This window comes from uncultured Agrobacterium sp. (assembly GCF_913777885.1).
In the GTDB taxonomy this organism is placed as follows: domain Bacteria; phylum Pseudomonadota; class Alphaproteobacteria; order Rhizobiales; family Rhizobiaceae; genus Agrobacterium.
The window spans coordinates 172,323-229,993 of sequence record NZ_CAJYTV010000017.1; the positions used below are offsets into that span (position 1 = coordinate 172,323).

The following is a 57,671-nucleotide window of genomic DNA, read 5'->3' on the forward strand; positions in this document are numbered from 1 at the left end:
ACGCGGCAGCATTCGGCTTTCCGGGACGGATGCAGATCGTCGGCAGGCGAATGCCGATGCCTTCGAAGAAACCGCGGCGGGTGTAATCGGACAGCAGCAACTCCGAAATCGCTTTCTGCGTACCATAGCTGGTCAAAGGCGTGGTGTGGAAATCGTCGGGGATCGGGTATGGCAGCGGCGCGCCGAAGACGGCGATGGACGAGGTGAAGACCACGCGCGGCTTGTAGCCGTCCTGACCGTTGGCAATTCGGATTGCGTCGAAAAGATAGCGTGTGCCATCCAGATTGATGCGATAGCCCTTGTCGAAATCGAGCTCGGCTTCGCCAGAGACGATGGCCGCCAGATGGAAGATCACATCGGGTCTTGCGGAAACCAGCTTTTCGGCCTCGCCGGGCGCGGAAAGATCGGCTGCGCGCGCATCGACCGTGCCATCGAAGCCGGCGGGCGGCTCTGGTTGAAACACGTCGATCAGCGTGAATTTCCCGATGGTCCTGCCGCTCAGACCTCCTTCACGAACCAATCTTTCGATCAGCTTTCGCCCCACCATTCCGGCTGCCCCGATAATCGCGATATGCATCCTGTGTCTCCTCCTCACCGTCCAAAAATTTAACTTGTAAGGTTGTCTGATAACCTTATATTGCTAGCTTGAAAACAGTATTTTGAAAAACCGAAAAATTTAAGAGCGGAGACGCCAAAGTAGCGTTACCGCCGGGGTGGAGGCGAGAGGGCAGATGCTCAAGGGTCAAGAGCGATCACGCGAGGAGTTGCAGGCGTCCTTAACGGCCAGTCTTGGCGATGAGCTGGTTCTGACGGACACGACAGACATGGTTCGCTATTGCCGCGATTGGCATGGCGATGTGTCCAGTGGCGCGGTCGCTATCATTCGCCCCCGTAATGTAGAGGACGTCGCCGCCGCCGTCAGGCTCTGCGCAGAGCTTGGCCTTGCTATCGTGCCGCAGGGCGGCAATACCGGTCTCGTGCTCGGCGGCGTTCCCGACGCGCCGGACCGCCAGGTCGTTCTCAGCCTCGAGCGCATGAACGCTATCCGTTCCATCGATACGGAAGACTTTTCTGCCGTGGTGGAGGCTGGCTGCATCCTGTCGGAATTCAAGGATGCGGTGCAGGAAAAGGGCATGTTTTTCCCACTGTCTCTCGGTGCGCAAGGCTCATGTCGCATCGGCGGTAACGTATCGACCAATGCCGGCGGCATCAATGTGCTTCGCTATGGCATGACGCGAGAGCTGGTGCTCGGTCTTGAAGTGGTGCTGCCGGATGGAACGATCTGGAACGGTCTCTCGACACTTCGCAAGGACAATCGCGGCATCGACCTCAAGCAGCTTTTCATCGGCGCGGAAGGCACGCTCGGCATCGTCACTGCCGTGTCGGTCAAGCTCTATCCCAATCCCGATCATGTCGAGACCGCGCTCCTCGGGTTGAACTCGCTTGATGACGCGATCAAGCTTTACCGTCGCGCCCGCCGGGAGTGCTGCGATCTGATGTCAGCCTTCGAATTCATGCCCCCGGTCGCCTTCGCACTTGCCATGGAAGCGATTCCCGCTCTGAAAATGCCGATCGCGGATAATTACGCAGCCTATGTGCTGATGGAAATTTCCGGCTCGGGTCTGGTCGATACCGGCGATCTTATGAGCCGCTTCCTTGAAGGCGTTATGGAAGACGGGCTTGTGCTCGATGGCGTCATTGCCTCCTCGCGTGCGCAGGCGCAATCGCTCTGGCTGTTCCGCGAGGGCATGAATGAGGGGCAGGCGCTGCGTGGCGCCCATATGCGCACCGATATTTCCGTGCCGCTTTCCCGCCTTGCTCAGTTCGTTGCGGAGGCGGAAGCCGAGCTCGCCAAACATTTGCCGGAGTGCCTGGCGGTTTCCTATGGCCATGTCGGCGACGGCAATGTGCATCTCAACGTGCTTCCGCCAAACGGCAGCACGCGGGAAGAGCGGGATGCGTTAATCTATAAGGCCAAGGTCATCGTCAACATGGTGCTCGACCGCTACGCAGGCAGCATCAGCGCTGAACACGGCATTGGCCGATTGAAGCGGGAGGATTTCGAAAGCCGGCTTGGTGACGTGCAGCGGGATATGATCGAGCGGCTGAAAGCCGCTTTCGATCCGCAGCTTCGCATGAATCCCGGTTGCCAGCTTGCCGTACAAGTGGCTAGCTAGAAGAAGTAGAAATGCGCCCTCGTCGGCGTTTCGTGTCCACCGGGAGCCATTATGACGTTGGAGTTCAATCAGATTCACCGTGCAGACCATCTTCCCGGCCGTATTGCTGCGGAGATCGCGCGTGAGATCAATGATGGAAAGCTGAAAGCCGGTGACAAGCTACCGACGGAGCATGTGCTCTCCAAAACCTTCGGGGTTAGTCGCTCTGTCATCCGCGAAGCGATTGCTCAGCTGCGCAACGAGGGTGCGGTCGAAACCCGCCAGGGGGTCGGCGCTTTCGTCACCGATCCGAGGCAGCGCGTTTCTATCCGTATCGAACGATCCAAACTCAACGATCCGGATAATTTCCGCGATCTCTTTCAGTTGCGCATGCCTCTTGAAATAGAGGCGGCAGGACTTGCCGCCGTCCACCGCACAGACGCGCAACTGGAGCGGCTGAAGGCAGCGGTCCACAACATGCGCCACGCGCCGGTATGGGAAAAGGACGGGATTGCGGCCGATCTCGATTTCCACCGGACGCTCGCCGACGCGACCCAGAACGATTACTTCTCGATGTTCCTGGGCTTTATTGCGGAACGGATCAGTTCGGCTATCAACACAGCCTTTTCCCGTGCCGTCTTCGGCGAGATTCTTGAAACCACGATTGCTGAGCATGTGGCGATCTATGAAGCGGTTGCCGCCTGCGATGCGTCGGCTGCCCGGGCTGCAATGCGCGCGCATCTGTCCGGTGCCGCCGAGCGCGTCAATCTCCATCTCGAAGTCTATTCCTGAGCAAGGGCACTACTGCTTGTCCGCGCCGGTTTTGATTTTACGACTTTCCGCCGAGATTCGAAGCAATGCAGGCTGGACTAAGCGATTTTCTCATACTAAGAAGATGTACGTATTCAGGTTGTCAGACATCCAGACAATATAGGTGCTGTGGAGGCAGCTGTCGGATGGTCTGAAAGTGGGAGGGATAAGGCTTGGTCGGAATCAGGACTGTCGAATCAGCTGCAATTTTGCCGGAAGACCATCAGGATGCCATCCTGATCGGTCGCGTGTGGTCCAAGAGCGAAGATGGCCCTTGTCCCGTCCTGTTGAAGGACGGTGTTCTCTACGATCTCTCCAGCCTCGCGCCGACCGTTTCGCAACTGCTGGAAAAGCATGATCTCATCGATCGTCTGGCCGACACCATGCAATTTGCGGCACTCGGTGCCTTTGACGCTTTTCTCGATGGTTCGGCTGGACAGCTGCTTGCGCCGAACGACATTCAGGCGGTGAAAGCTGCCGGCGTTACCTTCGCCGATAGTATGCTGGAACGCGTCATCGAAGAACAGGCAAAGGGTGATCCGCAGCGCGCACAGGAAATTCGCGGCCGCCTGGCCCCCGTGCTTGGCGATAGCCTCAAGGGTGTCGAGGCGGGCTCCGAAAAGGCTGCCGAGGTTAAGCGCCTGCTGCAGGAAATGGGCCTTTGGTCGCAATATCTGGAGGTCGGTATCGGCCCCGACGCGGAGATTTTCTCCAAGGCGCAGCCCATGTCGTCCGTTGGCTGCGGCGCGTTGATCGGTGTTCATCCCAAGTCGCAGTGGAACAATCCCGAGCCGGAAGTGGTGCTGGCCGTCACCTCCGACGGTCGCATCGTCGGTGCAGCGCTCGGTAACGACGTCAACTTGCGAGATTTCGAAGGGCGCTCCGCCCTGTTGCTCAGCAAGGCGAAAGACAACAACGCTTCCTGCTCGATCGGCCCGTTCATCCGTCTTTTCGATGGCAAGTTCACGCTGGACGACGTCAAGCAGGCGCAGATTTCGTTGCTCGTCGAAGGTGAAGATGGTTTCACCATGACGGGTGTGAGCCCAATGCAGGCGATCAGCCGCACGCCGGAAAACCTGGTGTCGCAGCTCTTGAACCGCGATCACCAGTATCCGGATGGCGCCGTCTTCTTTCTCGGCACGATGTTCGCTCCGGTCAAGGATCGTCATGGCCCGGGCCTAGGTTTCACCCATGCCAAGGGTGACCGCGTGGAAATCTCAAGCCCGAGGTTGGGTAAGCTGGTCAACTGGGTGGCCAGCACATCCGATTGTCCGGAATGGACCTTCGGCACCACGGCATTGATGCGCAATCTCGCAAAGCGCGGGCTTCTATAATCTCCGTTGCCGGGCGAGTTCGCCTGGCGCGGCACGCATATCCTTAAGGCTTAGACCGTTGCGCGCGCACCTTCGTGTGTCCGCGCCGCCTCGCAGCATTCTCGGGAGGGGAAGATGCAGAAAGTCATCAATCTTTTTTACCGCATCCTCGAGACCATTCTCGTCGCGCTTCTCGCAGGCATGGCAATCATGGTCTTCGTCAATGTGGTCATGCGCTACACCATGAATTCCGGCATCAATGTCTCGGAAGAACTGGCGCGCTATTTCTTCGTCTGGATCACCTTCATCGGTGCGGTCGTGACCTTCCGTGAAAACAGTCATATGGGCATCGAGACGCTGGTGATGTTCCTGTCTCGACGCATGCGTATATTCTGCATGATCCTGTCGAACATCATCATCCTTCTTTGCTCAGCGATCTTCTTCTGGGGAACCTGGAAGCAGTCCGGCATCAATGCCAGCATGCATGCGCCGGTCACGGGTCTGTCGATGATCTGGGTTTATGGCATCGGCATGTTCACTGGCGGCATTATGTTCATCATCGCACTGGAACGGCTCTACCGGTTTCTGACGGGCAAGGTTCGCGAAGACGAAATTGCCGCCTTTGCCGGTGAAAATCTCACCATCGAACAGCTTTCGGAGCGCTGACACATGACACTTCTGGTTTTTGTCGGCTCGCTCCTCGGCGCCATGGCCATCGGTGTTCCGGTTGCCTTCTCGCTGATGTTCTGCGGCGTCGTGCTGATGTGGTACATGGGCATGTTCAACACGGCGATTATCGCCCAGAACATGATTTCCGGCGCCGATACCTTCACGCTGCTCGCCATTCCCTTCTTCATCCTGGCGGGTGAGTTGATGAATTCCGGCGGACTGTCGCGCCGCATCATCGATTTTGCCATTGCACTCGTCGGCCATATTCGCGGCGGTCTCGGCATCGTCGCCATCGTTGCCGCTATCATCATGGCATCGATCTCCGGTTCGGCTGCAGCCGATACCGCAGCACTTGCGGCGATTCTCATCCCGATGATGGCAAAGGCCGGTTACAACATTCCCCGTTCCGGCGGTCTGATTGCTGCCGGCGGCATTATCGCCCCCGTTATCCCACCCTCGATGGCCTTTATCGTCTTCGGTGTGGCGGCAAACGTGTCGATTACCCAACTCTTCCTTGCCGGCATCGTGCCTGGCGTCCTGATGGGCGCATCCCTGATCATCGCCTGGCTGATCGTCGTGCGTAAGGACAATGTCCAGCCGCTGCCGAAGACGACGGCAAAGGAACGTCTCGTGGCAACGGGTCGCGCCGGATGGGCGCTCGGCATGCCGGTTATCATTCTCGGTGGCATCAAGGCCGGGATCATGACGCCGACGGAAGCCGCGGTCATTGCCGCCGCTTATGCACTCTTCGTCGGTATGGTCATCTACCGCGAGCTGAAGCCTGCCGATCTGTGGCATGTGCTGCTACGCGCTGCCAAGAGCACGTCAATCATCATGTTCCTCGTTGCTGCAGCGCTGGTTTCGGCCTGGTTGATCACCGCTGCCAATATTCCGGCGGAAGTTGCGGGCTATATCGAGCCGCTGATCGACCGTCCGATGCTGCTCATGGCCGTAATCATGGTGCTAGTTTTCGTGGTCGGTACTGCGCTCGATCTGACGCCGACTATCCTGATCCTGACGCCCGTTCTGATGCCGATCATCAAGCAGGCGGGTATCGATCCGGTCTATTTCGGCGTGCTCTTCATCATCAACAATGCCATCGGCCTCATTACGCCGCCGGTCGGTGTTGTCCTCAACGTGGTGTCGGGCGTCGGGCGCATTCCGCTGGGCAAGGTGACGGTCGGCGTCTGGCCGTTCCTGGTCGCCGAAACCATCGTGCTCGCTCTTCTGGTGATCTTTCCGCAGATCGTCATGGTGCCGCTGCAATATCTGCGATGAGGGATACTCCTCGCTCAACCACATTCGCGGCCGTAAAGCCGCACACATCTTGACTGGACTTGCTCAATTCCAAGGGAGGAAAACATGAGAAAGCTACTTCTACTCACGACAGCCATCGCCTTCACCGCCGGTGCCACGGCACCTGCTTTCGCCGAATACAACAGCCGCATGATCCGCGTGTCGAACGGCATCAATCAGGACCACCCGGTCGGCAACGGCATCAAGGCCATGCAGGCCTGCCTCGATGACAAGACCGGTGGCAAGCTGAAGATGACGGCCTTCTGGGGCGGCGCTCTCGGCGGCGACCTCCAGGCAACGCAGGCACTGCGTTCTGGCGTCCAGGAAGCAGTCGTGACATCGTCCTCACCGCTCGTCGGCCTGATCCCGGCACTCGGCGTCTTCGATCTGCCCTTCCTGTTCTCCAACACGAAGGAAGTCGACGCCGTTCTCGACGGCGAGTTCGGCGACATGATGAACAAGAAGCTGGAAGAGCAGGGCCTCGTAAACCTTGCCTATTGGGAAAACGGCTTCCGCAATCTGTCCAACTCCAAGCGCGCGGTCGACAAGTGGGAAGACTTCTCCGGCCTCAAGGTCCGCGTGATGCAGAACAACATCTTCCTCGACACCTTCCAGAACCTGGGTGCCAATGCGACACCAATGGCGTTTGGCGAAGTGTTCTCGGCGCTTGAAACCAACGCGATCGACGCGCAGGAGAACCCCTATGTGACGATCGACACCTCCAAGTTCTACGAGGTGCAGAAATTCGTCACCGAGACGAACCACGCTTACACGCCGTTCCTCTTCCTCTTCTCCAAGCCGATCTTTGACAGCTACACGCCCGAAGAGCAGACGGCCCTGCGCGAATGCGCGATCGTTGGTCGTGACGAAGAGCGCAAGGTCATCCGCGCGCTGAACCAGAAGTCACTCGACAAGATCAAGGAAGCTGGTCTGAAGGTGAACGTTCTGTCTGCGGAAGAGCAGGCGCGTATCCGCGAAAAGTCTGCGGTCGTCTACGAAAAGCACAAGGCTGAAATCGGTGCGGATGTCGTTGACGGCATTCAGGCCAAGCTCAAGGAAGTTCGCGCTCAGTAACAGTCTATCCCATAATCGCCGTTGGCCGACTGCAAATGGCAATTTCTGCGCTTCCGGTGCTCACGTACTTTAGTACGCGGCGCTCCGCTTCAGTACGCGGCGCTCCGCTTCTCGAAATCACCATTTTCGGCAGGCCAACGGTAATTCTTGAACAGACTGTGAGACGCGCAGCCTCACATGAAAACGCCCGGTGACAGATCGTCACCGGGCGTTTTGTTTCTCAGGACATGTCAGGCGACCATAAGGGCCTCAAGCCGCTGCAGGCTTGTTCTGACGGTTTTCGATCAAGTCGTCGACGACGGCGGGATCGGCAAGCGTCGAGGTGTCGCCCAGCGCGCCAAAATCGTCCTCGGCAATCTTGCGCAGGATGCGGCGCATGATTTTGCCGGAGCGGGTTTTCGGCAGTCCGGGCGCGAACTGGATCTTGTCAGGCGTCGCCACCGGGCCAATCTCGTCGCGCACATGTTTGACGAGTTCTGCACGGAGCGCTTCGTCGCCGGTCTTGCCCGCCATCAACGTCACATAGCAGTAGATGCCCTGTCCCTTGATGTGATGAGGATATCCAACCACCGCGGCTTCCGAAACGGCGCTGTGAGACACGAGTGCCGATTCCACTTCCGCTGTTCCAAGACGGTGACCGGAGACGTTCAGCACGTCATCCACACGTCCGGTGATCCAGTAATAGCCATCCTCATCGCGCCGACAGCCATCACCGGTGAAGTATTTCCCCTTATAGGTGGAGAAGTAGGTCTCGATGAAGCGCTGGTGATCGCCATAGACGGTGCGTGCCTGTCCTGGCCAGCTATCGATGATGCAGAGGTTGCCGTCGGCTGCCCCTTCCAGCACCTTGCCTTCGGCATCGACGAGCTGCGGCTGAACGCCGAAGAAGGGGCGGGTGGCCGATCCGGGCTTCAGGTCGGTCGCACCCGGCAACGGCGAAATCAGGATGCCGCCGGTCTCGGTCTGCCACCACGTATCGACGATCGGGCTCTTATCCTCGCCCACGACGTGATAATACCATTCCCAGGCTTCCGGGTTGATCGGCTCGCCGACAGTGCCGAGCAACCGGATGCTGGAGCGCTCGGACCGTTTGACGAATTCGTCGCCGGCACCCATCAGGGAGCGAAGTGCAGTCGGTGCGGTGTAGAAAATATTGACCTTGTGCTTGTCGATGACTTCCCAGAACCGTCCCTGGTCGGGGAAGTTCGGCACGCCCTCGAACATCAGCGTCGTGGCGCAATTGGCGAGCGGGCCGTAGACGATGTAGGAGTGTCCCGTAACCCAGCCCACATCTGCGGTACACCAGTATATATCGCCGTCCTTATAGTCGAAGACATATTCATGCGTCATCGACACGTAGACCAGATAACCGCCGGTGGTGTGCAACACGCCCTTCGGCTTACCCGTGGAGCCTGACGTGTAGAGAATGAAGAGCGGGTCTTCCGCCTTCATCTTCACCGGTTCGCAGTGCGCCTTCACACTTGCGGTTTCCTGATGGTACCAGAGGTCGCGGCCTGGCGCCCAGTTGGTCTTGCCGCCGGTGCGGCGCACGACCAGAACCTTGTTGACGATGACATGCTGGCGCGCAGCGATGTGGATCGCCTTGTCGGTGTTTTCCTTCAGCGGAATGGGCTTGCCGCCGCGAACGCCTTCATCGCAAGTGATGACGAAGGTGGACTGGCAGTCGACGATACGACCGGCGAGCGCTTCCGGCGAAAAGCCGCCAAAGACCACGGAATGGATGGCGCCGATACGGGCGCAGGCGAGCATCGCATAGGCCGCTTCCGGAATCATCGGCATGTAGATGGTGACGCGGTCGCCCTTCTTCACGCCATGCTTTTTCAGCACGTTGGAAAGCCGGCAGACGGCGTCATAGAGCTGGTTATAGGTGATCTTCTTGTCGATATAGGGGTTGTCGCCTTCCCAGATGATCGCGGTGCGCTCGCCGTGGGTTTTCAGGTGACGGTCGATGCAGTTGTAGGAGACGTTTGTCTGGCCGTCCTCGAACCACTTGATCGGTACCTTGCCCTTGAAGGAGGTGTTCTTGACCTTGGTATAGGGTTTGAACCAGTCGATCCGCTTGCCGTGCTTGCCCCAGAACTTTTCCGGATCTTCCACGCTGTCCTGATACCATTTCAGATAGCGGTCATTGTCGATCAGCGTGCCTGTCTTGGCCGATTTGAGAACCGGGTAGATCTTCGAAGCCATGAACTCCTCCTCATGCAGATTGTCTTTTTAAGCCTGGAGACTCCTTTCTCCAGTCATGTGCTCAATTCATAACAGGTTGGTGACGTCCGGCAATTAGACAAAGGTCATTTGTCGCGCGAACAATTGCAATTCTGATGCAGTCCGGTTATAGAACGGTCATATTCCCGGAAATCAGTGGTTTCATCCCACGCCCGCGACACCGGCGCGGACGCTCAGAAGGATTGTATCTATGGCTCAAACACTGCTCATGCCGAAAGCGACGGCCGTTTGGCTCGTTGACAACACGGCGCTGTCGTTCGATCAGATTGCCACGTTCTGCAAGCTTCATCCGCTTGAGGTCAAGGCAATCGCCGATGGTGAAGCAGCGCAGGGTATTAAAGGTCTCGATCCGATCGCGACCGGGCAGCTTTCCCGCGACGAAATCCAGCGCGCAGAAGCCAATCCAAACCACAAGCTCAAGCTTTCGGAGCCGAAGGTTCGCGTTCCTGAATCCAAGCGCCGTGGCCCGCGCTACACGCCTGTTTCCAAACGTCAGGACCGTCCCAATGCCATTCTCTGGCTGGTGCGCAACCACGCTGAATTGAAAGATGCGCAGATTTCGCGCCTCGTCGGCACCACCAAGTCGACCATCGAGCAAATCCGTGACCGTACGCACTGGAACGCGGCCAATCTGACGCCGATGGATCCGGTCACGCTCGGCCTTTGCAGCCAGATCGATCTCGACCTTGAAGTTGAACGCGCGTCGCGCGGTCGTCCGCTTCCGACCCAGGAAGAGCTGGACGCAACGCTCCAGCCGGCAAGCACCACCGAGAAGCTCGACTTCAGCTACGAGCGCGAAGAAGAGAAGGAAATCGACGCCAACGCCGTTTTCGCCAAGCTCTCCTCGCTCAAGTCTACCCGCAAGGACGAAGACGAAGACGACAATTATTGAGACGTTCGATCGGGGTTATCCGCTTTGCGGCAGCCCCAGTCCAGCATCAGCGCTACTTCTATGACAGCCCCGGTTCAAGCCGGGGCTTTTTTGTTGTTGCGACGAGGCCTGAGAAAAGAAAAACCCCCGCAGCGCGAAGCGGCGGAGGTCAGTCTTAGATCACGAGGTCTTTTTATCTTATGCGTGGTTCAACTGCCGCTGTGGCATATTGAGCGACGGCGTGCCGGTCTTGTCATCGTCGTTGACGAGGCCGCTCGCTCTGAGCAGCGATGTGAAGCGACCGCCGCGCATGCTGAGCTCATCGAAGGTGCCCTTTTCGATAATCCGGCCATTCTCCATGAACAGCACCAGATCGGCGTCGCGGACCGTCGATAGGCGGTGGGCGATGATGAAGGTGGTACGGTCCTTGCGCAGCGCATCGACCGCATCCTTGACGCGTGCTTCGGTTTCCACGTCGAGCGCACTGGTCGCTTCGTCGAGCACGAGGATCGGCGCATTTTTCAGAACCGCACGGGCGATGGCGATACGCTGGCGCTCACCACCGGACAAACGGTTGCCGCGCTCACCGACCTGGGTCATGTAGCCGTTCAGCCTGCTGTCGATGAAGTCGGTCGCGGCCGCCGCAGTTGCGGCCTGGACGATCTCATCGTCGGTGGCCGTTTCGCGGCCAAGGCGGATGTTATCGCGGATCGAGCGGTTCAGAAGGCCGGCATCCTGGAACACGGTTGCGATCGAGCTTCTGAGCGACTGGCGGGTGACCGTCGAGATATCGGTGCCGTCGACGAGAATCTGGCCCGAGTTGGGGTCGTAGACGCGCTGCAACAGGTTGATGAGCGTCGTCTTGCCTGCACCCGTCGGGCCGACGATGGCAACCGTTTCGCCGGCATTGGCAACGAAGGAAACGTCGTGGACGCCCTGCTTGGTGTTGGCAAAGCCGAAGTTGACGTTGCGGAATTCAACCGTGCCTTTGACGTGACCAAGTTCGCCGGCCGAACTCGGTTCTTCACGCTCCTGAACGGAATCTTCGAGCTTGAAGAAGTCCTCGAGCTTGGCGCGGGCTTCGAAAATCTGGCTGACGAAGGCGCGCATCTGGTCAAGGCGACCGATGAGAAGGTTGGCAAAGCCGATAAAGGCAATGACGTCACCCACGCGAAGCTCGCCGTTCTTCACCAGGATCGTACCGATGATCAGGATGATCATCATCGACAGCGTCGAGGCCGTGCGGTTCAGCGCGCTGGCAAACGCCCACCAGTCGAGAACCGGGTACTGGGCACTCAGCAACCGTTCGGTGAAAGACTTCAGAGCCTTGGTTTCCGCTTCGATACGGTTGTAGCTGTGCAGCACCGAGACGTTGCTGATCGAGTCGCTCACATGAGCAAAAACGGTGTGGTAGTGCTCCTCGACGGAGGCTTGGCCTTCCTTCGTGCGGTTCATCACCCACTTGCCGATGAACCAGTAGAAGATGCCGAGGCCCACCAGCACGAAGCTGAGGCGGATATCCATCGAGAATGCAGTCGGAATCAGCAACGCGACGGCAACGAAGGTTGCCAGATGCGTGCGCATGAATTCGAGCCACAGGCCGAACAGCGTCTCGCTGGCGCGCAGCAGCGTATGCAGCGCGTTGGAGGTACCGCGCTGGTGATGCCAGGACAGCGGCATGGAAATGATACGACCGAAAGCTTCGGTCAAAAGCGATGCGCGGCGTCCATGGGCAAGCCGGTCTGCCTCACGCGCCACAGCGACGTAAGCGACCGTGTTGAACAGGCCGAAAGCGCCCCAGAGAATGAGGATATTGGTCGGAACGGAACCCGTGGACAACGCATCGATGATGCGGCCGAAAAGAACCGGCTCCGCAATGGTGATTGCCGCAAGAATAACGTTTGCAACAACGACGATCGTGACCCGCCACTTGTTGGTTGCAAGGTAGCGCAGTGCGCGCGTGTAAACTTGAAACAGTGTCAATTTCCAAATCCCGTCTTCATTTCAGTCGTGCCCGGTTGGGGCGAAACCCTGAAGCCTTGAGCGACAAGGGCGATTGCGGGTTAGGCAAGCAGTTGTTTTATTGCACTTTCTACATGAATGGGCGCTTAACGGGGATTCTCGGCGCGAGGCCAATAGAATCGCAGGTCGGAAATTTGCCGCGAAAGATTGTCAAATCATCATAATTCGCGGATAAGTTTTGTAGTGCTGTCGACTGATTGCAATTTTGTCGTGACAACGCCTGATCCATGAGGGCAGGAGGGCCCCTCTCGCTACGGTCACGATCTATTCGAGTGCCAGGATACGTCTTGAAATGCAGAAGGTATTTGATTTTCTCTACACCCATGCCGAGCCCATGGGAAGGAGCGAGTTTCTTTCCGTTTTTCAAAGCCTCATCAGCCACTACGGGTTCGATCATTACCGTGTCTTCCGCCGCGTCGTCAGCCATGCAAGTGTCACCGACATCACTCTTTCAGAGCACCTGCCGGATGGCTGGGCTGACCTCTACCGCGCCAAGAAATATGTGGAAGTGGATCCGGTCGAGAGAGCGTTCTACCTGATGCAAGTCCCATTCAGATGGCGTGATGGGGTCGCATTTCTGTCGCAGGCGACACATCGCAAACGGGCGTCGAAACTTTTTCAGGATGCAGCGCGCTCTGGATTGGGCGAGGGATACGCATTTCCGATCCATGGTCGCAACGGGTTGCTCGGTGGCGTTTTCATCAGTGGTCGGGGATGCGAGTTTAGCGCGGCGGAGCTTTGCACCCTTGATGCGGCCATGCGCGCCACATTTTGGCGTCTTGCCGGGTTTGCCGGTCACATGCAAGAGCTGCTGGCTCGCCCCAATCTTTCGGTGGCGCAACTGACGCGCCGGGAACGGGATGTGCTGAACCTGCTGGCGCTCGGCAACACCTCCCCGGAGATCGGCCACGCCCTTTCCATTTCGAGCCACACGGTGGATTGGTACATCAATGGTATTCAGCGCAAGCTCGACGCGCGCAACCGTCAGCATGTTATCGCGCTTGCGTTTCGCTGTGGTCTGATTGCCTGACGCATCCAGACGAGCGCACCAGAACCGTGAAGTTGAAAATCGGCCTTTCCAACATCTGATTTTACTGCTTAGTTTCGCGCTGCAGCATGTTGACTTGCTCTAGGTTCTTGGGAGGCCGTTTTGAAGATATCGAAAATTCTCGTTGCCAATCGTTCGGAGATCGCAATCCGCGTATTTCGTGCCGCCAACGAGCTCGGTATAAAAACGGTCGCCATCTGGGCGGAAGAGGACAAGCTGTCGCTTCATCGCTTCAAGGCGGATGAAAGCTATCAGGTCGGTCGCGGTCCGCACCTTGCCAAGGATATGGGACCGATCGAGAGCTACCTGTCGATCGAAGAAGTCATCCGCGTCGCCAAGCTGTCCGGTGCCGATGCCATTCATCCAGGCTACGGCCTTCTGTCGGAAAGCCCCGAATTCGTCGACGCCTGCGATGCGGCGGGCATTACCTTCATTGGCCCGCGGCCTTCAACCATGCGCCAGCTCGGTAATAAGGTAGCCGCACGCAATCTGGCGATCTCGGTTGGCGTTCCGGTGGTTCCGGCAACTGAACCCCTTCCGGATGATCTTGCCCAGGTTGAGCGCATGGCCGAGGAAATCGGATATCCAGTAATGCTCAAAGCCTCCTGGGGCGGTGGCGGTCGCGGCATGCGCGCCATCCGCAAGAAGGAAGACCTTGCCCGCGAAGTGACCGAGGCCAAGCGCGAAGCCAAGGCGGCCTTCGGCAAGGATGAAGTCTATCTCGAAAAGCTGGTGGAGCGTGCCCGCCATGTGGAGAGCCAGATCCTTGGCGACACGCATGGCAATGTCGTTCACCTCTTCGAGCGCGACTGCTCCATCCAACGCCGTAACCAGAAGGTGGTCGAGCGCGCGCCTGCGCCCTATCTGACAGAAGCGCAGCGTCAGGAACTTGCCAGTTACTCGCTGAAGATCGCATCGGCGACGAATTATATCGGCGCAGGCACGGTCGAATATCTGATGGATGCCGATACCGGCAAATTTTACTTCATCGAGGTCAATCCGCGCATCCAAGTAGAACACACGGTGACCGAAGTCGTCACCGGCATAGATATCGTCAAGGCGCAGATCCACATTCTCGAAGGGGCTGCCATCGGCACGCCGGAATCGGGCGTTCCCGAGCAAAAGGATATCCGTCTTAACGGCCACGCGCTGCAGTGCCGTATCACCACGGAAGATCCCGAGCACAATTTTATTCCGGACTACGGGCGTATAACGGCCTATCGTTCCGCTTCGGGCTTCGGCATTCGTCTGGATGGTGGCACCTCCTATACCGGCGCCGTGATCACCCGCTATTACGATCCGCTTCTCGTCAAGGTCACGGCCTGGGCGCCGCAGCCGGATGAAGCGATCAGCCGTATGGATCGTGCGCTGCGCGAATTCCGTATTCGTGGCGTGGCGACAAACCTCACCTTCCTTGAGGCCATCATCGGTCACGAGAGCTTCCGCAACAACACCTACACGACGCGCTTCATCGACTCGACGCCAGAGCTTTTTGCCCAGGTGAAGCGTCAGGACCGCGCCACCAAGCTTCTCACCTATCTGGCCGATGTCACAGTCAACGGCCACCCGGAGACCAAAGGTCGCGCAATGCCCTCCGACAAGGCCGTCAAGCCTGTCGTGCCCTACATCGATGCGCCGACGCCGGATGGCACCAAGCAGCTTTTAGACACACTTGGGCCAAAGGGCTTTGCCGAGTGGATGCGCAACGAAAAGCGCGTTCTTGTCACCGACACCACCATGCGCGACGGCCACCAGTCGCTCCTGGCAACGCGCGTGCGCACTCATGACATTTCTCGCGTGGCAAGTGTGTATGCCAAGGCTCTGCCGCAGCTTCTCTCGCTGGAATGCTGGGGTGGCGCGACCTTCGACGTTTCCATGCGCTTTCTCACCGAAGACCCGTGGGAGCGTCTGGCGCTGATCCGCGAGGGCGCGCCGAACCTGCTCTTGCAGATGCTGCTGCGTGGCGCCAATGGCGTCGGCTACAAGAACTATCCAGATAATGTCGTCAAATATTTCGTCCGTCAGGCGGCCAAGGGCGGCGTGGACCTGTTTCGCGTCTTCGACTGCCTGAACTGGGTCGAAAACATGCGCGTGTCGATGGATGCGATCGCCGAAGAGAACAAGCTCTGCGAAGCGACGATCTGCTATACGGGTGATCTTCTGAATTCGGCGCGCCCGAAATACGACCTCAAATATTATACCAACCTCGCTGTCGAGCTGGAAAAGGCCGGCGCCCATATCATTGCCGTCAAGGACATGGCTGGCCTTCTGAAGCCTGCCGCCGCCAAGGTGCTGTTCAAGGCGCTGCGTGAAGCCACCAGCCTGCCGATCCATTTCCACACGCATGACACCTCCGGCATTGCTGCCGCAACAGTTCTTGCCGCCGTCGATGCAGGTGTGGATGCCGTGGATGCGGCGATGGACGCCTTCTCCGGCACCACGTCGCAGCCTTGCCTCGGCTCCATCGTCGAGGCGCTGGCCGGTTCGGAGCGCGATACCGGTCTCGACGCCGAGTGGATCCGCCGCATTTCCTTCTATTGGGAAGCCGTGCGCAACCAGTATGTCGCCTTCGAAAGCGATCTCAAGGGACCGGCATCGGAAGTCTATCTGCACGAAATGCCCGGCGGCCAGTTCACCAACCTCAAGGAGCAGGCGCGCTCGCTCGGTCTCGAAAGCCGTTGGCACGAAGTGGCGCAGGCCTATGCCGATGCCAACAAGATGTTCGGCGATATCGTCAAGGTCACGCCATCCTCCAAGGTTGTCGGCGACATGGCGCTGATGATGGTGAGCCAGGATCTGACGGTGGCCGATGTCGAAAACCCGGAGAAGGAAGTCTCCTTCCCCGATTCGGTCGTCTCCATGCTGAAGGGCGATCTCGGCCAATCGCCGGGTGGCTGGCCAGAAGCGTTGCAGAAAAAGGCGTTGAAGGGCGATAAGCCTTACACGGTCCGTCCAGGCTCGCTGCTGGAAGATGCCGATCTGGAGGCCGAGCGCAAGGCAATCGAAACCAAGCTTGAGCGTCCGGTCGATGATTTCGAGTTCGCCTCTTACCTGATGTATCCGAAGGTGTTCACCGATTTTGCGCTCGCTTCGGAGACCTACGGTCCGGTGTCTGTGCTGCCGACACATGCTTACTTCTACGGCATGGAAGATGGCGAGGAACTGTTTGCCGATATCGAACGCGGCAAGACGCTCGTCATCGTCAACCAGGCGTCGTCGGGCGTCGATGACAAGGGCATGGTCACAGTGTTCTTCGAAATCAATGGCCAGCCGCGCCGCATCAAGGTGCCGAACCGCGCTCATGGCGCAACGGGCGCCGCTGCTCGCCGGAAGGCAGAACCGGGCAATGCCGCGCATGTCGGCGCGCCGATGCCGGGTGTCATTTCCCGCGTCTTCGCCAATGCCGGTCAAGAGGTAAAGGCCGGTGACGTTCTGGTCTCCATCGAGGCCATGAAGATGGAAACCGCGCTTCACGCCGAGCGGGACGGCAAGATCGCCGAAGTGCTTGTTCGGCCAAGCGATCAGATCGACGCCAAGGATCTGCTGGTCGTCTACGCAGAGTAACGAACCGACATCAAGAGTGACAAGAATGCCCGCCATTGTGCGGGCATTTCTGCTTGTAGGTGAGGCATCGCGCATGTATGCATGTTTATACACGATTCTACATGTTGATGCCGAATGTCTAAGATCGATCACTTTGTCAGCGAGCGCCAGACGCTCATCTTCGCCGAGCTGCAAAGCAAGGGGCGCGTTCTAGCGCAGGACCTGGCGCAGACATTCGATGTGTCGGAAGACACGATCCGGCGCGATCTTCGCGATATGGCAGCGCGCGGCCTGTGCGAACGGGTCTATGGCGGCGCACTGATTGCCAGTGGCAAGACCGTGCCACTCAGCCATCGCATGACGGATATGCAGGACCGCAAGGATGCTCTCGGCCAAGCGGCTGCCGCGTGCATCGCGCAAGGAGCGACGATCTTCCTTGATGCGGGTTCCACCAATCTTGCCATCGCCCGGCATCTGCCGGAGGGCGCTGGGCTCACGGTCATCACCAATACGCCGGTTATCGCGGCAGAACTTTCAGGCCGTGCCGACCTGGAACTGATCGTCGTCGGTGGCAGGATCGATCCTGCCGTCGGTGCCGCCATCGATATGACGGCTATTGCGCAGCTGGAGGATATGCGGCCGGATCTCTGTATCCTCGGCGTCTGCGGCATGACCGCTGCCGACGGCCTTTCAGCCGATATCTATCAGGACGCCACGTTCAAGCGACTGGCCTGCAAGGCGAGCCGCAGAACTATGGCTGCGATTACCAGCGAGAAGCTGGGCGCGGGAGCCGCCTTCCATGTGGCGCCGCTCAACCCCGATCTCACCCTTGTTCTGGAAGATGACGCCGACGAAGCCTTTGTCCGCGATCTGCGCAGACACAAGCTCGATATTCATCTTGCCGGGCGCAATACCCGTGCCTCATCCCATCCCCATTCACTGAAGGACCAGCCCGCATGACCGGCTCCCCGATGTCCATCTCCACGGCCCGCACCCCCTATATGACGCGCACACGCTTCGGCGTTTCCCTACTGTTCCTCATGAATGGTTTCATGATGGGGTCGTGGGCGCCGATGATCCCCGAGTTCGCCAAGCGTCTTTCCCTGAGCGAGAGCGAACTTGGTCTGGTCATTCTCGTCTTCGGTCTTGGCTCGCTTTCCTGCATGCCGGTGGCCGGTTCACAGATCGCCCGTGTCGGCTCGCGCACGGTCACGCTGTTCTGTGCGGCGATCTTCGTGCCGACGCTGCTTCTCATCACACTCTCCAACACCGTCTGGGCGGGCGTGATCACCGTGTTCCTCTTCGGCGGGCTGACGGGTGCCATGGATGTGGCGATGAATGCCAATGCCGTTGCTGTGGAGCGTGGCATGCGGCGCGCCATCATGTCCTCCTGCCACGCCTTTTGGAGCCTTGGCGGATTGATCGGCGCGGGTCTTGGCGGTTTGCTGATCACCAAGATCGGTATTTACGGCCACGCTATTGCCCTGACCATCATTTCTGCAGCGCTGCTGGCGATCGCTTGGCCGCGCGTCATGGTGGATCGTCCGCATCCGGAAGAAGAGCGCCCGAAAGGCCGCCTGCCGCTCACACCGCTTCCCTGGATCATCGGCGTCATGGCGCTGTTTTCCATGGTGCCGGAGGGTGCGGTGCTTGATTGGGGCGCGCTCTACCTGCGCAACGAGCTTGGTGCGTCGGTTGCCGTTTCGGGCTTTGCCTTCGCCGCTTTCTCCCTCACCATGGCCGTCATGCGCTTTGCCGGCGATCTGGTGCGCGAGCGTCTGGGAGCAGTGCGCACATTGCAGGTCTGCTCGATCATGTCGATCGTCGGGCTTCTGATCGCGGGTACAGCTGGCAACGCGTTCATCGCCATTATCGGCTTTGCCATTGCGGGTATCGGCATTTCCAACATGGTGCCGATTGCCTTCTCCGCAGCGGGCAACATGCCGGGACTGGCGCCGGGGATCGGTCTGTCTGTGGTCACCACCATGGGCTATTCCGGTATTCTCGTTGCACCATCGGCCATCGGCTTCATTGCCGAACATACCGGTCTTGCAACCGTCTTCCTGTTCATTCCGCTTCTGCATGTCGTCGTGCTGCTGCTCTCCAGGCTCGCACGCCATGCGGATGGCGCAAGTGGACACTGAAGACTAGACTTTGCCTGCTCAACTTCATCAACGCGCTTCCATTGCCCGTGGAAGCCCTTTCGTTTTGGTAAGCTGGCAGACAGGCTCGAATTTCGCCACGATTGCAGTAAACTACCAGTTGACTGCTTCGATGTTGACAAGGCGCTCGCCTTGATCCACCTGAAAGACCACACTCACCGCAGTTGTAGAGACCGTCATGAACGCACACTCCGATTACGATCCGAAGCCACGCCGCGCCTCCGTTGCCGTCGATGTGGGCGGCGTTATCGTCGGCGGTGGCGCACCCGTCGTGGTGCAGTCCATGACCAATACGGATACCGCCGATATCGATGCAACGGTCCAGCAGGTCGCTGCACTGCATCGCGCGGGCTCGGAGATCGTCCGCATTACCGTGGACCGGGATGAGAGTGCTGCCGCCGTTCCGAAAATCCGCGACCGTTTGCTGCGGCTCGGCATCGATGTGCCGCTCGTCGGTGACTTTCACTATATCGGCCACAAGCTGCTCGCCGATCATCCGGCCTGTGCCGAGGCTCTGGCAAAGTACCGCATCAATCCCGGTAATGTCGGCTTCAAGGACAAGAAGGACAAGCAGTTCGGTGACATCATCGAGATGGCGATCCGCTATGACAAGCCGGTGCGCATCGGCGTCAACTGGGGGTCGCTCGACCAGGAACTGCTGACCAGTCTGATGGACAAGAACAAGGACGCCGGCTTTCCGCTGTCCGCCCGTCAGGTCACACGTGAAGCCATCGTGCAATCGGCGCTGATTTCCGCCGAGCTCGCCGAAGAGATCGGCCTGCCACGCAACCGCATCATTCTGTCTGCCAAGGTCAGCCAGGTTCAGGACCTGATCGCGGTCTATTCCATGCTCTCGGAGCGCTCCGACCACGCGCTGCATCTCGGCCTCACCGAAGCCGGCATGGGTTCGAAGGGCATTGTCGCCTCGTCTGCTGCCATGGGCTATGTGTTGCAACAGGGTATTGGTGACACGATCCGTGTATCTCTGACGCCGGAGCCGAATGGCGACCGCACCCGCGAGGTGCAGGTGGCGCAGGAACTTTTGCAGGTCATGGGCTTTCGTCAGTTCATCCCCGTGGTCGCGGCCTGTCCGGGATGCGGGCGCACGACGTCTACCGTCTTCCAGGAACTGGCACAGAATATCCAGAACGACATTCGCAAGAACATGCCCGTCTGGCGTGAGAAATATCCAGGCGTCGAGGCGCTGAACGTCGCCGTCATGGGCTGCATCGTCAATGGCCCGGGCGAAAGCAAGCATGCCGATATCGGCATTTCGTTACCCGGCACGGGTGAGAGCCCTTCGGCACCTGTCTTCATCGATGGCGAAAAGGCGCTGACACTGCGCGGACCGAATATCGCCCAGGACTTCGAGGCGCTGGTCATCGACTATATCGAAAAACGTTTTGGCCAAAAGGACGCGGCAGAGTGAGTAGCGACCGTGAAAATGCCAGAATTGCTGTGTCTTACCTCCAAAAACTCACGGAGCAATGATTTCAATGATCAAGAAGTTTGCTGTTCTTGCGCTTGCCGCAACCTACCTGTCCGCCTGCACCACGACCGACCCCTATACGGGTGAGCAGAAGGTCTCCAACATGGCGGGCGGTGCCGGGCTTGGCGCGCTGGCCGGTGCGGTTGGCGGCCTAGCCATCGGCGGCGGCAACAAGGGCCGCAACGCCCTGATCGGTGCTGGTATCGGCGCGCTCGCCGGTGGCGCGATCGGCGGCTATATGGACAATCAGGAAGCGGAACTGCGCCAGCAGCTGCAGGGTACAGGCGTATCGGTGACGCGCCGTGGCGACAGCATCGTTCTCAACATGCCGTCCAACATCACCTTCGCAACCGATCAAGACCAGGTGATTCCGCCATTCTACCCGACGCTGAACTCTGTGGCGATCGTTCTGAACAAGTTCAACAAGACCTATATCGACGTCAACGGCTTTACCGACTCCACCGGCAGCCTGAACCACAACCAGTTGCTCTCGCAGCGTCGTGCCGCCTCGGTTGCCAATTATTTGGGAAGCCAGGGCGTCGATCAGCGCCGCATGTCCACCATGGGCTTCGGCCCGTCGCAGCCAGTGGCATCCAACGCAACGCCCGACGGCCGCGCCCAGAACCGTCGCGTGGAAGTGCTGATCTCGCCGTTGACGCAAAACGGCTAATAGCCTTTTACCTCAATGATCGTTTTCGAAGAGGGCTGCTTTGGCGGCCCTTTTTGGTGTGTGTAGACGGTGTGCAGGCGTGGTAGGCGCTTCAACATCGGCCCGAAAATCGGAATCGATTTTCGGAAAAGCATGATGCGTAGATTAAACAGGATAGAGCGCCTTGGTGCGTCCAGTGAGACGCATGGCGCTCTAGCTCTCAGCTTTTGCGCTCGGCTATGAAGCGGGCCGCTTGCACCAGAATATCGGCCTTCTCTCCGTAGGGGGCCAACAGGGTTGCCGCGTCGCACACCTGTTCCTGAAGTTTTTCACGCGCCCAGTCTTCCCCGCGTAACGCCACAAGCGTGCCCTTGCCGCGAGCGGCATCCTTGCCGGTTGCCTTGCCCATGGTAGCGGCATCCGAGGTGAGGTCGAGAAGATCGTCGGCAAGCTGGAAGGCGAGGCCGATCTTTTCGCCGAAGCTGCGCAGCGTCTTGCGGTGAGATGCGTCGTTTCCGGCAATGATTGCACCTGCCTCGCAGGCAAAGCGCAGCAACGCGCCTGTTTTCATCGCCTGCAAGGTCACGATGCCCGCTTCATCCGGCGCCTGCTTTTCTGCCGCCAGATCGAGCGCCTGACCGCCTGCCATGCCGCCAATGCCGGCAGCGCGCGAAAGCGCCAACACCAGTGCCGTCTTCTGATCGCCGGTCAGCGGCGTTTGCGGGCTCGCGATAATATCGAAAGCGAGCGTCAGGAGGCTGTCGCCCGCCAGAATGGCTGTGGCCTCATCGAACTTCTTGTGGACCGTCGGCTGGCCGCGACGCAGATCGTCATCGTCCATGGCGGGTAGATCGTCATGCACCAGCGAGTAGCAATGGAGACATTCAAGCGCGGCGCCCACACGCAGCGCTGCAGCCTCATTGCCGTCGAGCAGCCGCGCTGTCTCGATGACGAGGAAAGGCCGAAGGCGCTTGCCGCCGTTCAGCACGCCATGGCGCATGGCATCCAGCAGGTTGGCCGGCCGTGCGATCTCGTCATAACCGACCTTGTCCGTCAGGATCTCTGCCAGCAGTTTTTCCGTGCTTGCCGCGTTATCGCGCAGCCGTGTCTCGAATGTCATGGCACCGCTTCCTTACATCTCGCGGCTGTTTGGCATGGGGTAAAAGGGCTGGCAAATGTTTTGTTGAACGGGTGTGGAACTTCGCCCTGGTGAGTAGCCTTGATGGTGCGAGCGGAATATGAAAGGCTTGATCTGAACGAGTGGGGACGGGATGTGAGCAGTACGCCGGAAAGCGAAAGGGAGTATGAGGCGCTTCCCGACGAGGAGAGCAGGCCCAAATTGGATATCAAGAGCCTCGCCAAACGTGTCGGCATGTTTCTGCTGGCGCTGTTAGTCCTGCCCTATCTGCTGATCCCCGTTTATGCCATTCCCTTCATCCGACCCATCTCGACGCTAATGCTTGCCGATCTGGTGACTTTCCAAGGCTACGACCGGCAATGGGTGCCTCTGGAGGATATCTCGCCTCGGCTCATCCAGTCGGTGATGATGTCGGAAGACGGCCAGTTCTGTTTCCATGGCGGGGTGGACTGGAATCAGATGCAGGGAGTCGTCAATGACGCACTGGAAGGCGAGGCGACACGAGGCGCCAGCACCATTCCGATGCAGACGGCCAAGAACCTATTTCTCTGGAACGGTCGGTCCTTCATCCGCAAGGGACTGGAACTGCCGCTTGCGCTCGTATCCGACTTCATCTGGTCGAAACAGCGGATGATGGAAATCTATCTCAACATCGCCGAATGGGGCCCCGGTATCTACGGCATCGAGGCCGCGGCGCAGTACCATTTCAAGGTGCCAGCGTCGAAACTCAGCTCCCGGCAGGCAGCATTACTTGCCGTGTCCTTGCCGAACCCGATCGATCGCAATGCTAGCAAGCCCGGTCGCGGGATGCAGCGTCTCGCGGGGCTTATCGAGCGCCGGGCAAGAGGCTCCGGCGCTTATGTCGGCTGCGTGCTGGACCGATAGGCTTTAGTCTTTGGTGAAGATGTAATCCGTTTCCTGGCGAAGCGTTTCGCCGGGACGCAGGATCGCTTTCGGGAAGCCTTCGTGATTGATGGCATCCGGCCAGATCTGCGTTTCCAGGCAGAAGCCCGCGAAGGGGCCGTAATGGCGTCCGTCATGTCCCGGAACGGCAGTGTTCAGCTTGAAACCAGAATAGAACTGAACGCCGGGTTCGGTTGTGTGAACATCGAGCGAAATGCCGGAGGCTGGCGCGTGGACATGCGCGACCATGCGCTTGGCCACACGCTCTGCCGAAAGGCAGAAATTGTGGTCGTAGAGCACCTGTTCGCCATGGTCGTCCTTCCGGCTCATCAATGTCGGCTCACGCAGATCGAAGACCGTTCCGGAGACGGAGCGGATTTCGCCGGTTGGAATCTGGCGCTCATCGGTTGGCAGATAATGATCGGCGGCAATTTCGATATGATGGCCGAGGGCGGTCTCGGCGCCGTCGAGATTGAAATAGGAATGCTGGCAGACATTGGCGATCGTCGGCAGGTCGGTCGTCGTCTCATAGACAACCGACAGCACACCGCCCTCGCGGATCGTGTAGGTTGCCGTCATCGTGCAATTGCCTGGGTAACCAGCGCGACCGTTGGGATCTATGATCTGCAGCACGACATGGCTTGGTCCGTGCTCCATGATCATCCAGTTGCGCTTGCCCGTGCCGTCGCTTCCGCCATGCAAATGCGACACGCCCTTCTCGTTCAGCTCCAGCTGGTAGTCTTTGCCGTCGATGGAAAACTTGCCGCCACCGATACGATTGGCGTTTCGGCCCGGTGTCGCGCCGAAATAGGAGGAGTATTTCGGATAGTCGTCAAACCCGTCGAAGCCAAGAACCAGCGGCGGCTGATGTCCCTCAAGCCGCAGATCCTGAATGACCGCACCCCAGGTTATAACCTTGGCCGTCAGGCCGCCAGCGCTGATCGTCACCCGTTCGACCTTTTCGCCGGTCGCTGTCAGGCCGAAATTCTCCCGAACGCTTGCGTCACTCATCCGACATTCTCCCTATCGCTCGCAATTTGTGCCGGACGTTGCGCCATTTTGGCGGCTGACGCAACGTCGGAAAATGCGTTTTTCGCAGAAGCGATCGTGTCAGGCCGAGGCCTTGCCGATCTCCTCCAATGCGTAAGGGGTCGTCTGATAGATCTCGTTGATCCAGTTGCCGAAGAACAGATGCGCGTGGCTGCGCCACCGGTTGAGCGGCGTCAGTGATGGGTCGTTGTGCGGGAAATAATCATGCGGCAGCTTGATCGGCACGCCGGAATTGACGTCGCGGAAATACTCGTCCCCGAGCGAGGTGGAGTCATATTCCACATGGTTAAACATGTAGAGCCGCTTGCCGCGCTTCTCATGCACGAGACACACGCCCATTTCCTCGGATTCCATCAGGATTTCGAGATCGGGATGCTTTTCGATGTCGGCGCGACGCACCTCCGTCCAGCGCGACACCGGCACCTGGAAATCGTCGGAGAAGCCGTTGAGATAGATGGAAGCAGGGCAGAGATTGCGGTGGCGATAGACGCCGAAGGCCTTCTGCTTCAACTCATGCTTCGGCACGCCATGGAAATGATAGATCGCCGCCATTGCCCCCCAGCAGACATTCAGCGTCGAATGGACATTGGTTTCCGTCCAGTCGAAGATCTTCTTCATCTCGTCCCAGTAGGTCACGTCCTCATAGGCCAGCGTCTCGACGGGCGCGCCGGTAATGATGAAGCCATCGAACTTGCGGTGGCGCACCTCTTCCCACGTCTCGTAGAAGGAGAGGAGGTGTTCTTCCGGCGTGTTCTTGGCACGGTGGCCGCCGATACGCACCAGCGACAGCTCCACCTGAAGCGGCGACGCGCCGACAAGGCGAGCCATCTGGATTTCGGTCTTGATCTTGTTCGGCATGAGGTTTAAGAGCCCGATCTGTAGCGGGCGGATATCCTGACGGATCGCCATGGTCTCGGTCATGACCCGTACACCCTCATTGACGAGGGTTTCGAAGGCGGGAAGCGTATCGGGAATCTTGATGGGCATCGCGAACTCTCACGTCCAAACACAAAAAAACCGGCAGCGAAATCGCGACCGGTCCTCGGAAATTGCCTTTTTCCTCGACCCTTTAGCGACTTCTTTAAAGTGGCTGCAAGCCGGTCGGCAAATCACCACTGCTGGCTGTCATAATCCTGTCTGGCTGAAAAATCAATATGGCCGCCTTTTGCGGCGTTTGCGCCTTTCCTTGAGGTGGTGTTTCGCGATAAGGCAGGGCATGACATCGGATCATTTCACCATTCTGCTGGGCGGCGATATCGTCGTGACGGAGCGCCTGCGCCGTGCGGTTGCCGGATCACGGGTGATTGCCGCCGATAGCGGCATGAAACATGCCAGGCCGCTCGGGCTTCAACCGGAATTGTGGGTGGGCGATTTCGATTCCGCCGATGCGTTTCTGGTGCAGGAATGGCCGGCTGTGCCGCAACAGCCTTTTCCCGCCGCCAAGGGGGAGACGGATGGCGAGATTGCCGTTTCCGAGGCTTTGGCGCGAGGTGCGAAACGCCTGACGCTGGTCGGCGCGCTTGCCGGCGAGCGATCCGACCATGCGCAGTTTCATCTGCTCTATGCTGTGGCGCTGGCCGAACGCGGACTTCAGGTGGTGCTGACGTCTGGTGAGGAAGAAGCTTTTCCGCTGCTTGCCGGCGATTTGGTGCTCGATCTGCCGCGCGGCTCGCTGTTTTCTGTTGCCGGTTTTACGGCCCTTTCGGGCCTCGATATCGAGAACGCCCGCTATCCCCTCAGTGATTTTGCGCTTGCCTTCGGCTCATCGCGCACTATGTCCAACGTGGCTGAGGGCGACATTCGCCTTCGCCTTAAAAGCGGCAAGGCTATCGTCCTTGCCCGTCCTTACGATCTGACCGGAGCCTGATGCCTTGGCACCCCCCATTCTGAAACTCGACGACATCGAGCTGACCTTCGGCGTGACCCCGCTGCTCGACGGCGCCAATCTGCAGGTGGAGCCGGGCGACCGCATCTGCCTTGTCGGCCGTAACGGTTCGGGCAAATCGACGCTGATGAAGATTGCCGCCGGTCTGGTGGAAGCGCAGTCCGGCGAGGTGTTCCGTCATCCGTCCGCGACGATCCGCTATCTGGAGCAGGCGCCGGATTTCGGCGCTTACGAGACGGTGCAGGCCTATGCCGAGTCGGGTCTGGGGCCGGGCGACGATCCGTATCGCGTCAGCTATATTCTCGAACATCTAGGGCTGACCGGCCAAGAAAATCCTTCGAGCCTTTCCGGTGGGGAAGCGCGCCGTGCCGCACTTGCCCGAGTGATGGCGCCCGAGCCGGATATTCTGATGCTGGACGAGCCGACCAACCATCTGGATCTTCCGACCATCGAATGGCTGGAAAGCGAATTGCAGCAGACGCGAAGCGCGCTTGTGCTGATTTCGCACGACCGTCGCTTCCTTGAGAAGGTGTCGACCGCCACCGTCTGGCTCGATCGCGGCCAGTCCCGCAGGCTCAGCCGTGGCTTCGGCCATTTCGAGGAATGGCGCGACAAGGTGCTGGAAGAGGAAGAGCTTGAGCAGCACAAGCTCGGCAAGGCCGTCGAGCGCGAAGAGCACTGGATGCGCTATGGCGTGACGGCACGGCGCAAGCGCAACATGCGCCGCGTCGGAGAGTTGCGCGACATGCGCGCCGCCTATCGCGGCCACAAGGGGCCGCAGGGCTCGGTACAGGCCACAGCCGTGGAAGCGCGCGAATCCGGCAAGCTGGTGATCGAGGCGGAGGCCATCACCAAGGCCTATGGCGATCGTACCATCGTCGCACCCTTTTCGCTGCGGGTGCATCGCGGCGATTGCATCGGTCTCGTCGGGCCGAATGGTGCAGGCAAGACCACGCTGCTCAAGATGCTGACAGGTACGCTCGCGCCCGATAGCGGCACGGTGAAGCTCGGCACCAATCTGGAAATCGCGACACTCGACCAGAAGCGCGAAGACCTCAATCCGAACGACACGCTGGCACATTACCTGACCGACGGTCGTGGTGAAAGCCTGCTGGTCAACGGCGAGCAGAAGCATGTGACCGGCTATATGAAGGACTTCCTCTTCCAGCCGGAACAGGCCCGCACGCCGATCCGCAATCTGTCCGGTGGCGAGCGCGCCCGTCTTATTCTAGCGCGTATCCTGGCAAGACCGACCAACCTTCTCATCCTCGATGAGCCGACGAACGATCTCGATATCGAGACGCTGGACCTGCTTCAGGAAATCGTCGCAAGCTTCTCGGGCACCGTCATTCTCGTCAGCCACGACCGTGATTTCCTTGATCGCACCGTGACCTCGACCATTGCGCCCGCCAATCCGGATGCGCCGGATGGCCGCTGGATCGAATATGCAGGCGGCTATTCCGACATGATGGCGCAGCGTAAGGGTGCGGCAGAAGACAAGAAGCGCTCGGACAAGCAGGAGAAGGCGAAAGTCTCGGCCAATGCCGCTCCCGCTACTGAACCTGCAAAGGGCAAGGGCAAGCTGTCCTTCAAGCAGAAATTTGCGCTGGAAAATCTGCCGAAGGAAATGGAAAAGCTGCAGCAAGAAATCGCCAAGCGCGAAGAGCGAATGGCCGATCCGCAGCTTTTCGCCAAGGACCCCGGCGCTTTCAACAAGCTGGCGGAGGAAATGGCAAAGCTTCGCCAAAAGCTGGAGGTCATGGAGGAAGAATGGCTGGAGCTTGAGATGCTGCGCGAAGAGATGGAAGGCTAGGCCTCTTTGACAGGCGCGTAAATATGGGCTCTGCTTTGTTCCAACAGGGAGGAGCCCGCCCATGCGCATGATCTTCGTCAATATGCCGGTCAAGAATATCGAGACATCGAAAGCCTTCTTCACCGCGCTCGGCTTCAGTTTCAATCCGGAATATTCGGATGAGCGCACGCTGTGCATGATCGTCGAGAAGAACATCTTCGTCATGCTGCTTCAGGAGGAGCGGTTTCGCGATTTCATCAATGGCGAGATTGCCGATGCAAAGAGCAGCACGGAAGTTCTGACCTGCCTATCCGCCTCCAGCCGTGAGGAAATCGACAGCATGTTGAAAACGGCACTCTCTTCCGGCGGGCAGGAGTGGAAGCCGGTACAGAATCAAGGCTTCATGTATGCAGGCAGCTTCCAGGATCCAGACGGCCACGTCTGGGAACTCGTGCATATGACGGAGCAGGCATAGCTTCTCGCGTCTTGCCAATAACCGATTGTCACATTACATCTTTTCTCGCTCTAACGGGGTGCTTTGTCTTTCGGGACAAGGCTGAGAGGCGAATGCCAACCCGAAGAACCTGATCCGGTTAACACCGGCGGAGGGATTAGACGGCTTCCATCCAGACGCCTATTCCCGTAACCCATTCGAGAAGGTGTCTGATGAACCCTCGTTTTTTGCTGTCCGGCCTCGTTGCCGCATCCTTCCTCCTGCCGGGCATCGCCTCTGCGCAGGATAAAAAAGTCCTCACCGTCTATACTTATGAGAGCTTCGTCTCCGAGTGGGGTCCAGGCCCAAAGGTGAAGGCAGCGTTCGAGAAGACCTGCGATTGCACCGTCAACTTCGTCGGCGTGGCCGATGGCGTGGCGCTCCTCAACCGGTTGAAGCTGGAAGGTGCGGGCTCCAAGGCGGATGTGGTGGTCGGTCTCGATACCAATCTTGTCGCCGAAGCCAAGGACACCGGGCTTTTCGAAGCGTCGGGTGTCGATGCTTCCGGGGCAAAAGTCCCAGGCGGCTTCAAGGATGACGTCTTCGTCCCATATGACTACGGCCACTTCGCCGTCATCTATGACACCCAGACGCTGAAGAACCCGCCCAAAAGCCTGAAAGAGCTGGTGGAGGGCGACCCGTCGCAGAAGATCGCCATTCAGGACCCTCGGACCTCGACGCCGGGTCTCGGCCTGCTGCTGTGGGTCAAGTCGGTCTATGGCGACAAGGCGCCGGAGGCTTGGACGAAGCTCAAGAACCGCGTTCTGACGGTCACGCCCGGCTGGTCGGAATCCTACGGTCTCTTCACCAAGGGCGAAGTGCCGATGGTGCTCTCCTATACCACCTCGCCCGCCTACCATATGGTGGCCGAGCACAGCGAGCGCTATCAGGCCGCAAGCTTCGAGGAAGGCCATTACATCCAGATCGAGGTCGCTGGCCTGTTGAAAAATGCGCCCGAAAAGGAGCTTGGCAAGAAATTCCTGGCTTTCATGCTTACGCCCGGCTTTCAGGATGCCATTCCGGAAAACAACTGGATGATGCCGGTCACTGCCACGTCGCAGCCGCTGCCGGATGCGTTCAGCAAGCTGGTGCAGCCGACCAAGACGTTCCTGATGTCGCCGGAAGAGGTGGCGAAGAACCGCAAGGCCTGGATCGATGAGTGGCTGACCGCGATGAGCGTGAAGTAAGCGCTAGGCGACGCCGCAGGTGATTGCGCGCAGCGACAGACGCAGGTTCTTGATGGGAGGCATGGCGGCATTCACCGCCGTGCTGCTCTTCATCGCGCTAGCGGTCGCGGCGCTTCTTTCCTCTGACAGCAATGCGGCGTCGAGCGCCCTCTTCGAACCCTATACGCTGCGCATCCTCCGGTTCACCCTTTGGCAGGCAACGCTCTCGACCGTGCTTTCGGTGGCTCTCGGACTGCCTGTTGCCTTGGCACTCGCGAGGCAGAGAGATTTTCCGGGCCGCATCTGGATCATAAGGTTGATGGCGGTGCCGATGGGGCTGCCGGTGATCGTCGGTGCCTTGGGGCTGATAGCCATCTGGGGTAGGCAGGGACTGCTCAATACGGCCCTTCTTTACGCAGGGGTGGAGCAGCCCTTCAGCATCTATGGTCTTTCCGGCATTCTCATTGCCCATGTCTTCTTCAATCTGCCTCTGGCCGTGCGCTTCTTTTTGGCGGGGCTGGAAAGAATACCGGGTGAATATTGGCGCATGAGCAGCGTTCTCGGCATGAACGCTATCTCCGCCTTCCGCTTCATCGAATGGCCGGTGGTGCGTCGGTTGGTGCCGGGGGTGGCGGGGCTGATCTTCATGCTCTGCGCCACAAGCTTCACGCTGGTACTGCTACTTGGCGGCGGTCCGGCTGCGACGACCATCGAAGTCGCGATCTATCAGGCATTGCGCTTCGATTTCGATCCGCCACGCGCCATTGCGCTGTCACTGATGCAGATCGCCATGACCGGCCTGTTGCTGGCTCTGCTTTCGCTTCTGCCGGGGGCAGATGCGGAGGGGCAAACGCAAGGCCAGGCGGTTCGTCGTTTCGATGCTTCGCGTCCGTTACGGCGGCTGTGGGACGGTATAATCCTCGTCCTTGCGGTGCTTCTGGTGGGGACGCCGCTCGTGGCAGTCGCTGCCTCCGGCCTGACTGCCGACCTGTGGCGCCTCTTGAGTGCCGAGGTGTTCCGTCGTGCGGCGATCACCAGCCTGTCCATCGCGCTCGTTTCCGCGTCGCTGGCCGTGCTGATCTCGGTCGCGCTTATCCGCGCCCGGCAAGTGATTTCGGATAGCAGCAAGCCTGGGCGGCTTGCGAAGCTTCTCTCGGCGATTTTGGGTGGCGGCGCGTCGATAGTGCTTCTGGTGCCGCCCGTGGTGCTGGGCAGTGGATGGTTTTTGCTGCTGCGCCCCTTCGGCGATGTTTCCGTCTTCGCGCCATTGCTTGTGGCACTCATCAACATGCTGATGGCCTTGCCCTTCGCCATGCGCGTTCTTGAACCCGCCTTCGCCACCCATCAGGCCAGAACCGGCAGGTTGGTTGCCAGTCTTGGTCTCACCGGCTTTTCGCGCTTTCGCCTGATCGATCTACCGGTTCTGTGGCGTGCCTTTGCCATGGCCTTTTCCTTTGCCATGGCGCTGTCGCTTGGTGATCTTGGCGCCGTCGCGCTCTTCGGTTCGGAAAGCTTCGTCACCTTGCCGTGGCTGGTCTACAGCAATATGGGAAGCTACCGCAGCAATGACGCGGCGGGCTATGCCTTCATCCTTGGCATCATCTGCCTCATCCTAGCAGCGGGCGGTGTCTCGCGCCAATCCGAGAGAGCGAAAGCATGAATATCGGTCAGGCGGATGTGCGGCTCGAACAGGTGTCGCTCAGGCTTGGGGAACAGGATTTCCTCTTCGATACGTCCTTCCAGGCGGGCAGGGTCACGGCGGTCGTCGGCTCATCGGGTTCGGGTAAATCCACCCTTCTCAACCTCGTCGCAGGTTTCGAGAGGCCGGCAACTGGCCGTGTGCTGATCGGGGTTAAGGATATGAGCGAGTACGATCCGGCCGAACGCCCAGTGTCGCTGATCTTTCAGGATAACAACCTCTTCGCCCATCTCGATATCGCCACCAATATCGGGCTTGGCATCCATCCTTCTTTGCGTCTGTCCAGCGAAGATAAGGCTCGGATTACGACCGCGCTGGAACGCGTCGGGCTCGCCGGTTTCGAGAAGCGCTTTCCGTCGAGCATGTCTGGGGGAGAACGCCAGCGGGCAGCCCTTGCGCGTGCGCTGGTACGCGAACGTTCCGTCATGCTGCTGGACGAACCCTTCGCAGCGCTCGACCCGGGTTTACGCGCAGGCATGGCAAGCCTGTTGAAAGCGCTTCATGCGGAGAGCAACAACACCGTTCTCCTCGTCACCCATCATCCCGACGACATTCGCCGGCTGGCCGATACAGTGGTCCTTCTGTCCAACGGCGAGATCGTGTTTCAGGGAACGACTCAGGCGTTCTTCTCAGCAACCGATCACCCACAGGTGATGGATTTCCTCCACCAGTAGCGCATGGCTGCGCCACAATTTGGACGCGGGGGGGTGTCAATCCTCCACACACGCAGTGAAGCTGCTCATTTTTTGCACTTGCCAATCAGGCTCAACTATTTGAGACATGTATAGAGAACGTCTTTTTTCAGGGTCTTTCCGAAATATGGATCGTTTTGGATGTTCAGGCATTTCGGTGCCTGCGGGGTGTAAGCTGATATTCTGGTCTGCATATAACGGATGATCAGGAACGTTTGGAGCGGACTGGCAGGATGATGACGCGTGTGAAGGCCTCAAAGGGCCGCTACGGTCACGAAAGGGAAAAGCGGTCGATTTCGCGGCGGGGCATCGTAGCCCTCGGTGCCGCGGCATTGATGCTGTCCTCATGCCAGTCACTGTTCAGCCCGGCTTACCAATCCACACTCAAACCCTCAGACAATCCACAGACCGTGGAAGAGGTGCAGAAGAACGATCCGCGTGCGCAGATGGGAGCGCGCGAGCATCCGCGCATCGTCGCAAGCTATGGCGGTGAATATCACGACGAGAAGACCGAGCGTCTGGTCGCCCGTATCACCGGTGCGCTGACGGCGGTGTCGGAAAATCCACAGCAGTCCTACCGCATCACCATTTTAAATTCGCCAGCCATTAACGCTTTCGCGCTGCCGGGCGGCTATCTCTATGTGACCCGCGGCCTGCTGGCGCTTGCCAATGACGCGTCTGAAGTGGCAGCCGTGCTGTCGCACGAAATGGGCCACGTCACGGCCAATCATGGCATCGAGCGTCAGCGTCGCGAAGAGGCGGAAGTCATTGCAAGCCGCGTGGTGGCGGAGGTTCTTTCCAGCGATCTCGCCGGCAAGCAGGCGCTTGCGCGCGGCAAGCTTCGTCTGGCCGCTTTCTCGCGCCAGCAGGAATTGCAGGCCGACGTGATCGGCGTGCGGATGCTGGGTGAGGCGGGTTACGACCCTTACGCCTCGCCGCGCTTCCTCGATTCCATGGCGGCTTATGCGCGCTTCACCTCGGCCGATCCCGATAGCGACCAGAGCCTCGACTTCCTGTCGAGCCATCCGAATACGCCGCAGCGTATCGAGCTTGCCAAGCGCCATGCCCGCGCCTTTGGCCAGGAAGGCCAGGTGGGTGACAAGGGTCGCGACTGGTTCCTCACGGGCATCGATGGTCTGCTCTATGGCGATAGCCCGCAAGAGGGCTATGTCCGAGGCAACACCTTCCTGCATGGCAATCTCGGCATCCGCTTCGACGTGCCGGAAGGCTTCCAGATCGACAACAAGGTGGAAGCGGTTCTGGCAACCGGCCCTGGCGATATGGCGATCCGTTTCGATGGCGTGGCCGATCCCAAGCAGACGAGCTTGCCCAATTATCTGACGAGCGGCTGGGTGGCGGGTCTTTTGCCGGATACGGTTCGGGAAATACAGGTCAACGGCTTGCCAGCGGCCACCGCCCGCGCCAGCGCCGACAAGTGGGATTTCGACGTCACCGTCATCCGTGTCGGCAACCAGATTTTCCGTTTCCTCACTGCCGTGCCGAAGGGCAGCACGCAATTGGACACAGTTGCAAATCTCCTGCGCTCCAGCTTCCGCAAGATGACGCCTGCCGAAATTTCCTCGCTGAAGCCGCTTCGTGTCCGCGTCGTCACAGTCAAGCCGGGTGAAACAGTCGCCTCGCTTGCCGCGCGGATGATGGGGACGGATCGCAAGCTGGAGCTTTTCCGCGTGCTGAACGCACTTAGCACCACGGCTGCCATCGAGCCGGGGCAGCGCGTCAAGATCATTTCGGAGTAAGCGGAGCGCGCTACTGCGCCCTCGCATCCATAGTCTCGCTCAGACTGTCGGAACGTCGAACACTTCGCCTGGACGCATCGGGCGGAATTTTTCGCGTGCGACACCCTGATCCTTTAGTGCTGCTTCCAGCGCTATGATGGGCGCATCGATCGCCTCATCGGTCAGTTGCACGGTTCCCCAATGATGGCCGCAGGCATAGGCCGCATTGCAAATCTTCATGCCCTCGACCGCTTCCGCGGGGTTCTGGTGCTGGCCCTTCATGAACCAGCGCGGCTCATAGGCGCCGAAGGGCAGGTTGGCGAGGCGGAAGCTGCCATGCTTCTTGGCGACGGCGTGATAGTTCAATCCGCTGTGAAACCCGGTATCGCCGATATGGTAGATCTTGCCGCCTGGCGTTTCGATAACAAAGGCAGCCCATAGCGCCATGCGACGATCATTGACGCCGCGCGCCGACCAGTGGTGGCAGGGTTCGAAATGGATTTTGACATCGGGGCTGACGGCAAGTGCGTCGCCCCAGTCTCCGACCGAAATCTTCGCCGCCTCGACCTGGGTACGGATGATCGCATCATTGCCAAGCGGCGTGACGAAATGCGGCTTGTGCTCGACATGCAGCCGGTGAAGCGTTTCAAGATCAAGGTGGTCGTAGTGGTTATGCGTGACCAGAACGAGATCGATCGGCGGCAGATCCTCGAACCGAATACCGGGCGGATTGACGCGCTTGGGTCCGACAAAGCTGAAGGGACTGGTGCGCTGCGACCAGACCGGATCGATCAGAATATTCAAGCCCGCCGTCTGGATGAGGAAGGAGGCGTGGCCAACGAATGTGACGCGCAGATCCTTGCCCTCGACGCGGGCCTGAGGCTTGGCTGTCGGATAGGGGCTTGGGTAGCTCTCCGGCCACTGCGCCTTTTGGCCGTTGAAGCGCCATTTCATCAGGTCGCCAAAGCCGTTCGGCTGTTCGCCATTGGGATTGAAGAAGCGAACACCGTCGAAATGGTCCGAAACGGGGCCTTTGTAGTAAGCGCTGGCATAGGAGCGGCTGGCAAAAATGCCGCCGCTGGCAAGCAGGATGCCGCCAATGGCGGAGAGGCGAAAGAAGTTTCGACGGTTCATGATATAAGCTATAGGAAGCGGATGGATAAACGACAAGCGCCTGACCCGTAGAAGACGCTCCCCGAAGTCGTCAAATTGAGGGCGTTTCGCCAAAACGCCGGACTTGCCTTGACTTTGGCGCGCATTTCCTGTTTATCCCGCCCGATCAGCTGGCAGTTTCAAGACTCCAAGCCACCGACCGGGACCCGCAAAGGTATAAAGAGATCCCGGAGGTCAACACCCGACAGCGCGATGCGCCCTCGGGTGCTTTTTGGCTTTGCGCGTTCTTGGGCGTCTTGTTTTTGCCAGTAAAAGCACCGACGTTTCGGGAAACCGAAACGAAGAAGGAAGAACAGATGTTTGAAAACCTCCAGGACCGCCTTGGCTCCATTCTGAATGGACTGACCGGCCGTGGCTCGCTTTCGGAAGCCGATGTTTCCGCAGCGCTGCGTGAGGTTCGCCGTGCGCTTCTTGAAGCGGACGTGGCGCTGGAAGTCGTTCGCACCTTCACCGAAAAGGTGCGTGAGAAGGCGGTTGGCGCCTCTGTTCTGAAATCCATCAAGCCCGGCCAGATGGTCGTCAAGATCGTCCATGACGAGCTTGTCGAGATGCTGGGTTCGGAAGGCGTGTCGGTCGATCTGCATGCGCCGGCCCCCGTCGTCATCATGATGGTGGGTCTGCAGGGTTCGGGTAAGACGACCACCACCGGCAAGATTGCCAAGCGGCTGACGGATCGCGAGAAGAAGAAGGTGCTGATGGCATCTCTCGATACGCGCCGTCCCGCAGCCCAGGAGCAGCTGCGCCAGCTTGGCGTGCAGACCGGCATCGACACGCTGCCGATCGTCGCCGGCCAGTCTCCGACCGATATCGCTTCGCGCGCGGTTCAGGCGGCAAAGCTTGGCGGCCATGATGTCGTGATCCTCGATACCGCCGGTCGTACCCACATCGACGAGCCGTTGATGCTGGAAATGGCCGACATCAAGAAGAAGGCCAATCCGCACGAAATCCTGCTGGTTGCCGACAGCCTGACCGGTCAGGACGCCGTCAATCTGGCGCGCAATTTCGATGAGCGCGTCGGCATTACCGGTCTCGTTCTGACCCGTATGGATGGCGATGGCCGCGGCGGTGCAGCCCTTTCGATGCGCGCCGTCACCGGCAAGCCGATCAAGCTGATCGGTACCGGCGAGCGCATGAACGAGCTGGATGAGTTTCATCCACGCCGTATTGCAGACCGCATTCTCGGCATGGGCGATATCGTTTCGCTGGTCGAAAAGGCGGCCGAAAATATCGATGCGGAAAAAGCCCGCGCCATGGCCGAGAAGATGGCCAAGGGCAAGTTCGACCTCAACGATCTGGCCGATCAGCTGCGCCAGATGCAGAAGATGGGCGGCATGGGCGGCATCATGGGCCTGATGCCCGGCATGGCCGGCATGAAGGACAAGATGGCCTCTGCCGGTCTGAACGACAAGATGTTCGACCGTCAACTGGCGATCATCTCCTCGATGACCAAGGCCGAGCGCGCCAATCCGGATATTCTCAAACATAGCCGCAAGAAGCGCATCGCTGCCGGTTCGGGCACGGATGCCGCCGAAATCAACAAGCTGCTCAAGATGCATCGCGGCATGGCCGATATGATGAAAGCCATGGGCGGCAAGGGCAAGGGCGGTATTATGAAGCAGATGATGGGCGGTCTGGCCGGCAAGATGGGTCTCGGCGGCATGGGTGGTATGCCTGATCTCGCCAATATGGACCCCAAGCAGCTTGAAGCGCTGCAGAGGCAGGCGGAAGCCGCAGGTCTCGGCAAGCCGGGTGCTCTGCCTCCCGGTCTTGGTGGGTTGCCGGGCGGATTGCCTGGTCTGGGTGGCGGCAAGCTACCGGGCCTCGGCGGTCTTCCGGGGCTTCCCGGTTTTGGCAAGAAGAAGTGAGGCCATCCGTGACCACGACAGACGTCAAAGAAAAACTCGCTGAATACCGCCAGTCCATCGACAATGTCGATGCCGCACTGGTGCACATGCTGGCCGAACGTTTCCGCTGTACCAAGGCGGTGGGCGTGTTGAAGGCCACCTACGATTTGCCGCCGGCGGACCCGGCGCGCGAAGAATACCAGATCGAACGCCTGCGCCGTCTGGCCAAGGATGCCAATCTGGATCCGGATTTCGCCGAGAAGTTCCTGAACTTCATCATCAAGGAAGTCATCCGGCATCATGAAGCCATTGCCGCTGAACACAACGGCACAGAAAAGACCGCCTGACCGGCGGGCAAGCCATTATAAGGAGAACTCACATGGCACTGAAAATTCGTCTCGCACGCGGTGGTTCCAAGAAGCGCCCGTACTACCAGATCGTCGTAGCTGACGCACGCAGCCCGCGTGACGGCCGCTTCCTCGAGAAGGTCGGCTCCTGGAACCCGATGCTGCCTAAGGACAGCGCCGATCGCATCCAGATCAATGGCGATCTCGTCAAGGAATGGCTCGCAAAGGGCGCACAGCCGACCGACCGCGTTCTGCGCTTCCTCGCTGAAGCCGGCATTGCCACGCGCGACGCTCGCAGCAACCCTGAAAAGGCAAAGCCAGGCAAGAAGGCTCTCGAGCGCGTTGCCGAGAAGAAGCAGAAGGCTGAAGACGCCGCTGCTGCTGCCGCTGAAGCTGCTGCTGCAGAATAAGTCTGGTTTATCCTTTATAGAAACGGGTGGCACGGTTTCCGCGCCGCCCGTTTTCATGTTTACTCCCCAAGGGCTTGGCGACAGATCGGCCAGGCACTAAAATCATTCGCACAAGACGCGACAACGGACGGTTCAATGGCAAAGCTGGAAAACCCCATTCTCATGGCCAAGATTGGCGCAGCTCAAGGCTTGCGCGGCGAGGTGCGGGTCAGCTCCTATACCGACGATCCCATGGCGCTTGGCGATTACGGCAATCTGGTCGCCGCAGACGGGCGCGTGTTCGAAATTCTAGAGGCGCGCCAAGGCAAGAATGTTGTCATCGTGCGCTTCCGCGGCATCAACGACCGCAACGCTGCCGAGGCTCTGAACGGACTCGAGCTGTTCATCGATCGCGATAATCTGCCGGACGAAGATCTGGATGAGGACGAATTCTTCTACACCGATCTGGAAGGTCTCGATGTGGTCGATGCCGAGGGCAAGAGCTATGGTTCGGTCAGCGCCGTGCACGATTTCGGTGCGGGCGATCTCCTGGAACTCAAAGGGGCGGGACGCCGTCCGGCACTCATCCCGTTCACCGAAGCCGCCGTTCTCGAAATCGATCTGGAGGGCGGAAAGATCCTGATCGATCCTTTTGCCGCGGGGCTGATCGACAATCCGGAAGACGGCAAGGACGATCCCGATCATCCGATCTTCGGCAAGGGCAAGAAGTAAGCCGATGCGCTTCAAGGCAACCGTGCTGACGCTCTACCCGGAAATGTTTCCGGGGCATCTTTCCTATTCGCTGGCAGGCAAGGCGCTGGAGCGCGGCCAATGGCAGATGGAGCCGGTGCAGATCCGCGATTTTGCCACCGACAAGCATCGCAGCGTCGATGACACCCCAGCAGGTGGCGGTGCTGGCATGGTGCTGAAACCCGATGTGCTGGCAGCGGCCATCGACGCCGTCTCTGAAGGCGATACGCGACCACGCCTGCTGATGAGCCCGCGTGGCAAGCCTTTGACGCAGGAACGCGTGCGGGAACTGGCGGCAGGCGAAGGCGTCATCATCATCTGCGGTCGTTTCGAAGGCGTGGATCAACGGGTGATCGATGCGCGCGGTCTCGAAGAGGTTTGCATCGGCGACTATATTCTTTCGGGCGGCGAGCCCGCAGCGCTGACGCTTCTCGATGCGGTGGTGCGCATTCTTCCCGGCGTGATGGGCAACGATCTGTCCGGCGTGCATGAGAGTTTCGAAGGCGGGCTTCTGGAACATCCGCACTACACAAGGCCGCAGGTATGGGAGGGCCGGGACATTCCCACCGTTTTGACCTCGGGCAATCACAAGCTGATCGACAAATGGCGGCATGAGCAGGCGCTGGCTCTGACGAGAGAGCGCCGCCCGGATCTGCTGGCCGAAACTCAAGCGGTGAAGAAGTAGTAGCCCGTCAGCAATAGCCCGACCGTGATCACCAATGCTCGGATGATCCATTGTGGAACGCGGCGGGCGAGATAGACGCCGCAATAGCCGCCGAGAGCCGATGCCGGGATCATGATCAGCGCCGCGTGCCAAGCAACCACGCCACCGCCGACGAAGACGACGATGGCGACAGCGGCAATGACGACCGCGAGCAGGTTCTTCAGCGCGTTGAGATGATGATAGGTGCCGCCTGCGGTCAATCCTAGCACCGCCAGCATCATGATGCCCATGCCGGCACCAAAGAATCCGCCATAGATCGAGGTGAAGAACTGGCCGATTAGGCTGGCGACATTGCTCTTCGGATGCTCTTCGTCCGAGCGCGGGCGAAGCCAGGGGCCTGCGGCAAAGAGGGCGGTGGCAGCAAGCAGCAGCCACGGCACCATCTGGCGGAAGGACGGGTTGTCGAGCGAGAGAAGCAGCAGGGCGCCCCCCGTCGAGCCAAGGATCGAGAGAATGGAGAGCAGGACCGCGCCCTTCCAGTGGGCGCGAATTTCCGGCCAGTAGGCGATGACCGAGGTGACGTAGCCGGGAAACTGGACGATGGAGGAGGTGGCATTGGCGGAAATGGGGGCGATACCCGCCACGGTCATGGCACCGAAAGTCAGGAATGTACCGCCGCCGGCAATGGCATTGACCGCGCCGGACAGAAAACCGCTGACGAACAGCATGAGAATGATTGCAATGGACATGGCCCCTCCCGGCGTTCCATCTCCCATATAAGCAGATATGGTTTCCGACAATCAGGTCACGACCGACAAAATATTGTCACGAAAGGGATGACAAAGCGGCGATCTTCCTGTATTGGCCCGCGTGGAATTGGGCTTATGCCCATTAACCGCAAGCAAAGAATGGCGAACCCGCTCCTGCCGCAAGGCATAATTCCAAGGACAAGATCCAAGGAATGATCTCGTTGAGCGCTCTGGCTGTTTCAGAAGAACTCAGAGGTTAACATGACCAACATTATTGCACAGCTGGAAGCCGAACAGGCCGCCAAGATCGAAGCAAAGCGCAAGCTTCCTGAATTTTCTCCTGGTGACACCGTTCGCGTCAACGTGCGCGTTACGGAAGGTAACCGTACCCGCGTACAGGCTTACGAAGGCGTCGTTATCGCTCGCTCCGGCGGCGGTCTCAACGAGAACTTCACCGTTCGCAAGATCTCCTACGGCGAAGGCGTAGAGCGCGTATTCCCGGTTTACTCTCCGCTGGTTGAAGGCGTTGAGATCGTTCGCCGTGGTAAGGTTCGCCGTGCGAAGCTCTACTACCTGCGCGACCGTCGCGGTAAGTCCGCTCGTATCGTTGAAGACACCGGCGTTCGCGCTCGCAAGCTCAACGACGCCGAGCGTCAGGCTGCTGCCGACGAAAAGGCACGCATCGAAGCTGAAAAGGTTGCAGCAGCACAGGCTCTGGCCGCCGAAAAGGCAGCAGCAGAAGCCGCTGAAGCCAAGGCAGCTGAAGAAGCTGCAGCAGCAAATGCTGCTGAAGGTGCAGCTGAATAAGCTTTTCCCTTTAGGATTATCGAAAAGGCGGTCTTCTGGCCGCCTTTTTTGTTTTTGGGGTTTGCTGCGTCGCGCGCCACCCGGCGTTCTATGGCGACGCGCGGTCAAGAGCCTTGGCGGCATTCTAACAAACCCCGCTTTCTTGAAACGCATGTCTCTTGCGTGGCTGCTTTAAAGCGTGTCAATTTCCGGCATGTGTTTCAGGAGACCGCCATTGTTCAGACGCTCGTTTTTCATCGCTATCGCTGCCACGCTATTATCGCCGGTTCTCGCATCGGCCGCTGATCTGCCGGATCTGAAGGGTCGTGAAATCGTCGTGGTGACGGAGAATGCCTATCCGCCGCTGCAATTCGTCGACCCGAAGACGGGCAAGCCGATCGGTTGGGAATATGATGCGATGAACGAGATTGCCAAGCGGCTGAATGCCAAGGTCGAGTATCAGAACGCCTCATGGGATGCGATGATTCCAGCTGTCTCCGCCGGGCAGTACGACATCGGCATGACCGGCATCAGCATCAAGGACGAGCGCAAGGAGAAGGTGGATTTTTCCAATCCCTACATGCGCTCGGAAATGTTCATGCTGGTGCGGGCAGACGAGACGCGCTTTACCGATGCCAAGAGCTTTGCGGCCTTCGACAAGGGGCTGGTCGGTGCTCAGGCTGGCACAACGCCTTTCTACACGGCCGTTTACGATATTCTCGATGGCAATGAGCAGAACCCGCGCATCAAGCTGATGGAGACCTTCGGTGCCACCGTGCAGGCGCTGCGCACCGGGGATGTCGACCTGGTGCTGACCGACGGCGTTGCGGGCAAGGGCTATGTCGATTCGTCGAACGGCACGCTGAAGCTCATCGGTGGACCACTCGGCGGCGACGATTTCGGCTTCATCTTCAAGAAGGGCTCCGATCTCGTGGCACCCGTCAATGCCGCGATTGCTGCCTTGAAGGCCGATGGCACCTTTGCCGCGCTCGATAAGAAGTGGTTCCTGGACTACAAGCTTGGCGAATAAGCGAATGGGCCTTTCATCGCCTTGGAGCGTTCCGGCGTGAACCGTCCGCATTCGAAACAGGCGACAGATGACTTTCCCTGGTGGCTGGTGGCGCTCATCGGTATCGGCGCTATTCTTGCCGTGGTGATTGCCGTCAATGGCGTCTATGCCCAGGTCTTCACCACCGTCATCAATGGCATGGGCATGACGATCTTCGTCACGCTGGTGGCCTTCTTTCTTGCCTGCCTCTGGGGTTTGTTGATCGCCCTCCTCGGCATGGCCGATCATATTGTCCTGCGGCAGATCGCGCGTTTCTACATCGAGACGATGCGCGGCATTCCGATCCTGGTGGTGCTGTTCTACATCGCCTTTGCCGGGGCGCCGCTGCTGGTCGATTTCATCAACTGGCTGTTCACGCCACTGATTGCTGCGGGTTGGGTCGAGCCGGTTATCGTGCGCGACTTTTCCCTGATGTGGCGTGCGATCCTTGCGCTGACACTGTGCTACGGGGCATTTCTTGCCGAGATTTTTCGGGCCGGTATCGAGGCGGTGGATCCTGGCCAGATCGAGGCTGTCAAGGCGCTTGGGCTTAGCCGCTACCAGCGTTTCAGGCTGGTGATCTTTCCGCAGGCGGTGCGGACGATCTTTCCACCGCTCTCCAATGATTTCGTTTCGATGGTGAAGGATAGCTCGCTGGTCTCGGTGCTGGGGGTGGCGGATATCACCCAACTGGGCAAGGTCTATGCGGCCGGATCTTTCCGCTTCTTCGAGACCTATTCCATCGTGGCTTACGTCTATCTGATCCTGACGCTCGGATTGTCGCTGATCTTGCGGCGCATCGAAAAAGGGATGCGCCGCAAGCAGGGGCGTTGAGGGCCTCAGGCCTTCAAGTGTGGCTGTGAGGTGATCTGCCTGGCGATCATGCGTCCGGCGATGATCACGAGCACGCCGGCAATCGCAAGGCAGGCCGAGAGGAAGAACATCGGAGCGATGGTGCTTCCCGTTTCGTCGCGGATCCAGGGAACGACGTTCTGGGCGACGAAGCCGCCGAGATTGCCGACCGAGTTGATTGCCGCAAGACCTGCGGCTGCACCGGCACCCCTCAGGAAGCGTCCTGGAAGGCTCCAGAACACGGGTTGTCCGGCAAAGATGCCAGCGGCTGCGATGCAGAGGAAGGCGAACTGCGCAACTGGCGCGGTCATCAAAGCGGACATCAGGAGGCAGAAGGCGCCGACAAAGGCAGGCACGACGATATAGGTGATCTTCTTCTCAGACCGGTCGGCAGCCGACGGCACCAGATAAAGTGCAACGGCAACGATCAGCCACGGAATGATGTTGATGAAGCCATTCGCGGTGTTCGACACGCCGAAGCTCTTGACGATGGTCGGCAGCCAGTAGCTGAGGCCATAGGCAGCGAGCGGAAAGCCCACATAGCAGAGCGACATGAAAAGGACGCGCGGATTGATCAGCGCACGGAAACCGTCCTCTGCATGTTCGTCCATGCCGGAATTCTCCGAAGCGATGCGTTTATGCAGCCAGTCCTTCTCGTCCTGAGACAGGAACGCAGCCGTTTCCGGCTTATCGTCGAGATAGAAGATGGTGACGATACCTGCGATCACCGCCGGAATGCCGGTCGCAAGGAAAACCCACTCCCAACCCGCATAACCCCAAAGGCCGTCCAAATCGAGCAGCATTCCGCCAAGCGGTGCGCCGATGGCGTTGGCAAGTGCTGAGAAGATCATGAAAAGGCCGACCATGCGGCCGCGATAATCGCGCGGGAACCACAGCGTCAGGAGATAGAGGACGCCGGGAAAGAAACCGGCCTCGCAGACGCCGAGAAGAAAGCGCAGGATATAGAACATGGTGGGGCTGCTGGTATAGGCGAGCGCAATCGTCACAAGCCCCCAGGAGATGATGATGCGGGCAAACCAGAGCCTTGCGCCAAAGCGGTTCAGCAGAAGGTTGCTCGGCACTTCGAAGATGAAATAGCCGATGAAGAACAGCGACGCGCCAAGGCCATAGGCATATTCGCTCAGCCCCAGATCGCCGACCATCTGCAGCTTGGCGAAGCTGACATTCTGACGGTCGATATAGGCGATGAGATAAAGGATGCCGAGAAATGGCATCAGGCGCCATGTGATTTTTGAAATAAGTGTTTTTTCAGATACCAATGTGTATCCCTCCCTGTCGGCGGCACGCCGAGGTGCTGCCCGAGTTGACGAGACCGTGTCTCACGCAGCCTTCACGGCATGGTTGAGCAAGCGGTTCCGGTGCCGTCCTAACGTCTGACGCGAGACATTTATCCCGCACGCAACGTCCGGCATTTCTTTTTGCATTGCACAAAAAGAGATTTCTTAAATAGCCTACCAGCCGTTTTCAATCACAAAGCGCCATGTTGCTGTTGAAAAGCCGATCTGCTATGAAATGGCCATGGGATCGAAATTCGGATGTCTCGCGCCAAATATTTTCGTGTTGCAGGATCACAAGCGTCTGCCTGCACGATTTTTCGCGCGTATTTCCGGCGCGTTCAATGGCCGACTTACGTCCGCCTGATGGCCTGAGAAGGCTGTCGGCCTTTACTCCACATCCCCACTTTCCTTTTTGACATTCGAATGGATAAAGCCATGAGCGCACCGCGTACTCTGTATGATAAAATCTGGGATGATCACGTCGTCAATCGCGATCCCGATGGAACCTGTCTTCTCTATATCGACCGTCACCTGGTGCATGAGGTGACGTCGCCGCAGGCTTTCGAAGGCCTGCGCATGGCCGGTCGTCCGGTTCATTCCCCCACCCGCACACTGGCCGTCGTCGACCACAACGTGCCGACCACGGCCGACCGCGTGGAAGGCATCAAGAACGAGGAAAGCCGCATCCAGGTGGAAGCGCTGGCGCAGAACGCCAAGGAATTCGGCCTCGAATATTATTCCGAGCGCGACAAGCGCCAGGGCATCGTTCACATCGTCGGACCGGAGCAGGGCTTCACCCTGCCGGGCATGACGATCGTTTGCGGGGATAGCCACACCTCCACCCACGGGGCTTTCGGCGCCTTGGCGCATGGTATCGGCACGTCCGAAGTCGAGCACGTGCTGGCGACGCAAACGCTGATCCAGAAGAAGGCCAAGAACATGCTGGTGCGTGTGGATGGCAAGATCCCGGACGGCGTGACGGCCAAGGACATCATCCTTGCCATCATCGGCGAGATCGGCACCGCCGGCGGCACGGGCCATGTCATCGAATTTGCCGGCGAGGCGATCCGCTCGCTGTCGATGGAAGGCCGCATGACCGTCTGCAACATGACGATCGAGGGTGGCGCGCGCGCTGGCCTGATCGCACCGGACGAGACGACCTTCGACTACATCAAGGACAAGCCGCGCGCGCCGCAGGGCGAAACGCTGGAGCAGGCGATCGCCTACTGGAAGACGCTGAAATCGGATGAGGGTGCCCATTACGACAAGGTCGTCATTCTGGACGCTGCCAACCTGCCGCCCATCGTCTCCTGGGGCTCGTCTCCGGAAGACGTCGTTTCGGTTCAAGGCATCGTGCCGAACCCGGACGATATTGCCGATGAGAACAAGCGCAATTCCAAGTGGCGCGCGCTCGACTATATGGGCCTGAAGCCCGGCACCAAGATGACCGATATCGCCATCGATCGCGTGTTCATCGGCTCCTGCACCAATGGCCGCATCGAGGATCTGCGCGCCGCCGCCAAGATCGTCGAAGGCCGCAAGGTAGCGCCAACCGTTTCGGCCATGATCGTGCCGGGCTCCGGCCTCGTCAAGGAACAGGCCGAGAAGGAAGGTCTGGACAAGATCTTCCTCGAGGCAGGCTTCGAGTGGCGCGAGCCGGGCTGCTCCATGTGCCTGGCGATGAATGACGACCGTCTGGCACCCGGCGAGCGTTGCGCCTCCACCTCGAACCGCAACTTCGAAGGACGTCAGGGCTACAAGAGCCGCACACATCTGGTTTCGCCTGCCATGGCTGCAGCCGCAGCGGTTGCAGGTCACTTCGTCGATGTGCGTGAGTGGCAGTAAGCATTCTCCGTGATGGAGACTTTCGCACCCCCGGGCCATTCCGGGGGTGTTTTTTCTTGCTCTCTGCGCATCTGCTTTTCCTGCAGCCAGACTGGTAATTCCCCTGCAATTCCGCCATATAGGGGCAAATGAGGTGCTTGTTGCGCACTCCTCTCAGCAAGGTCAGGCACATGACGCAGACGGTCGAATTCGCGAAGATGAACGGGCTTGGCAACAAGATCCTGGTTGTCGATATGCGCGGCCGCAACGACGTGGTCTCCCCGCAAGCGGCCATCGCGTTGAATGCGGATGCCGAGACCGCCTTTGACCAGATCATGGCGATCCACGATCCGCGTCTTGCTGGCACCGATGCCTATATCGATATTCTCAACTGCGATGGCACCAAGGCGCAGGCCTGTGGCAATGGCACACGCTGCGTGGTGCAGGCACTGGCGTCAGAGACCGGCAAGAAGGCCTTCACCTTCCAGACGGTCGCGGGCATCCTGAATGCCACCGAGCATGAGGACGGGATGATCTCCGTCGATATGGGGCAACCCCGCTTTCACTGGCGCGATATTCCGCTTGCGGAAGAGTTTCACGATACCAGCCGCATCGAATTGCAGATCGGCCCGATCGACGAGCCGGTGCTGCATTCGCCTGCCGTCATGTCCATGGGCAACCCGCACGCCATCTTCTGGGTGGATCGCGATCCGATGGAATTCGATCTGGCGCGCTTCGGGCCGCTGCTAGAAAACCATCCGATGTTTCCGGAAAAAGCCAATATCACGCTTGCGCAGGTCATTTCCGACAACCGCCTTCGCACCCGCACGTTCGAGCGTGGTGCTGGGCTGACGCTTGCCTGCGGATCGGCCGCCTGCGCTGCTGCCGTCTCGGGGGCGCGGACCGGTCGCACCGGTCGTCGCGTCGAGATCGATGTGGCTTCCAGTCCCGTGCGTATTCCACTCAAAATAGAATGGCGCGAGGACAACCACGTCATCATGACCGGTCCCGCTGAATGGGAATGGGCTGGACAAGTGGATCCCGTCACCGGCCAATGGACGCGTGAGGCGGGCGTGCAGCAGGGCGTCTTATGAGCGGTGTCGAGGTCATAACCTTCGGCTGCCGCCTCAATACCTATGAATCGGAAGTGATGCGGGCTGAGGCCGAAAAGGCGGGGCTCAACAATGCGGTGCTGGTCAATACCTGCGCGGTGACGGGCGAGGCCGTGCGCCAGGCGCGTCAGGCGATCCGCCGGGCGCGGCGCGACAATCCGCATGCGCGCATTATCGTCACCGGCTGCGCGGCCCAGACCGAGAAGCAGACCTTTGCCGCCATGCCGGAAGTCGATGCAGTGCTCGGCAATGAGGAGAAGCTGAAGAGCACCTCCTACCGTGCGCTGCCGGATTTCGGCGTCTCCGCAGAAGAGAAGCTGCGCGTAAACGACATCATGAGTGTGAAGGCCACTGCGCCACAGATGGTCAAGCACATCGATGGGCATGTGCGGGCTTTCATCCAGGTGCAGAATGGCTGCGATCACCGCTGTACCTTCTGCATCATTCCATATGGACGCGGCAATTCCCGCTCCGTGCCGATGGGTGCGGTGGTCGATCAGGCGCGCAAGCTGACCGAGAGCGGTTATCGGGAGATCGTGCTGACGGGTGTCGATGCCACGAGTTATGGTGTCGATCTGCCGAGCGAACCCTCGCTCGGTTATTTGGCGAAGACGCTGTTGAAGCAGGTGCCGGATATTCTCAGGCTCAGGCTCTCCTCCATCGACAGCATCGAGGCAGACCGTCATCTGATGGATCTGATCGCTGACGAGTCGCGCTTCATGCCGCATCTGCATCTGTCGTTGCAGCATGGCGACGACATGATCCTGAAGCGGATGAAGCGTCGCCATCTTCGTGACGATGCCATCCGCTTCTGTCGCGAGGTGCGCTCGCTACGCCCGGATATTGCTTTCGGCGCGGACATGATCGCTGGCTTTCCAACCGAGACCGACGAGATGGCGGAGAATGCCGCCACACTTGCGGAAGAGTGCGGAATTTCCAGCTTGCACGTGTTTCCCTACAGCCCGCGTCCGGGAACGCCAGCCGCGCGAATGCCGCAGCTCGACCGTGCGCTGGTGAAGGAACGGGCGGCAAGGCTTCGTGCTCGCGGCGAGGCGCTGCGCATCACGCATCTCGACGCTATGGTGGGAAGTGAGCAGACGATCCTGGTGGAAAACAATGGTTTTGCCCATACGGACAACTTTACCCTGGTGGCGGCCCCTGATCTTGCGCCGCGCACTCTTGCGCGGGTTGCCATTACGGGCCACAACGGTAAGCACTTGAATATGCAATATCTGGCGGCGCAAGCGGCCTGAAAAATCACGAGACGGGAAAGTCATGGCCCTCGGCTTCATCAAAAAAGTCTTTTCGTTCGGCAAGGACAAGGCCGAGACGGATAGTCCGGAAAGCGAAGAGGCCGTCTCCCGCCTTGAGGATCGCAGCGCCTTCGAAGAGGCACTGAACGAGGCAGAAGCCCACACGCTGCCAGCTGAAGATCCTGTGCCTGATGTAGAGATGGAAAGCGCCGCAGGCCCTGTTTCTGACGATGTCGGGCAGGTAAGTGAAACCGCTGAAGACGAGGACGAGGAAGCGCCGCTTCTGCCCGGCCCCGAACTGGTTGGCGATATCGGCATGGTGCCGCTCTCTTTGCTGGAGGCGGAAGCTGCGGCCGGTGAGGGCGTGGAGGATGCCGAGCAGGTGGATGCGCAAGCGCCACTGGACGACAATGCTCTGGGCGGCATTCTGGATGAAGCGGAAGCGGCAAGCGGCATTCCGCCGGCTGCGCTTTCACCTGCACTTCCCCCAGCGCTGCCAAAAGGCTTTGCCTCTGCGGCCGATCGTGTCGAGCCGGTCGAGGCTGCACCTGAGCTGAAGCTCACCTGGTTCCAGCGCCTGCGCGCCGGTCTTGCACGCACCTCCTCGCAGCTGACCAGCCAGATTTCGGCGCTCTTCACCAAGCGCAAGCTCGATGAAGACACGCTGGACGAACTTGAAGACCTGCTGATCCAGTCGGACCTTGGCGTCGAGACCGCCATGCGCATCACCGGTGCCTTGTCTTCCGAGCGCTATGGCAAGGATGTCAGCGGCGAAGATGTTGCCAAGATCATGGCAAGCGAGATCACCAAGGTGCTTGAGCCCGTCGCCAAGCCGCTGGAACTCGATCTGTCGCACAAGCCGCATGTCATTCTGGTGGTCGGCGTCAATGGCACCGGCAAGACCACCACCATCGGCAAGCTTGCGGCAAAACTCTCCGGTTCCGGCCTGAAGGTGATGCTGGCGGCAGGCGATACATTCCGCGCGGCTGCCATCGAGCAGTTGAAGATCTGGGCCGATCGTACCGGCTCGGAATTCATCGGCACCAAGCTCGGGGCCGATGCGGCAGGGCTTGCCTATGATGCCTATGAACAGGCACGGGCGAAGAAGAGCGACGTGCTGATCATCGACACGGCAGGCCGGTTGCAGAACAAGACCGAACTGATGGCGGAGCTGGAAAAGATCGTGCGCGTTCTCTCCAAGCTTGATCCTGACGCGCCGCATACCGTTCTTCAGACGCTGGATGCGACGACGGGTCAGAACGCCATGAACCAGGTGGAGATATTCCGCAACGTTGCCGGCGTCTCGGGCCTGATTATGACAAAGTTGGATGGCACGGCGCGCGGCGGTATCCTCGTTGCCATCGCTGCCAAGCACAAGCTGCCGGTCTATTTCATCGGCGTTGGCGAAGGCGTGGACGATCTGGAGCCGTTCGAAGCAGAAGATTTCGCCAAGGCGATTGCGGGAGTTTGAGTATGGACGTGGAAAGCAATCAGCGCGAAAGCGAAAAGATGGTGCGTGAGGTCAGCCCGCTTCTGAAGTTCGTTCTGGAACTCGGACCGCTTGTCGTCTTCTTCTTCGCCAACTCCAAGGGCGACTGGCTGGCGGAAAAACTGCCCGTTTTGCATGAATTCGGCGGGCCGATCTTCATCGCCACCGGCCTCTTCATGATCGCGACGGCGCTGGCGCTCACCGTCTCCTGGATTCTTACGCGCACATTGCCGATGATGCCGCTGATCTCCGGTCTCGTCGTTCTCGTCTTCGGCGCACTGACGCTCTATTTGCAGAACGACACCTTCATCAAGATGAAGCCCACCATCGTCAATACGCTGTTCGGCGTCATTCTGCTCGGCGGGCTGTTCTTCGGTCAATCGCTTCTCGGCTATGTCTTCAACTCCGCCTTCAAGTTGGATGATGAGGGCTGGCGCAAGCTGACACTCCGCTGGGGCATCTTCTTCCTGTTTCTTGCAGTGCTGAACGAAGTCGTCTGGCGCAACTTCTCCACCGATACATGGGTTGCCTTCAAGGTCTGGGGCACCATGCCGATCACCATCATCTTCACCATGGCGCAGATGCCGCTTGTCATGCGTCACTCGGTCGAGCCCCTGACCAAAGATGATAAATGACCAAGGACGACAAATGACGGTTTCGGTTGTGCCTGCCTCTCGCGCGTCTTCGGTCAAATGGTATTGGATGGCAGCGGGGCTCCTCGTCGCGCAGATCGTCATTCTCTACATGATGGGCCGCGTTCCAATCTGCGAATGCGGCTATGTGAAGCTCTTCGAACCCGGTGTGAATACGCCCGGCAATTCGCAGCACATTGCCGACTGGTACACGCCGTCGCACATCATCCATGGCTTCCTGTTCTATGGGCTCGCATGGCTTCTGTTCCGTAGCAAGCCTCTGTCGTTCCGGCTGTCTCTTGCGGTTCTGGTCGAGGCTGCCTGGGAAATCCTGGAAAACTCGCCGATCATCATTGACCGCTATCGCACTGCCACCATGGCGCTCGGCTATAGCGGCGACAGCATTCTGAATTCCGCGATGGACACGGTCTTCATGATCGTGGGCTTCTTCTTCGCTGCACGCATGCCAGTTTGGCTGACGATCCTGATTGCGATCTTCTTCGAGATCTTTACCGGCTGGCTGATCCGCGACAATCTTACCTTGAATGTGCTGATGCTGGTCTGGCCGGTAGACGCTATCAAGGAGTGGCAAAACGCGCTTCCAGGCGCCTGATCCAGGGTTTGTCAGCGTGCGAGCGGGCGCTTTATTAACAAACGCGCCGTATATCTCGATGCCTGTTTTATAATTTCTTCAGAGGCGTCCGTCTTGCAGGACAATTTTGCTTATCTGCTGCCCTTTATCCTGCTCACATTCGGGTTGATCTTTCTTAGCCTCGAGACCGTGGGGTTTCATTCCGGACGCTACTGGGGCATGGGCTTTCTTTCAGCCGCCAGCGGCTTTGCCCTACCGATGATGCTGACGGACACGTTCCTGATCACCCAGGCGGTCGTCTCCAACCTGCTGTTCTTCGCGGCCTTCTTCTTTTATGGCCACGCGCTGCTTGTCCATTTTGGCGTGAAGACACATTGGAGGCTGCGGCTTGCTTTCGCCGCTGCCGGATATTGCGCGGTGTGCTTTTTCATCTTCATCGAGCCGAATTTGAGAAACGGGCTGGCAACGTCCGACACGGGGCTAGCGCTGCTTCTCGCACCATCCATCTTCCTGACGCGCAGGCAAGCGCGCAATCTCATGGATAAGCTGCTGCTGGTGGCGGTTAGCCTCGTGGTGATGGAGACGATGACGCGCGTGACACTGTTGTTGACGCAAACCAGCGCCGCGTCGATGGAAAGCCTCGATACCTATCTCTCCTCCGACTACGCCTATATTGCTCAGTTTGCCGCCAGCATTTGCGGATTTCTGATGGCGCTGTCTGTGTTGGCGAGTGGCGCCGCGCGGGTGCTGGATCAGCATCGGCTGCTGGCAGACCAGGATTCGCTGACAGGGCTGTTAAATCGGCGAGGCTTCGATCTGGGCGCACCGGATTTTCGCGTATCGCCGCTACCTTCCGGTGCCGTGCTGATCTGCGATATCGATCACTTCAAGACGGTCAATGACCGCTTTGGCCATGCAACCGGCGATCGGGTCATCATCGCGCTTGCGTCGCTCCTTAAGGACACGCTGCCTGCCAATGCCAAGATTGCGCGCTTTGGCGGCGAGGAATTCGTTGCTTACGTTCCCGATCTCCCGGCGTCGCAGTTGGCGGTGCTTGCCAATATGGTGCGCAGCGCCTTTGCCGCGCGTAACTGGTCAAACGGGCCGTTTCCGGTTCACATCACCAGCAGCTTCGGCGTATCCGCGATCGCGCTTGGCGACCACTCCATCCATGATGCGATCTCGCGCGCGGATGGCTTCCTCTACAAAGCAAAGCAGGCAGGACGAAATCAGGTAGTTCACGAAGGAGTTGCTGTTGTGAGTGTCACGCCTGCGGCCAGCCTCAAGATCGTTGCGAGCTGACGTTCACCACCGCAGCCATCAATCTCCGGCAGCAGCGCTTTCGATGGCCGGGATGAGTTCTCGTTCGTAGGTCGTCACGTCGATCGGGCCGACCTTCTTGTAGATGATCGTGCCGTCCGGACCGACCAGATAGGTCTCCGGAATACCGTACACGCCCCAGTCAATCGCCGCCCTGCCGTTCGGATCGATACCGATGGCGGCATAAGGGTTGCCGAGTTCGCCGAGAAAACGCACGGCGTTATCGGTCTTGTCCTTGTAATTGATGCCGACAATGTTGAGACGTTTGTCCTTGGACAGCTCCTTCAGCATCGGGTGCTCCTGCCGGCAGGGCACGCACCAGGATGCGAAGACGTTGACCAGCGTCAGCTTGCCGGCAATCGCCGCATCGGTCAGCGCGGGCACATTGGAGCCCTCCAGCGGCGGCAGTGTGAGCGAAGGTGCCTTGGTGCCGATCAGTGCCGAGGGAATAGCGCTGACATCGAGGCCGTTGACGTCCTGCTCATAGAGCATCTTGGCAGCGATGGCGGCAAAGCCGCCAAAGACCAGCAGTGGCAGAAGCGCCAGCACATAGCGCGATCGGCCACGCGATGCGGACGGTGGAGAGGCTTCTTTGTCGCTCATGCCGAAGGCGCCTCGGTTTTGGCCGGACGCGAGCGGCGGCGAATGCCGAGCGCTTCCAGTTCTTTCAATTCTCGCTTTCGGGCGCGCCCATCGAGCCAGACCCAGGCGATCAGGGATAAGACAATCAGGCCGGTGAGGGCGTAGGACATGCCGATGTAAAACGCGTGGGTCATCTCTTTTACGATCCTCGTCCAGCCGCACGCGCGGCAAGGCGCCGTTGTGCGGCGATGCGACGGCGCATGATTTCATTGCGCATGGCGGCAAGGTGAAGCGTGAAGAACAGCAGGGTGAAGCCGATTGCCATGGTCAGCAACGGCCAGAGAAATTCCGGGTCGATGGCCGGACCGTCCATGCGCATGACGCTTGCCGGTTGATGCAGCGTGTTCCACCATTCGACAGAAAATTTGATGATCGGGATGTTGACGAAGCCGACTAGGATCAGAACGGCGCTGACACGCGCCGCCTTCGACGGATCGTCCATCGCCTTGTTGAAGGCAATGAGGCCGAGATACATCAGGAACAGAATGAAGACGGAGGTGAGGCGCGCATCCCAGACCCACCACGTGCCCCACATGGGCTTGCCCCAGAGCGAACCGGTGATGAGTGCAATCAGTGTGAAGGCCGCACCGATTGGCGCTGCGGACTTGTGGCTGACATCGGCCAGTGGATGGCGCCAGACCAGCGTGCCGATGGCCGACAGCGCCATGACGGTATAGCACATCATGGAGAGCCAGGCGGCGGGCACATGCACATACATGATGCGCACGGTGTTGCCCTGCTGATAATCGCCCTCCGTCGAGAAGGCGAGATAGAGACCAGCCAGCAGACACAGGGCGGAGAGCCCTGCCAGCCATGGCAGAATGCGCGATGACAGCGCCAAAAACCGGGTGGGATTGGCAAGATCGCTGAACTTGGTGATGGCTAGGCTCGTCTGGGTCATGGCATCTTTCTGGCCGCGGGCAAGGTCCTTTTACAGTGAGGACGAGGCCGCGGCAATTGATCCTTATCAATCCGTGGAGTTGCGCAGTGCCAAAGCGGCAAAGAACGGGCCGACCACCGATGAAAAGAGCGTGATGGCAATCAGGATCATGAAGGGCGGAAGGAATGGGGCAGGGTCTTCCACCGCTGCGTAAGACGCGCTGACGCCGAAGATCAGCACGGGGATGGCAAGCGGCAGGACAAGGATAGATACCAGCAGGCCACCGCGCGGCAGGGCAACGGCGACGGCTGCTCCCACCGCACCGATAAAGGTGAGGGCAGGGGTTCCGACCAGCAGCGTCAGCATGACGGCACCGATGGCCACCTCTCCCATGTTCATGAACAGGCCCAGCAGCGGCGAAGCGATGACAAGCGGCAGGCCGGTTGCCGTCCAGTGCGCCAGGCATTTGACCAGAACCGTCAGCACCAGCGGATTTTCATGCATCAGGATCAGGTCAAGGGAGCCGTCGTCCCTTTCTGCCTGAAACAGCCGGTCCAGGCCGAGAAGCGCTGCAAGCAGGGCGCCGATCCAGACGATAGCAGGGCCGATGCGGGAAAGGAGATTGAGGTCCGGGCCGACGCCGAAGGGGATGACGGCAACGACCGTCATGAAGAACAGGACGCCGATCAGTGCACCTCCGCCAGCGCGGATGGAGAGCTTAAGGTCTCGCAGGAACAGCGCGATCATCGGGCGGGGTTCCTGCTTCCGGGGCGTTTGCGCTTGAGGGTATGCTCTGTGCAGGTGAGGAAGCTCATCAATAAACCTCCCCCAATCCGGCAAACCCAGTCATCCGCAACTCTTTGGCATCCTCCAGTCCAAGCGGCTGGTGCGTTGCCGCGACCACGAGACCACCCCTTGCCAGATGTGCCTTCACCAATCCGGTAAAGATGCGGTCCGCCTCTGCATCCAGCGCTGCCGTTGGCTCATCCAAAATCCAGATCGGCTTCCAAGCCACGAGCAGCTTGGCCATGGCAAATCGCCGTTGCTGGCCGGCGGAAAGATATCCGAAGGGCAGGTGGGTGATACCGGCAAGGCCGACGATATCGGCAGCGTCTTCGATGGAGGCAGAGGGCACGCCGTTGAAGTCACCGAAGAAACGCTTCCAGAAGGAGAGGTTCTCGTAAACTGTCATTTCCTGTTTCATGGCGTTGCGGTGGCCGAGATAGTGGCTGACTTCAGCGGGCCGTGTGCCCTCTTCAATTCCTTCGCCGGCTATCTTTATGGTCCCGGTCTCGGCAGGCAGCAGGCCTGCAAGGACGCGTAGAAGCGTGGATTTGCCTGACCCGTTGGCGCCGGTGAGAACGAGGGCGTCGCCATCCGTTAACTGGAGAGAAACGTTCATGAATATAAAATCTTCGCCCCGTCTGACGCCAAGATTTTCCGCTGTCAGATGCACTGCTCCGCCTCGTTTAAGAATTTCATCATCTCGATCAAAAAAAATCGATTTTAGCCGTTCGTTGGTCTGGCACGTTTTGGCGAAATTATCTATATGGGTCTCAACCACGCCAGCGGCCGGCGTGAACATCACCTAGCGCCGGACCTGAATATTGCGGAAGCAATTTTCTCGTGCGGACAGCGGAAATGGTCGTACCCGCATCCTGATGTGCATGATAGTGCATAGGTGTCCGCACGCGCGTGTTGGCTATCAGAATGAACGGGGTTTACTACCGTGGCAAAATCTCTCGACAGTTTCAATTGTCGTTCCGTTCTTACCGTCGACGGTAAGGAATATGTCTATTACAGCCTGCCGAAAGCGGAAGCGAACGGCCTCAAGGGCGTCGCCAATCTCCCCTATTCGATGAAGGTTCTGCTTGAGAACCTGCTGCGCAATGAAGATGGCCGTTCGGTTCGCAAGTCCGATATCGAAGCTGTTGCCGAGTGGCTGAACAACAAGGGTCTGAAGGAAGCGGAAATCGCTTACCGTCCTGCCCGCGTACTGATGCAGGACTTCACCGGCGTTCCCGCCGTCGTCGATCTCGCAGCCATGCGTGATGGCATCAAGGCTCTCGGTGGCGATCCGGAAAAGATCAACCCGCTCGTTCCCGTCGACCTCGTCATCGACCACTCGGTCATCGTCGACGAATTCGGCAATCCGAGTGCTTTTGCCCGCAACGTCGAGCTCGAATATGAGCGCAACGGCGAGCGTTACCGCTTCCTCAAGTGGGGCCAGCAGGCGTTCAAGAACTTCCGCGTCGTTCCGCCAGGCACCGGCATCTGTCACCAGGTGAACTTCGAATATCTCGGCCAGACTGTCTGGACGAAGGACGAGGATGGCGAGACGATCGCTTATCCGGATACGTGCGTCGGCACCGACAGCCACACGACCATGATCAACGGTCTTGGCGTTCTGGGCTGGGGCGTTGGCGGCATCGAAGCCGAAGCGGCCATGCTCGGCCAGCCGGTTTCCATGCTTCTGCCTGAAGTCATCGGCTTCAAGCTGACGGGCACGCTGAAAGAAGGCGTTACCGCGACCGACCTCGTTCTGACCGTCGTGCAGATGCTGCGCAAGAAGGGCGTCGTGTCCAAGTTCGTCGAATTCTTCGGCCCCGGCCTCGACACGCTGCCGGTCGCAGACCGTGCGACGATCGGCAATATGGGTCCGGAATACGGCGCGACCTGTGGCTTCTTCCCTGTCGATACCGCAACCGTTGGCTACCTCAACATGTCCGGCCGCGCGAAGGATCGTATCGCGCTCGTCGAAGCCTATTCCAAGGCGCAGGGCATGTGGCGCGACAATGACGGCTCGCAGCTCGTCTTCACCGACACGCTGGAACTCGACCTCAACGACGTCGTGCCATCCATGGCCGGTCCGAAGCGTCCGGAAGGCCGCCTGCCGCTCGAAACCATTGCTTCGAACTTCGCGACCGCTCTCGAGAACGACTACAAGAAGCCTGGCCAGATCGACACCCGCTATGCGGTGGAAGGCGAAAGCTACGACCTCGGACATGGCGATGTGGCAATTGCCGCCATCACGTCTTGCACCAACACCTCCAACCCGTCGGTGCTGATCGCTGCCGGTCTTCTCGCCCGCAACGCCGTTGCCAAGGGCCTGAAGTCCAAGCCGTGGGTAAAGACATCGCTTGCACCTGGAAGCCAGGTCGTGGCGGAATATCTGGAAAAGGCTGGCCTGCAGAAGGAGCTCGACGCGCTCGGCTTCAACCTCGTCGGCTTCGGCTGCACGACCTGCATCGGCAACTCCGGCCCGCTGCCAGCGCCGATTTCCAAAACCATCAACGACAAGGGTCTGATCACCGCTGGCGTTCTTTCCGGCAACCGTAACTTCGAAGGCCGTATTTCGCCAGACGTTCAGGCGAACTACCTCGCTTCTCCGCCGCTCGTTGTCGCTTATGCGCTGGCCGGCACGGTGCAGAAGGATTTGACGAAGGAGCCGCTCGGTGAAGACCAGAACGGCAACCCGGTCTATCTGAAGGACATCTGGCCGACCTCTGCGGAAGTTCAGGAGTTCATCCAGAAATACGTGACCCGTGAACTGTTCGAGACCAAGTACGCGGACGTGTTCAAGGGCGACGAGAACTGGCAGGCCGTTCAGGTTCCTGATGGTCAGACCTATGCCTGGGACGACAACTCCACCTACGTCCAGAACCCGCCTTACTTCGTCGGCATGGGCAAGAAGGGCACTGGTCTCAAGGACATCAAGGGCGCTCGCGTTCTCGGTCTCTTCGGCGACAAGATCACCACCGACCACATCTCTCCGGCCGGTTCGATCAAGGCAGCGTCTCCTGCCGGTGCCTACCTCACCGAAAACGGTGTGGCGGTTGCCGACTTCAACCAGTACGGCACGCGCCGTGGCAACCACGAAGTGATGATGCGCGGCACGTTCGCCAACATTCGCATTCGTAACCACATGCTCGGGCCGAACGGCAAGGAAGGTGGCTACACCATCCACTATCCGTCCAAGGAAGAGATGTCGATTTACGACGCTGCGATGAAGTACAAGGATGAGGGTGTTCCGCTCGTCATCTTCGCCGGTGTCGAGTACGGCAACGGCTCCTCGCGTGACTGGGCGGCAAAGGGCACCAATCTGCTCGGCGTCAAGGCCGTGG

Annotated in this window: 51 protein-coding genes and 2 riboswitches (2 of these 53 cut by a window edge); of the genes, 37 read left to right on the forward strand and 14 right to left on the reverse strand. The window is 59.3% G+C overall.

Going from position 1 to position 57,671, the window contains the following annotated elements; all coding sequences use genetic code 11:
• Positions 1-577, reverse strand: the 5' portion of a protein-coding gene (gene denD, locus QZ869_RS15980) for a D-erythronate dehydrogenase (RefSeq protein WP_296080851.1). Its footprint begins 410 nt before the window's first position; 577 of the gene's 987 nt are visible here — the first part of the coding sequence; it begins with the start codon at positions 575-577; its stop codon lies beyond the left edge, outside the window.
• 154 nt (positions 578-731) lie between these two features.
• Here denD and QZ869_RS15985 point away from each other — a divergent pair, with 154 nt between their 5' ends.
• From QZ869_RS15985 to QZ869_RS16010, 6 genes are all read left to right on the forward strand, one after another.
• Positions 732-2,177, forward strand: coding sequence for an FAD-binding oxidoreductase (locus tag QZ869_RS15985; protein WP_296105889.1), 1,446 nt, complete (start codon positions 732-734; stop codon positions 2,175-2,177).
• Positions 2,178-2,228: 51 nt separating this feature from the next.
• On the forward strand, positions 2,229-2,948 hold the full coding sequence (locus QZ869_RS15990; RefSeq protein WP_296105890.1) for a FadR/GntR family transcriptional regulator: 720 nt from the start codon (positions 2,229-2,231) through the stop codon (positions 2,946-2,948).
• Positions 2,949-3,139: 191 nt separating this feature from the next.
• Positions 3,140-4,300 carry a fumarylacetoacetate hydrolase family protein gene (locus QZ869_RS15995; protein ID WP_296080857.1) on the forward strand — a complete coding sequence of 387 codons (1,161 nt, stop codon included), beginning with the start codon at positions 3,140-3,142 and terminating at the stop codon, positions 4,298-4,300.
• Between the two features lie 114 nt (positions 4,301-4,414).
• On the forward strand, positions 4,415-4,945 hold the full coding sequence (locus QZ869_RS16000; RefSeq protein WP_296019291.1) for a TRAP transporter small permease: 531 nt from the start codon (positions 4,415-4,417) through the stop codon (positions 4,943-4,945).
• 3 nt (positions 4,946-4,948) lie between these two features.
• The gene (locus tag QZ869_RS16005; protein WP_296019294.1) at positions 4,949-6,226 is read left to right on the forward strand and encodes a TRAP transporter large permease subunit; all 1,278 of its coding nucleotides are present in this window, start codon (positions 4,949-4,951) and stop codon (positions 6,224-6,226) included.
• Between the two features lie 84 nt (positions 6,227-6,310).
• A complete protein-coding gene (locus QZ869_RS16010) occupies positions 6,311-7,318 on the forward strand; it encodes a TRAP transporter substrate-binding protein (RefSeq protein ID WP_296019297.1) in 1,008 nt (335 codons plus the stop codon).
• A 249-nt stretch (positions 7,319-7,567) separates the two neighbouring features.
• On the opposite strand, the gene acs is transcribed toward QZ869_RS16010, so the two are convergent.
• Positions 7,568-9,526 carry an acetate--CoA ligase gene (gene acs / locus QZ869_RS16015; protein WP_296019299.1) on the reverse strand — a complete coding sequence of 653 codons (1,959 nt, stop codon included), beginning with the start codon at positions 9,524-9,526 and terminating at the stop codon, positions 7,568-7,570.
• Positions 9,527-9,755: 229 nt separating this feature from the next.
• Between acs and QZ869_RS16020 the strand changes: the two genes are divergently transcribed.
• Positions 9,756-10,457: a DUF1013 domain-containing protein gene (locus QZ869_RS16020; protein WP_296019301.1), complete on the forward strand. Its 702-nt coding sequence runs from the start codon at positions 9,756-9,758 to the stop codon at positions 10,455-10,457.
• Positions 10,458-10,634: 177 nt separating this feature from the next.
• Here QZ869_RS16020 and QZ869_RS16025 read toward each other — a convergent pair whose 3' ends face one another.
• A complete protein-coding gene (locus QZ869_RS16025; protein ID WP_296105893.1) occupies positions 10,635-12,419 on the reverse strand; it encodes a glucan ABC transporter ATP-binding protein/ permease in 1,785 nt (594 codons plus the stop codon).
• 331 nt (positions 12,420-12,750) lie between these two features.
• Between QZ869_RS16025 and QZ869_RS16030 the strand changes: the two genes are divergently transcribed.
• The 6 genes from QZ869_RS16030 (at position 12,751) to QZ869_RS16055 (ending at position 21,370) form a co-directional block, all read left to right on the forward strand.
• On the forward strand, positions 12,751-13,488 hold the full coding sequence (locus tag QZ869_RS16030) for a LuxR family transcriptional regulator (RefSeq protein ID WP_296098950.1): 738 nt from the start codon (positions 12,751-12,753) through the stop codon (positions 13,486-13,488).
• Positions 13,489-13,608: 120 nt separating this feature from the next.
• The gene (gene pyc / locus QZ869_RS16035; protein ID WP_296105894.1) at positions 13,609-17,070 is read left to right on the forward strand and encodes a pyruvate carboxylase; all 3,462 of its coding nucleotides are present in this window, start codon (positions 13,609-13,611) and stop codon (positions 17,068-17,070) included.
• Between the two features lie 114 nt (positions 17,071-17,184).
• Positions 17,185-18,009, forward strand: a complete 825-nt coding sequence (locus QZ869_RS16040) for a DeoR/GlpR family DNA-binding transcription regulator (protein WP_296105896.1) — start codon at positions 17,185-17,187, stop codon at positions 18,007-18,009.
• Complete coding sequence (locus tag QZ869_RS16045; RefSeq protein WP_296105898.1) at positions 18,006-19,193, forward strand: MFS transporter; 1,188 nt, start codon at positions 18,006-18,008, stop codon at positions 19,191-19,193. Before QZ869_RS16040 ends, QZ869_RS16045 begins: the two co-directional genes overlap by 4 nt.
• Positions 19,194-19,389: 196 nt before the next feature.
• Complete coding sequence (ispG, locus tag QZ869_RS16050) at positions 19,390-20,640, forward strand: flavodoxin-dependent (E)-4-hydroxy-3-methylbut-2-enyl-diphosphate synthase (RefSeq protein ID WP_296034813.1); 1,251 nt, start codon at positions 19,390-19,392, stop codon at positions 20,638-20,640.
• Between the two features lie 67 nt (positions 20,641-20,707).
• Positions 20,708-21,370: an OmpA family protein gene (locus QZ869_RS16055; RefSeq protein WP_296073717.1), complete on the forward strand. Its 663-nt coding sequence runs from the start codon at positions 20,708-20,710 to the stop codon at positions 21,368-21,370.
• A 199-nt stretch (positions 21,371-21,569) separates the two neighbouring features.
• Here QZ869_RS16055 and QZ869_RS16060 read toward each other — a convergent pair whose 3' ends face one another.
• Positions 21,570-22,469 (reverse strand): polyprenyl synthetase family protein, encoded by a 900-nt coding sequence (locus tag QZ869_RS16060; RefSeq protein WP_296098941.1) that lies wholly within the window; start codon positions 22,467-22,469, stop codon positions 21,570-21,572.
• Positions 22,470-22,721: 252 nt separating this feature from the next.
• On the opposite strand from QZ869_RS16060, the gene mtgA reads away from it, so the two are divergent.
• The gene (mtgA, locus tag QZ869_RS16065) at positions 22,722-23,372 is read left to right on the forward strand and encodes a monofunctional biosynthetic peptidoglycan transglycosylase (protein ID WP_363315912.1); all 651 of its coding nucleotides are present in this window, start codon (positions 22,722-22,724) and stop codon (positions 23,370-23,372) included.
• A 3-nt stretch (positions 23,373-23,375) separates the two neighbouring features.
• Here the strand turns inward: mtgA and QZ869_RS16070 are convergent, their stop codons facing one another.
• Complete coding sequence (locus QZ869_RS16070) at positions 23,376-24,401, reverse strand: aldose epimerase family protein (RefSeq protein ID WP_296013965.1); 1,026 nt, start codon at positions 24,399-24,401, stop codon at positions 23,376-23,378.
• A 99-nt stretch (positions 24,402-24,500) separates the two neighbouring features.
• Positions 24,501-25,427, reverse strand: coding sequence for a homoserine O-succinyltransferase (gene metA, locus QZ869_RS16075; RefSeq protein WP_296073712.1), 927 nt, complete (start codon positions 25,425-25,427; stop codon positions 24,501-24,503).
• Between the two features lie 62 nt (positions 25,428-25,489).
• A riboswitch (SAM riboswitch) is annotated at positions 25,490-25,566 on the reverse strand.
• A gap of 90 nt (positions 25,567-25,656) precedes the next feature.
• On the opposite strand from metA, the gene QZ869_RS16080 reads away from it, so the two are divergent.
• The 7 genes from QZ869_RS16080 (at position 25,657) to QZ869_RS16110 (ending at position 33,924) form a co-directional block, all read left to right on the forward strand.
• A complete protein-coding gene (locus tag QZ869_RS16080; RefSeq protein WP_296105900.1) occupies positions 25,657-26,307 on the forward strand; it encodes a thiamine diphosphokinase in 651 nt (216 codons plus the stop codon).
• 4 nt (positions 26,308-26,311) lie between these two features.
• Entirely contained in the window at positions 26,312-28,138 is a 1,827-nt protein-coding gene (locus tag QZ869_RS16085; protein ID WP_296105902.1) for an ABC-F family ATP-binding cassette domain-containing protein, read from the forward strand.
• A 61-nt stretch (positions 28,139-28,199) separates the two neighbouring features.
• Positions 28,200-28,592, forward strand: a complete 393-nt coding sequence (locus tag QZ869_RS16090) for a VOC family protein (protein WP_296098937.1) — start codon at positions 28,200-28,202, stop codon at positions 28,590-28,592.
• Positions 28,593-28,636: 44 nt separating this feature from the next.
• Positions 28,637-28,745: riboswitch (TPP riboswitch) on the forward strand.
• A 38-nt stretch (positions 28,746-28,783) separates the two neighbouring features.
• Positions 28,784-29,797 carry a thiamine ABC transporter substrate binding subunit gene (gene thiB / locus QZ869_RS16095; protein WP_296105904.1) on the forward strand — a complete coding sequence of 338 codons (1,014 nt, stop codon included), beginning with the start codon at positions 28,784-28,786 and terminating at the stop codon, positions 29,795-29,797.
• Positions 29,798-29,816: 19 nt separating this feature from the next.
• Complete coding sequence (gene thiP, locus QZ869_RS16100) at positions 29,817-31,436, forward strand: thiamine/thiamine pyrophosphate ABC transporter permease ThiP (RefSeq protein ID WP_296105906.1); 1,620 nt, start codon at positions 29,817-29,819, stop codon at positions 31,434-31,436.
• Positions 31,433-32,149, forward strand: coding sequence for an ATP-binding cassette domain-containing protein (locus QZ869_RS16105; protein WP_296073699.1), 717 nt, complete (start codon positions 31,433-31,435; stop codon positions 32,147-32,149). The genes thiP and QZ869_RS16105 overlap by 4 nt, the downstream gene beginning before the upstream one ends.
• A 353-nt stretch (positions 32,150-32,502) precedes the next feature.
• On the forward strand, positions 32,503-33,924 hold the full coding sequence (locus QZ869_RS16110; RefSeq protein ID WP_296035060.1) for a M48 family metalloprotease: 1,422 nt from the start codon (positions 32,503-32,505) through the stop codon (positions 33,922-33,924).
• A gap of 39 nt (positions 33,925-33,963) precedes the next feature.
• Here QZ869_RS16110 and QZ869_RS16115 read toward each other — a convergent pair whose 3' ends face one another.
• Entirely contained in the window at positions 33,964-35,037 is a 1,074-nt protein-coding gene (locus QZ869_RS16115) for an MBL fold metallo-hydrolase (protein WP_296098930.1), read from the reverse strand.
• Between the two features lie 335 nt (positions 35,038-35,372).
• On the opposite strand from QZ869_RS16115, the gene ffh reads away from it, so the two are divergent.
• From ffh to trmD, 5 genes are all read left to right on the forward strand, one after another.
• Positions 35,373-36,941 carry a signal recognition particle protein gene (gene ffh / locus QZ869_RS16120; protein ID WP_296105908.1) on the forward strand — a complete coding sequence of 523 codons (1,569 nt, stop codon included), beginning with the start codon at positions 35,373-35,375 and terminating at the stop codon, positions 36,939-36,941.
• Positions 36,942-36,949: 8 nt separating this feature from the next.
• The gene (locus QZ869_RS16125; RefSeq protein ID WP_062444677.1) at positions 36,950-37,267 is read left to right on the forward strand and encodes a chorismate mutase; all 318 of its coding nucleotides are present in this window, start codon (positions 36,950-36,952) and stop codon (positions 37,265-37,267) included.
• A 32-nt stretch (positions 37,268-37,299) separates the two neighbouring features.
• Complete coding sequence (rpsP, locus tag QZ869_RS16130) at positions 37,300-37,677, forward strand: 30S ribosomal protein S16 (RefSeq protein ID WP_296013982.1); 378 nt, start codon at positions 37,300-37,302, stop codon at positions 37,675-37,677.
• Positions 37,678-37,812: 135 nt separating this feature from the next.
• On the forward strand, positions 37,813-38,388 hold the full coding sequence (gene rimM / locus QZ869_RS16135; RefSeq protein ID WP_296098924.1) for a ribosome maturation factor RimM: 576 nt from the start codon (positions 37,813-37,815) through the stop codon (positions 38,386-38,388).
• 4 nt (positions 38,389-38,392) lie between these two features.
• A complete protein-coding gene (gene trmD / locus QZ869_RS16140; RefSeq protein ID WP_296098922.1) occupies positions 38,393-39,091 on the forward strand; it encodes a tRNA (guanosine(37)-N1)-methyltransferase TrmD in 699 nt (232 codons plus the stop codon).
• Here the strand turns inward: trmD and QZ869_RS16145 are convergent.
• Entirely contained in the window at positions 39,073-39,819 is a 747-nt protein-coding gene (locus tag QZ869_RS16145) for a sulfite exporter TauE/SafE family protein (protein WP_296098920.1), read from the reverse strand. The genes trmD and QZ869_RS16145 overlap by 19 nt on opposite strands.
• Before the next feature lie 261 nt (positions 39,820-40,080).
• Between QZ869_RS16145 and rplS the strand changes: the two genes are divergently transcribed.
• The 3 genes from rplS (at position 40,081) to QZ869_RS16160 (ending at position 42,487) form a co-directional block, all read left to right on the forward strand.
• The gene (rplS, locus tag QZ869_RS16150) at positions 40,081-40,626 is read left to right on the forward strand and encodes a 50S ribosomal protein L19 (RefSeq protein WP_296105910.1); all 546 of its coding nucleotides are present in this window, start codon (positions 40,081-40,083) and stop codon (positions 40,624-40,626) included.
• A gap of 193 nt (positions 40,627-40,819) precedes the next feature.
• Complete coding sequence (locus QZ869_RS16155) at positions 40,820-41,635, forward strand: transporter substrate-binding domain-containing protein (protein ID WP_296076386.1); 816 nt, start codon at positions 40,820-40,822, stop codon at positions 41,633-41,635.
• Between the two features lie 36 nt (positions 41,636-41,671).
• The gene (locus tag QZ869_RS16160) at positions 41,672-42,487 is read left to right on the forward strand and encodes an amino acid ABC transporter permease (RefSeq protein WP_296105912.1); all 816 of its coding nucleotides are present in this window, start codon (positions 41,672-41,674) and stop codon (positions 42,485-42,487) included.
• Positions 42,488-42,492: 5 nt separating this feature from the next.
• Here QZ869_RS16160 and QZ869_RS16165 read toward each other — a convergent pair whose 3' ends face one another.
• Complete coding sequence (locus QZ869_RS16165; protein WP_296105914.1) at positions 42,493-43,785, reverse strand: MFS transporter; 1,293 nt, start codon at positions 43,783-43,785, stop codon at positions 42,493-42,495.
• A gap of 453 nt (positions 43,786-44,238) precedes the next feature.
• Between QZ869_RS16165 and leuC the strand changes: the two genes are divergently transcribed.
• From leuC to QZ869_RS16200, 7 genes are all read left to right on the forward strand, one after another.
• Positions 44,239-45,648, forward strand: a complete 1,410-nt coding sequence (leuC, locus tag QZ869_RS16170; protein ID WP_296105916.1) for a 3-isopropylmalate dehydratase large subunit — start codon at positions 44,239-44,241, stop codon at positions 45,646-45,648.
• Between the two features lie 170 nt (positions 45,649-45,818).
• Positions 45,819-46,721 carry a diaminopimelate epimerase gene (dapF, locus tag QZ869_RS16175; protein ID WP_296105918.1) on the forward strand — a complete coding sequence of 301 codons (903 nt, stop codon included), beginning with the start codon at positions 45,819-45,821 and terminating at the stop codon, positions 46,719-46,721.
• The gene (gene mtaB, locus QZ869_RS16180; protein WP_296105920.1) at positions 46,718-47,992 is read left to right on the forward strand and encodes a tRNA (N(6)-L-threonylcarbamoyladenosine(37)-C(2))-methylthiotransferase MtaB; all 1,275 of its coding nucleotides are present in this window, start codon (positions 46,718-46,720) and stop codon (positions 47,990-47,992) included. Before dapF ends, mtaB begins: the two co-directional genes overlap by 4 nt.
• 22 nt (positions 47,993-48,014) lie before the next feature.
• On the forward strand, positions 48,015-49,463 hold the full coding sequence (ftsY, locus tag QZ869_RS16185) for a signal recognition particle-docking protein FtsY (protein ID WP_296105922.1): 1,449 nt from the start codon (positions 48,015-48,017) through the stop codon (positions 49,461-49,463).
• Positions 49,464-49,465: 2 nt separating this feature from the next.
• Positions 49,466-50,116, forward strand: coding sequence for a septation protein A (locus QZ869_RS16190; RefSeq protein WP_296105924.1), 651 nt, complete (start codon positions 49,466-49,468; stop codon positions 50,114-50,116).
• A gap of 13 nt (positions 50,117-50,129) precedes the next feature.
• A complete protein-coding gene (locus QZ869_RS16195; RefSeq protein WP_296020526.1) occupies positions 50,130-50,726 on the forward strand; it encodes a DUF2585 domain-containing protein in 597 nt (198 codons plus the stop codon).
• A 93-nt stretch (positions 50,727-50,819) separates the two neighbouring features.
• Complete coding sequence (locus tag QZ869_RS16200; protein WP_296105927.1) at positions 50,820-52,007, forward strand: GGDEF domain-containing protein; 1,188 nt, start codon at positions 50,820-50,822, stop codon at positions 52,005-52,007.
• An 18-nt stretch (positions 52,008-52,025) separates the two neighbouring features.
• Here the strand turns inward: QZ869_RS16200 and QZ869_RS16205 are convergent, their stop codons facing one another.
• From QZ869_RS16205 to ccmA, 5 genes are all read right to left on the reverse strand, one after another.
• Positions 52,026-52,628, reverse strand: coding sequence for a DsbE family thiol:disulfide interchange protein (locus QZ869_RS16205; protein ID WP_296039739.1), 603 nt, complete (start codon positions 52,626-52,628; stop codon positions 52,026-52,028).
• Positions 52,625-52,801 carry a heme exporter protein CcmD gene (gene ccmD / locus QZ869_RS16210; RefSeq protein ID WP_296039737.1) on the reverse strand — a complete coding sequence of 59 codons (177 nt, stop codon included), beginning with the start codon at positions 52,799-52,801 and terminating at the stop codon, positions 52,625-52,627. The genes QZ869_RS16205 and ccmD overlap by 4 nt, the downstream gene beginning before the upstream one ends.
• 5 nt (positions 52,802-52,806) lie before the next feature.
• Positions 52,807-53,568 (reverse strand): heme ABC transporter permease, encoded by a 762-nt coding sequence (locus QZ869_RS16215; RefSeq protein WP_296105929.1) that lies wholly within the window; start codon positions 53,566-53,568, stop codon positions 52,807-52,809.
• A 66-nt stretch (positions 53,569-53,634) separates the two neighbouring features.
• Complete coding sequence (gene ccmB, locus QZ869_RS16220) at positions 53,635-54,294, reverse strand: heme exporter protein CcmB (RefSeq protein ID WP_296020514.1); 660 nt, start codon at positions 54,292-54,294, stop codon at positions 53,635-53,637.
• A gap of 67 nt (positions 54,295-54,361) precedes the next feature.
• The gene (gene ccmA, locus QZ869_RS16225) at positions 54,362-55,003 is read right to left on the reverse strand and encodes a heme ABC exporter ATP-binding protein CcmA (RefSeq protein ID WP_296105931.1); all 642 of its coding nucleotides are present in this window, start codon (positions 55,001-55,003) and stop codon (positions 54,362-54,364) included.
• Positions 55,004-55,276: 273 nt separating this feature from the next.
• On the opposite strand from ccmA, the gene acnA reads away from it, so the two are divergent.
• On the forward strand, positions 55,277-57,671 hold the 5' portion of the coding sequence (acnA, locus tag QZ869_RS16230; protein WP_296098897.1) for an aconitate hydratase AcnA. The gene runs 299 nt beyond the window's last position; only the first 2,395 of its 2,694 coding nucleotides appear in the window; the start codon lies at positions 55,277-55,279; its stop codon lies off the right edge, out of view.

Bases quoted from the DNA above. Each gene is read 5' to 3' on its own strand.
- QZ869_RS15985 (WP_296105889.1), top strand. From the start codon at position 732: ATGCTCAAGGGTCAAGAGCGATCACGCGAGGAGTTGCAGGCGTCCTTA.
- QZ869_RS15990 (WP_296105890.1), top strand. From the start codon at position 2,229: ATGACGTTGGAGTTCAATCAGATTCACCGTGCAGACCATCTTCCCGGC.
- QZ869_RS16000 (WP_296019291.1), top strand. From the start codon at position 4,415: ATGCAGAAAGTCATCAATCTTTTTTACCGCATCCTCGAGACCATTCTC.
- QZ869_RS16005 (WP_296019294.1), top strand. From the start codon at position 4,949: ATGACACTTCTGGTTTTTGTCGGCTCGCTCCTCGGCGCCATGGCCATC.
- QZ869_RS16010 (WP_296019297.1), top strand. From the start codon at position 6,311: ATGAGAAAGCTACTTCTACTCACGACAGCCATCGCCTTCACCGCCGGT.
- acs (WP_296019299.1), bottom strand. From the start codon at position 9,526: ATGGCTTCGAAGATCTACCCGGTTCTCAAATCGGCCAAGACAGGCACG.
- QZ869_RS16020 (WP_296019301.1), top strand. From the start codon at position 9,756: ATGGCTCAAACACTGCTCATGCCGAAAGCGACGGCCGTTTGGCTCGTT.
- QZ869_RS16030 (WP_296098950.1), top strand. From the start codon at position 12,751: ATGCAGAAGGTATTTGATTTTCTCTACACCCATGCCGAGCCCATGGGA.
- QZ869_RS16040 (WP_296105896.1), top strand. From the start codon at position 17,185: ATGTCTAAGATCGATCACTTTGTCAGCGAGCGCCAGACGCTCATCTTC.
- QZ869_RS16045 (WP_296105898.1), top strand. From the start codon at position 18,006: ATGACCGGCTCCCCGATGTCCATCTCCACGGCCCGCACCCCCTATATG.
- ispG (WP_296034813.1), top strand. From the start codon at position 19,390: ATGAACGCACACTCCGATTACGATCCGAAGCCACGCCGCGCCTCCGTT.
- QZ869_RS16055 (WP_296073717.1), top strand. From the start codon at position 20,708: ATGATCAAGAAGTTTGCTGTTCTTGCGCTTGCCGCAACCTACCTGTCC.
- QZ869_RS16060 (WP_296098941.1), bottom strand. From the start codon at position 22,469: ATGACATTCGAGACACGGCTGCGCGATAACGCGGCAAGCACGGAAAAA.
- mtgA (WP_363315912.1), top strand. From the start codon at position 22,722: ATGTTTCTGCTGGCGCTGTTAGTCCTGCCCTATCTGCTGATCCCCGTT.
- QZ869_RS16070 (WP_296013965.1), bottom strand. From the start codon at position 24,401: ATGAGTGACGCAAGCGTTCGGGAGAATTTCGGCCTGACAGCGACCGGC.
- metA (WP_296073712.1), bottom strand. From the start codon at position 25,427: ATGCCCATCAAGATTCCCGATACGCTTCCCGCCTTCGAAACCCTCGTC.
- QZ869_RS16080 (WP_296105900.1), top strand. From the start codon at position 25,657: ATGACATCGGATCATTTCACCATTCTGCTGGGCGGCGATATCGTCGTG.
- QZ869_RS16090 (WP_296098937.1), top strand. From the start codon at position 28,200: ATGCGCATGATCTTCGTCAATATGCCGGTCAAGAATATCGAGACATCG.
- thiB (WP_296105904.1), top strand. From the start codon at position 28,784: ATGAACCCTCGTTTTTTGCTGTCCGGCCTCGTTGCCGCATCCTTCCTC.
- QZ869_RS16105 (WP_296073699.1), top strand. From the start codon at position 31,433: ATGAATATCGGTCAGGCGGATGTGCGGCTCGAACAGGTGTCGCTCAGG.
- QZ869_RS16110 (WP_296035060.1), top strand. From the start codon at position 32,503: ATGCTGTCCTCATGCCAGTCACTGTTCAGCCCGGCTTACCAATCCACA.
- QZ869_RS16115 (WP_296098930.1), bottom strand. From the start codon at position 35,037: ATGAACCGTCGAAACTTCTTTCGCCTCTCCGCCATTGGCGGCATCCTG.
- ffh (WP_296105908.1), top strand. From the start codon at position 35,373: ATGTTTGAAAACCTCCAGGACCGCCTTGGCTCCATTCTGAATGGACTG.
- rpsP (WP_296013982.1), top strand. From the start codon at position 37,300: ATGGCACTGAAAATTCGTCTCGCACGCGGTGGTTCCAAGAAGCGCCCG.
- rimM (WP_296098924.1), top strand. From the start codon at position 37,813: ATGGCAAAGCTGGAAAACCCCATTCTCATGGCCAAGATTGGCGCAGCT.
- trmD (WP_296098922.1), top strand. From the start codon at position 38,393: ATGCGCTTCAAGGCAACCGTGCTGACGCTCTACCCGGAAATGTTTCCG.
- QZ869_RS16145 (WP_296098920.1), bottom strand. From the start codon at position 39,819: ATGTCCATTGCAATCATTCTCATGCTGTTCGTCAGCGGTTTTCTGTCC.
- rplS (WP_296105910.1), top strand. From the start codon at position 40,081: ATGACCAACATTATTGCACAGCTGGAAGCCGAACAGGCCGCCAAGATC.
- QZ869_RS16155 (WP_296076386.1), top strand. From the start codon at position 40,820: ATGTGTTTCAGGAGACCGCCATTGTTCAGACGCTCGTTTTTCATCGCT.
- leuC (WP_296105916.1), top strand. From the start codon at position 44,239: ATGAGCGCACCGCGTACTCTGTATGATAAAATCTGGGATGATCACGTC.
- dapF (WP_296105918.1), top strand. From the start codon at position 45,819: ATGACGCAGACGGTCGAATTCGCGAAGATGAACGGGCTTGGCAACAAG.
- mtaB (WP_296105920.1), top strand. From the start codon at position 46,718: ATGAGCGGTGTCGAGGTCATAACCTTCGGCTGCCGCCTCAATACCTAT.
- ftsY (WP_296105922.1), top strand. From the start codon at position 48,015: ATGGCCCTCGGCTTCATCAAAAAAGTCTTTTCGTTCGGCAAGGACAAG.
- QZ869_RS16190 (WP_296105924.1), top strand. From the start codon at position 49,466: ATGGACGTGGAAAGCAATCAGCGCGAAAGCGAAAAGATGGTGCGTGAG.
- QZ869_RS16195 (WP_296020526.1), top strand. From the start codon at position 50,130: ATGACGGTTTCGGTTGTGCCTGCCTCTCGCGCGTCTTCGGTCAAATGG.
- QZ869_RS16205 (WP_296039739.1), bottom strand. From the start codon at position 52,628: ATGAGCGACAAAGAAGCCTCTCCACCGTCCGCATCGCGTGGCCGATCG.
- ccmD (WP_296039737.1), bottom strand. From the start codon at position 52,801: ATGACCCACGCGTTTTACATCGGCATGTCCTACGCCCTCACCGGCCTG.
- QZ869_RS16215 (WP_296105929.1), bottom strand. From the start codon at position 53,568: ATGACCCAGACGAGCCTAGCCATCACCAAGTTCAGCGATCTTGCCAAT.
- ccmB (WP_296020514.1), bottom strand. From the start codon at position 54,294: ATGATCGCGCTGTTCCTGCGAGACCTTAAGCTCTCCATCCGCGCTGGC.